Annotated in this window: 43 protein-coding genes (1 of these 43 running past the window's edge); 13 read left to right on the top strand and 30 right to left on the bottom strand. The window is 41.3% G+C overall.

All coding sequences use genetic code 11. The annotated features are described in order from the left end of the window. The 5 genes from PBF_RS24885 to PBF_RS07965 form a co-directional block, all read right to left on the bottom strand. A protein-coding gene (locus PBF_RS24885) for a hypothetical protein (RefSeq protein WP_051488830.1) crosses the window boundary here: on the bottom strand, positions 1-2,119 show its 5' portion. The gene continues 3,011 nt to the left of window position 1, outside the view; the window shows 2,119 of its 5,130 coding nt (coding positions 1-2,119); the start codon lies at positions 2,117-2,119; its stop codon lies off the left edge, out of view. 140 nt (positions 2,120-2,259) lie between these two features. Continuing rightward, positions 2,260-2,688: a TIGR03826 family flagellar region protein gene (locus PBF_RS07980; RefSeq protein ID WP_035329166.1), complete on the bottom strand. Its 429-nt coding sequence runs from the start codon at positions 2,686-2,688 to the stop codon at positions 2,260-2,262. Between the two features lie 117 nt (positions 2,689-2,805). Beyond that, the gene (locus PBF_RS27140; protein ID WP_343299413.1) at positions 2,806-3,183 is read right to left on the bottom strand and encodes a ComF family protein; all 378 of its coding nucleotides are present in this window, start codon (positions 3,181-3,183) and stop codon (positions 2,806-2,808) included. Positions 3,184-3,499: 316 nt separating this feature from the next. Beyond that, a complete protein-coding gene (locus PBF_RS07970) occupies positions 3,500-4,969 on the bottom strand; it encodes a DEAD/DEAH box helicase (protein WP_035329365.1) in 1,470 nt (489 codons plus the stop codon). Between the two features lie 238 nt (positions 4,970-5,207). Further along, on the bottom strand, positions 5,208-6,047 hold the full coding sequence (locus PBF_RS07965; protein ID WP_035329165.1) for a DegV family protein: 840 nt from the start codon (positions 6,045-6,047) through the stop codon (positions 5,208-5,210). Between the two features lie 196 nt (positions 6,048-6,243). On the opposite strand from PBF_RS07965, the gene PBF_RS07960 reads away from it, so the two are divergent. Then, positions 6,244-6,522 (top strand): hypothetical protein, encoded by a 279-nt coding sequence (locus PBF_RS07960; RefSeq protein WP_035329164.1) that lies wholly within the window; start codon positions 6,244-6,246, stop codon positions 6,520-6,522. Between the two features lie 69 nt (positions 6,523-6,591). On the opposite strand, the gene PBF_RS07955 is transcribed toward PBF_RS07960, so the two are convergent. Next, positions 6,592-7,278: a response regulator gene (locus PBF_RS07955; protein ID WP_035329163.1), complete on the bottom strand. Its 687-nt coding sequence runs from the start codon at positions 7,276-7,278 to the stop codon at positions 6,592-6,594. A 51-nt stretch (positions 7,279-7,329) separates the two neighbouring features. Next, entirely contained in the window at positions 7,330-8,472 is a 1,143-nt protein-coding gene (locus PBF_RS07950; RefSeq protein WP_035329162.1) for a sensor histidine kinase, read from the bottom strand. Positions 8,473-8,841: 369 nt separating this feature from the next. Between PBF_RS07950 and PBF_RS07945 the strand changes: the two genes are divergently transcribed. From PBF_RS07945 to PBF_RS07925, 5 genes are all read left to right on the top strand, one after another. Beyond that, the gene (locus PBF_RS07945; protein ID WP_035329161.1) at positions 8,842-9,474 is read left to right on the top strand and encodes a YigZ family protein; all 633 of its coding nucleotides are present in this window, start codon (positions 8,842-8,844) and stop codon (positions 9,472-9,474) included. Between the two features lie 97 nt (positions 9,475-9,571). After that, a complete protein-coding gene (locus tag PBF_RS07940; protein ID WP_035329160.1) occupies positions 9,572-10,600 on the top strand; it encodes an LCP family protein in 1,029 nt (342 codons plus the stop codon). Between the two features lie 158 nt (positions 10,601-10,758). After that, a complete protein-coding gene (locus PBF_RS07935) occupies positions 10,759-13,440 on the top strand; it encodes an SH3 domain-containing protein (RefSeq protein WP_081757240.1) in 2,682 nt (893 codons plus the stop codon). Between the two features lie 132 nt (positions 13,441-13,572). Continuing rightward, positions 13,573-14,256 carry an SH3 domain-containing protein gene (locus tag PBF_RS07930; RefSeq protein ID WP_035329159.1) on the top strand — a complete coding sequence of 228 codons (684 nt, stop codon included), beginning with the start codon at positions 13,573-13,575 and terminating at the stop codon, positions 14,254-14,256. Between the two features lie 2 nt (positions 14,257-14,258). Beyond that, a complete protein-coding gene (locus PBF_RS07925) occupies positions 14,259-15,785 on the top strand; it encodes a SpoIID/LytB domain-containing protein (protein WP_035329158.1) in 1,527 nt (508 codons plus the stop codon). A 23-nt stretch (positions 15,786-15,808) separates the two neighbouring features. On the opposite strand, the gene PBF_RS07920 is transcribed toward PBF_RS07925, so the two are convergent. The 13 genes from PBF_RS07920 to PBF_RS07860 form a co-directional block, all read right to left on the bottom strand. After that, the gene (locus tag PBF_RS07920) at positions 15,809-17,053 is read right to left on the bottom strand and encodes a glycosyltransferase family 4 protein (protein WP_035329157.1); all 1,245 of its coding nucleotides are present in this window, start codon (positions 17,051-17,053) and stop codon (positions 15,809-15,811) included. 13 nt (positions 17,054-17,066) lie between these two features. Next, entirely contained in the window at positions 17,067-17,930 is an 864-nt protein-coding gene (galU, locus tag PBF_RS07915) for a UTP--glucose-1-phosphate uridylyltransferase GalU (protein WP_035329156.1), read from the bottom strand. Continuing rightward, positions 17,927-19,009, bottom strand: a complete 1,083-nt coding sequence (locus PBF_RS07910) for a glycosyltransferase (RefSeq protein WP_035329155.1) — start codon at positions 19,007-19,009, stop codon at positions 17,927-17,929. Before PBF_RS07910 ends, galU begins: the two co-directional genes overlap by 4 nt. Beyond that, positions 19,006-20,118 carry a glycosyltransferase gene (locus PBF_RS07905; RefSeq protein ID WP_035329154.1) on the bottom strand — a complete coding sequence of 371 codons (1,113 nt, stop codon included), beginning with the start codon at positions 20,116-20,118 and terminating at the stop codon, positions 19,006-19,008. The genes PBF_RS07910 and PBF_RS07905 overlap by 4 nt, the downstream gene beginning before the upstream one ends. Positions 20,119-20,129: 11 nt before the next feature. After that, positions 20,130-21,509 (bottom strand): oligosaccharide repeat unit polymerase, encoded by a 1,380-nt coding sequence (locus tag PBF_RS07900; protein ID WP_035329153.1) that lies wholly within the window; start codon positions 21,507-21,509, stop codon positions 20,130-20,132. A 12-nt stretch (positions 21,510-21,521) separates the two neighbouring features. Next, positions 21,522-22,580: a non-hydrolyzing UDP-N-acetylglucosamine 2-epimerase gene (gene wecB / locus PBF_RS07895; RefSeq protein WP_035329152.1), complete on the bottom strand. Its 1,059-nt coding sequence runs from the start codon at positions 22,578-22,580 to the stop codon at positions 21,522-21,524. Between the two features lie 45 nt (positions 22,581-22,625). Then, the gene (locus tag PBF_RS07890; protein WP_035329151.1) at positions 22,626-24,065 is read right to left on the bottom strand and encodes a lipopolysaccharide biosynthesis protein; all 1,440 of its coding nucleotides are present in this window, start codon (positions 24,063-24,065) and stop codon (positions 22,626-22,628) included. Further along, on the bottom strand, positions 24,066-24,797 hold the full coding sequence (locus PBF_RS07885) for an acyltransferase (RefSeq protein ID WP_035329150.1): 732 nt from the start codon (positions 24,795-24,797) through the stop codon (positions 24,066-24,068). Between the two features lie 25 nt (positions 24,798-24,822). Beyond that, positions 24,823-26,136, bottom strand: coding sequence for a nucleotide sugar dehydrogenase (locus PBF_RS07880; protein WP_009331997.1), 1,314 nt, complete (start codon positions 26,134-26,136; stop codon positions 24,823-24,825). Positions 26,137-26,149: 13 nt separating this feature from the next. Continuing rightward, positions 26,150-27,163: a Gfo/Idh/MocA family protein gene (locus PBF_RS07875; protein ID WP_035329149.1), complete on the bottom strand. Its 1,014-nt coding sequence runs from the start codon at positions 27,161-27,163 to the stop codon at positions 26,150-26,152. Next, complete coding sequence (locus PBF_RS07870; RefSeq protein WP_035329148.1) at positions 27,156-27,893, bottom strand: hypothetical protein; 738 nt, start codon at positions 27,891-27,893, stop codon at positions 27,156-27,158. The genes PBF_RS07875 and PBF_RS07870 overlap by 8 nt, the downstream gene beginning before the upstream one ends. Before the next feature lie 65 nt (positions 27,894-27,958). Then, positions 27,959-29,071 carry a DegT/DnrJ/EryC1/StrS family aminotransferase gene (locus tag PBF_RS07865; RefSeq protein ID WP_035329147.1) on the bottom strand — a complete coding sequence of 371 codons (1,113 nt, stop codon included), beginning with the start codon at positions 29,069-29,071 and terminating at the stop codon, positions 27,959-27,961. Between the two features lie 269 nt (positions 29,072-29,340). Further along, positions 29,341-30,411, bottom strand: a complete 1,071-nt coding sequence (locus tag PBF_RS07860; protein ID WP_009332001.1) for a glycosyltransferase family 4 protein — start codon at positions 30,409-30,411, stop codon at positions 29,341-29,343. 340 nt (positions 30,412-30,751) lie between these two features. Between PBF_RS07860 and secA2 the strand changes: the two genes are divergently transcribed. Both secA2 and PBF_RS07850 read left to right on the top strand, forming a co-directional pair. Further along, a complete protein-coding gene (gene secA2, locus PBF_RS07855; RefSeq protein ID WP_035329146.1) occupies positions 30,752-33,121 on the top strand; it encodes an accessory Sec system translocase SecA2 in 2,370 nt (789 codons plus the stop codon). Positions 33,122-33,142: 21 nt separating this feature from the next. Further along, positions 33,143-34,033, top strand: coding sequence for an accessory Sec system S-layer assembly protein (locus tag PBF_RS07850; protein ID WP_035329145.1), 891 nt, complete (start codon positions 33,143-33,145; stop codon positions 34,031-34,033). A 798-nt stretch (positions 34,034-34,831) separates the two neighbouring features. On the opposite strand, the gene PBF_RS07840 is transcribed toward PBF_RS07850, so the two are convergent. From PBF_RS07840 to PBF_RS07815, 6 genes are all read right to left on the bottom strand, one after another. Further along, the gene (locus PBF_RS07840; protein ID WP_035329143.1) at positions 34,832-36,559 is read right to left on the bottom strand and encodes a transglycosylase SLT domain-containing protein; all 1,728 of its coding nucleotides are present in this window, start codon (positions 36,557-36,559) and stop codon (positions 34,832-34,834) included. 84 nt (positions 36,560-36,643) lie between these two features. Next, positions 36,644-37,351 (bottom strand): C40 family peptidase, encoded by a 708-nt coding sequence (locus PBF_RS07835; protein WP_035329142.1) that lies wholly within the window; start codon positions 37,349-37,351, stop codon positions 36,644-36,646. Between the two features lie 247 nt (positions 37,352-37,598). Then, positions 37,599-38,006, bottom strand: a complete 408-nt coding sequence (locus PBF_RS07830) for a hypothetical protein (RefSeq protein WP_035329141.1) — start codon at positions 38,004-38,006, stop codon at positions 37,599-37,601. Between the two features lie 266 nt (positions 38,007-38,272). Next, positions 38,273-40,735, bottom strand: coding sequence for a phosphodiester glycosidase family protein (locus tag PBF_RS07825; protein ID WP_035329140.1), 2,463 nt, complete (start codon positions 40,733-40,735; stop codon positions 38,273-38,275). A gap of 188 nt (positions 40,736-40,923) precedes the next feature. Continuing rightward, positions 40,924-41,841: an anthrax toxin lethal factor-related metalloendopeptidase gene (locus PBF_RS07820; protein WP_051488828.1), complete on the bottom strand. Its 918-nt coding sequence runs from the start codon at positions 41,839-41,841 to the stop codon at positions 40,924-40,926. Positions 41,842-41,861: 20 nt separating this feature from the next. Continuing rightward, positions 41,862-43,094, bottom strand: a complete 1,233-nt coding sequence (locus tag PBF_RS07815) for a CAP-associated domain-containing protein (RefSeq protein WP_235192222.1) — start codon at positions 43,092-43,094, stop codon at positions 41,862-41,864. A gap of 146 nt (positions 43,095-43,240) precedes the next feature. Between PBF_RS07815 and PBF_RS07810 the strand changes: the two genes are divergently transcribed. From PBF_RS07810 to PBF_RS07800, 3 genes are all read left to right on the top strand, one after another. Continuing rightward, entirely contained in the window at positions 43,241-44,701 is a 1,461-nt protein-coding gene (locus tag PBF_RS07810; protein WP_035329139.1) for an MBOAT family O-acyltransferase, read from the top strand. A gap of 10 nt (positions 44,702-44,711) precedes the next feature. After that, entirely contained in the window at positions 44,712-46,277 is a 1,566-nt protein-coding gene (locus tag PBF_RS07805; RefSeq protein WP_035329138.1) for a hypothetical protein, read from the top strand. 101 nt (positions 46,278-46,378) lie between these two features. Continuing rightward, positions 46,379-48,451: a hypothetical protein gene (locus tag PBF_RS07800; RefSeq protein WP_035329137.1), complete on the top strand. Its 2,073-nt coding sequence runs from the start codon at positions 46,379-46,381 to the stop codon at positions 48,449-48,451. A gap of 48 nt (positions 48,452-48,499) precedes the next feature. Here PBF_RS07800 and PBF_RS07795 read toward each other — a convergent pair whose 3' ends face one another. From PBF_RS07795 to PBF_RS07785, 3 genes are all read right to left on the bottom strand, one after another. Then, entirely contained in the window at positions 48,500-52,024 is a 3,525-nt protein-coding gene (locus tag PBF_RS07795) for a S8 family peptidase (RefSeq protein ID WP_035329136.1), read from the bottom strand. A 472-nt stretch (positions 52,025-52,496) separates the two neighbouring features. Next, positions 52,497-54,428 carry a M14 family zinc carboxypeptidase gene (locus PBF_RS07790; RefSeq protein WP_035329135.1) on the bottom strand — a complete coding sequence of 644 codons (1,932 nt, stop codon included), beginning with the start codon at positions 54,426-54,428 and terminating at the stop codon, positions 52,497-52,499. A gap of 123 nt (positions 54,429-54,551) precedes the next feature. Beyond that, positions 54,552-55,436 (bottom strand): helix-turn-helix domain-containing protein, encoded by an 885-nt coding sequence (locus PBF_RS07785; RefSeq protein ID WP_035329134.1) that lies wholly within the window; start codon positions 55,434-55,436, stop codon positions 54,552-54,554. A gap of 180 nt (positions 55,437-55,616) precedes the next feature. Between PBF_RS07785 and PBF_RS26995 the strand changes: the two genes are divergently transcribed. Then, complete coding sequence (locus PBF_RS26995; RefSeq protein ID WP_256815608.1) at positions 55,617-55,745, top strand: hypothetical protein; 129 nt, start codon at positions 55,617-55,619, stop codon at positions 55,743-55,745. Positions 55,746-56,080: 335 nt separating this feature from the next. Next, the gene (locus PBF_RS07780) at positions 56,081-56,398 is read left to right on the top strand and encodes a hypothetical protein (protein ID WP_035329133.1); all 318 of its coding nucleotides are present in this window, start codon (positions 56,081-56,083) and stop codon (positions 56,396-56,398) included. Between the two features lie 33 nt (positions 56,399-56,431). Here PBF_RS07780 and PBF_RS07775 read toward each other — a convergent pair whose 3' ends face one another. Continuing rightward, the gene (locus tag PBF_RS07775) at positions 56,432-57,334 is read right to left on the bottom strand and encodes a helix-turn-helix domain-containing protein (protein ID WP_235192221.1); all 903 of its coding nucleotides are present in this window, start codon (positions 57,332-57,334) and stop codon (positions 56,432-56,434) included. Positions 57,335-57,671 lie beyond the last annotated feature (337 nt).

The following is a 57,671-nucleotide window of genomic DNA, read 5'->3' as shown; positions in this document are numbered from 1 at the left end:
TTTGTTTGAGTTCTGTTTCCGCTTTCGTTAACGCTTGCTGGATTCGCTCTCGTCCCGCTGTCTCCTGGCCGATCTGCTGGAGGCGCACTGCTTCGTTCAATGCCCGCTCCACTTTTTGTGCTACTTCACGGTCCATCCTCGGATGCTGGACTATTTGCTCACGGACTTTCTCTACTGCCCGCTGGAGGTTTGGTTCGTTCTGGATCTCTACTTTTGCCTGCTTTACAGCTTCACTTGGACGCTTCTCTGTAGGAGTTCGTTCAGCTTGAACCGGCTGGTGTGCCTCCATTTGTTTGAGTTCAGTTTCCGCTTTTGTTAACGCTTGCTGAATTCGCTCTCGGCCGGCTGTCTCCTGGCCTATCTGCTGGAGGCGCACTGCTTCGTTTAATGCCCGCTCCACTTTTTGTGCTACTTCACGGTCCATCCTCGGATGCTGGACTACTTTCTCTCGGACTTTGTCTACTGCCCGCTGAAGATCCGGCTCGTTTTGAACCTCGGCTTTTACCTGCTTGACCGCTTCGCTTGGGCGCTGCTCTGAAATATTCCGCTCTGGCTGCACCGGCTGTCGGGCCTCAATTTGTTTGAGTTCTGTTTCCGCTTTCGTTAACGCTTGCTGGATTCGCTCTCGTCCTGCTGTCTCCTGGCCGATCTGCTGGAGTCGCACTGCTTCGTTTAATGCCCGCTCCACTTTTTGTACTACTTCACGGTCCATCCTCGGATGCTGGACTATTTGCTCACGGACTTTCTCTACTGCCCGCTCGAGATTTGGTTCATTCTGGAGCTCGGCTTTGACTTGCTTTACCGCTTCGCTTGGGCGTTGCTCGGGAATATTTCTGGCAGACTGCACCGGCTGGCGCGCCTCTATTTGTTTGAGTTCAGTTTCCGCTCTAGATAATGCAGCTGCCATAACTTCTTTCGCTGCTGTTATCCTGCCCTGGTTTGCTAACGATTGGGATTCTTGGACAGCGCGCATTAATTTGTCTGAGACCTCTTTAACGATCTTTGGATTCTCGATTAATCGGTTTTGAGTTAGTTCTATTGATTTTCGGATATCCGGATTTTTTGCCGTCTCATCCCTGACTGCTCTAATTATTTCTACAGGCTTCTCTTCAGCTTTAGGCGTGCTCACGTTTTCTTTGGGCTGAACTGCCTGCTGTTCTTTTCTGAGAAGCTGGTCCTCTGTATTTTTCAGTGCCTGTACGAGTCTTTCCTTGCCAATAGCCTGCAGCTTTTCAGCATCTGTCGCGGCTTTCTCAATGTTTTGGGCAAGTTCCCGATCTAATGACGGATGGTTAATGACAGTTGTTCTGATTTGCTGAATGGCTTTCTTTAAGTCTGGTTCATTTTCAAGAAGTTCCTGGCTGGATTGAATCAGCTTGCTTAATTCAGACGAATTTACAGACTTTCTGCTGCTTTCCGCATTTATGATCATTTGTGTTTGTACTTTCTGCTTTTGAGAAGTCGTGACATTCACAGACTCATTTTTTGGGATAGCGCTGTCCATGTGTTTTTGAACAGGAGCATCTCTTTTTTCGATTCTAAATTCCGGATCGATTTCTTTTGCCAGGTCTGTCAGCACTTCACTTAATGGCTTGCCATGCAGCGCTTCATGCACTGCACGCAGCTGTGTGCCTGTTGCTTCCAGCCGCTTGTTCGCAAGAGCCTTGACTGTCTCAAGCTTGGATTCGGTGGTTCCCTTAGCATGATCCATAAACTCTTTTAAGTCTCTGACAATTTCTTTTGAGATCGGAGAACCTTTATCCAATAAGGTTTGCACTGCTTTTTTCAGCTCAGGCTTTTCATCGCCTGATAGCCCTACACTTTGCAGAACCTTTAGTTCGCTCGCCTGGCCTGCTGGGCTTTTGGGATTTTCAGCAGCAATGGTTTTAACCGTGACTGCCTGTTCCTTTTGATCAGTAATCTGAACCGTCACACGATCTGATGAAGGAACACCTCCCTCAAATTTTGCCTGAAACTCTCTTCCTCTTATATTAATAACGGCTTCTGTATCCGATACTCTTTCTTTAATTTGCGCACGGCTTACTTCTCCTGTCTTAAGATCAAGAGGAATTTCAGCAGCTGATCTATTATTATTTGAAATCCGGCTCGTTACTTGCATTATTTCAACTCCCGTACGTGTTGCCTTATTACTTTTTTTATCGGATTGATTTGAATAATATTAATTAATGGATTAAACAAAGATAGACATGGTATGTATTCCCAATAAAAAAAGGACATCCCGAAAGATATCCTTTAACCTTAAAATTTTTTATATTTCCCGTCGACCACAAAATAAGTTCCCTGCTTCTCGCGTTTAGCCATTTCTATTCTTCTCTCTTCTTCGGCGGTAAACTCCTGAAGACTCTTCCTCAGCTCTCCTGCACAGCTCTTACAAATCTTGCCTTCCCGTATGCTTACTCCGCATTTTTCACAAGGATAGCCCAGGTTCGGAAATTGAGCAAGCTTCAATTTACCGCTTCGGATGAACTTTAAAATTAAATCTTCTTCTATTCCCGTTGCCTCCACCACCTGAATCATGGTTGCAGTCCGGTTCTCCCTCTTCCGGATAAACTGATAAACCGTCTCAAAATCCTTCTCTTCTTCCTTCCAGCAATCCTGGCATACATCACGGAATTGGGTTTTAACGAAAATACTGTCACATTTTGGGCAATTTGATAGTTCAGGCATAGTAAGTACTACCTCCCGCGGATAGGTATTTGTAATCATTATAGCTCGAAGAATAAGATAATTATAGAATATTTTTCAAAATACAGCAGACTGCTAATCATTAATTTTTATCAGTTGTTACCCTCTTGCCAGAGTAAGTGAAAATACCGAGGCTGCACCACCTGTTTTCAAGACCTTCGCTGCATGGTATAAAGTGGAGCCCGTAGTATAAATATCGTCAAATAGAACAATTACTTTATTTTCAATATTAATATTGAGCAGCTTGAAGACCTGATTATGATGAATCCGCTCAAGACGCGATTTCTTGGATTGCTTCTCAGAATGGATTCGCTGCAACAGTTCTGCTGGCGTAAAGCCTGTCTCTAGAATGAGTGCAGCAGACTGATTAAATCCGCGCTCATACAGCCTTTCAGGACTTAAAGGAATCGGAACGAGACAGTCGAATTTTAAGTTTTTCAGCTTTTCCCTTATAAAAGGAGAGAAGGCCCTGCTCATAACATAATCACCCCGGAACTTATACCGGGCGATTGTCTCTTTCAAAAAGTCATCATAGGAAAAAATAGAATGATTTCTATCAAGTATTTCTGACCACTCCGGATCATGGTTCCACCTTACACAATCAATACAAGTGTCGCCTTCTCGAAATTGTGGCTCTAAAGTGCGGAAGGGCCGGCTGCATTTAACGCAAGTCTCTCCGGTGATAAATGGGAGTTTACCTGTGCAGACTTGGCATATATGGTTCTCCTCTGGACGTGACCAGAGAGTAGACCAGCTCACTGCAGAGAGAATTTCTTCATGGCAGATTAAGCAGTTAATAATCAATCAATCCTTTCTTTTTGGCTTCATCATTCATATGGAGGATTTGCTTTCGTGCTTTGACCATGCCTTCGGTTTTACCGTAATGAAAAAAAGTGATATCTCCGCCTGGAAATTGAGCACTTCTTCCAACCCGTCCGGCAATCTGGACAAGTGCGCTTTCTGTGAAAATGCGGTCTTCTGCGCCAAAAACGGCTACGTCAATATTAGGAAACGTAACACCTCTTTCCAGGATGGTCGTGGTGAGAACCATAGGGATTTCATTATTGCGCAACATTTGAACCTTAGCTTTTCGCTCCGGGTCTTCTGCGTGCACTGCTTGGATTTTAGGATAGGTTTTCCGGAGTATAGTGAGGACCTTTTCCATTTTTTCAATTTTGGGGAGGAAGAGCAGGCACTGCTTTTGGTTGTCGATCCTCTTTTTGATCCATTGGATGACTGCAGGCGGGAGTTTGTCTTTTTGAAGGAGCTTTTCCCAATTGCCGCACCATTTGAAGGATGGAACAGGCAAGGGGTGGCGGTGATATCTGGCTGGGATGGTGACAAAATCCCTTTTCCCGCTCCGGCATTCCTTCTGCCATTTTTGGCTGGGAGTAGCTGTGAGATAAATCATCGAGGAGTGTTCTTTGCGGGATTGGCGGACAGCATACTGAAGGCTTTCGTCTGCCGTATAAGGAAAGGCATCCACTTCATCCAGAATGACTGTATCAAACGCCCTGTAAAAGCGGAGCAGCTGGTGTGTCGTGGCGATGGTTAAGGGGGCTTGAAGCTTGCGGTCTTCACTGCCGCCGTAGAGGACAGCCACCTGGATGCCGGGAAAGACTGCTTGAAGCCGCGGGCCAAGCTCGAGCACAACATCTGTTCGCGGAGTGGCAATGCAGACTCTTCTTCCGGAAGCGAGGGCAGTATTGATTCCTTCAAATAGAACCTCCGTCTTTCCGGCACCACAGACAGCCCAGACGAGGAGTTCTCTATTTTCGATTATAGTCTGTCTAACCTGATCGGAGGCAATCTGCTGGCCGGGTGAGAGGGTGCCAGCCCACATCAGCGGATTTCTGGTCAGTTCCTGCGCTGGATCAGGCCCGGACCAGCCAATCAGAGGAGTGCACTCACTGACCCGTCCCATCATGATGCATTTCCGGCAATACGTACACTCCTTCTCACCGCATCTGGCACACGGGAAACCTGCGAACAGTGTGCTATCTTTATTGCCGCACCTGGCACAACTTGTCTTGTTTTTAGTCTTAATGATCCCTTTTCGGTAAGTAATATAGCCATTTACATAGTGCTGATGGATTTCTTCAAGTGGATGCGGGAGATTTTCGAGTAAAAGCTGTTTTCCGTATAGGACTTGCTGCAGTTCTTTGTTAAAAGGGAAGTTTTCGTGGAGTGGCGGCTCCGGAATGGCGTCAATGGAGGATATCGGGAGGCTTTTTGGAGGAAAATCTTTTATATAGGGGGTCATTTTAGGAGTAAGTCTCAATTAGTTCACCTCTGGACTACATAGTTTATCTGTCTATTTGCAATTATTGCGGTTCTATTTGCAAGTTCTCGGATCTATTTGCAGATTTAGACCCGCTATTTGCAAAATCAAACTTTCTATTTGCAGGAATCCTTAATCTATTTGCAAATCCACTACATCCACATCACCCCTCTCAAAAAATCTGCGCCATCCCAAAGAATGGCGCAGCTCCAAACAAGCATTACTTCTTCACCCAGCCAAATCCCATCGCACCTTCGCCCAAATGGGTTCCAATAACCGGGCCAAAGTAGCTGATCATAAATTCCACATTCGGATATTCCACTTCAAGTTCAGCCTTCCACTCGCGTGCTTCTGCTTCGCGATTGGCATGGATAATAACCGCCTGATACGGCTCACCGTTTTTCACATCTTCCCAGAAAAGGTCAACCATCCGCTTCATCGCTTTCTTCCGTGTGCGGATCTTTTCAAACGGAACAATTTTTTTATCTTCAAAATGAAGCAGCGGCTTGACCTGGAGCAGACTTCCGATCAAGGCCTGCGCACTCGACAGACGTCCCCCGCGCTGAAGATGCGAAAGGTCGTCCACCATGAAATAAGCGCGAATGCTTTTTTTCATTTCCTCAAGCCGTTCCACGATTTCCTGTGGACTCTTACCAGCAGCAGCCAGTTCAGCCGCCTCAATCACATAAAAACCCTGCACCATACAGCTGAGCTCGGAGTCGAACGGGAACACCTGTATATCTTCCACCATGCTCCCGGCAGTAACTGCCCCCTGGAAAGTGCCGCTAATGCCGCTTGATAAATGGATGGAGATCACCGCATCATACTCTTTCGATAATTTTTCAAACAGCTCGGCAAACTCACCAACCGGCGGCTGTGAAGTAGTTGGGAGCTCTTTGTGCTTCACTTCTTCATAGAAGTCTTCAGCCGTGATTTCCACTTCTTCCTGGTAGGTCTCACCGCCGAAGATCACGCTCAGCGGAATCATATGTATATTTAACTTTTCTCTTAATTCCTTAGGAATGTATGCTGTACTATCCGTTACAACAGCCGTTTTCATAAATAGAGGTACCATCCTTATCTTTTTTCTCTACTGTATGTTCCATTTTATATGATAGCGGGTAAAAATGCATTAAATTTATAGGGTGCTCCATTGTGCCCAAGTTGGAAAACTGGTATATTTTCACATTCAAATAAAGATAGTGTATATGGTAAAATTCCTTTTGTGTCTTTATTTCGTAAAGGAGCTGTAACAATTGAAAAATAACACTTCTTTTACAGGCAAAGCCCACTCCGGTAAATATACTCTCGATACACTTCATCACATGTTGAATAGTGAATTAAGCAAATACAAAAACATTAAAGTTCCAAACATTAATCACTCCCTAAGCGGGACGGAACTTGCCTCCTGGCTGATAGACAGCGCATCCCCGCAAGAGCTTGAAGAGCTGGTCATAATGGTCAATCAGGCTAAGAAGAGGTCTTCTGATACGAAGACGATCTTCCAAATCGCAGCAGCTGCCCTGATAAAGTAAAAAGCACGCAATGGCATGAAACCATCTGCGTGCTTTTTCGACAAAATTCGGGTGGTGCCTGTCACAATACTATCGCACTTCCACCCAGCCATTTTTAATCGCTACTACTACGGCTTGTGTACGGTCATTAACATTCATCTTCTGAAGGATGTTGCTGACGTGGTTTTTAACTGTTTTTTCACTGATGTAAAGAGCCTCTCCGATGCCGCGGTTGCTTTTTCCGTCAGCAAGCAGCTGAAGGACTTCACATTCGCGGCGCGTCAGCAGGTGAAGCGGACGGCGGATTTCGATCTGTGATGAGTAGCCGCTGCTGCTTCCTGCTCCAACAGCGGATAAGCGCCGGTATTCGTTGACAAGATTATGTGTGACCTTCGGATGCAGATAAGATCCTCCATCTGCCACAACTTTTACTGCTTCAACTAGGGCATCTGCATCCATTTCTTTCAGCAGGTAGCCGCTCGCACCTGTTTTCAGCGCATGTGTAACGTAATTTTCATCATCATGGATAGAAAGGATGATGACCTTTGAATCAGGATGCTTTTCAATTAATTGGCGAGTTGCTTCCACACCATTCACATTCGGCATGTTAATGTCCATGATGACAACATCAGGATTATACTCTTCCACCAATGTGATAGCTTCTGCCCCGTCGTCACCTTCTGCTACTACATCAAATGATCTTTCAAAATCTAAGATGCGTTTTACCCCTTCTCTGAACAATTGATGGTCATCAATTATGACAATCTTTGTAGTCAATTGCTTCGCCTCCCAAATTCTCCGGTTAAATGGTTTCTCTATTTATAATTTCTACAAGTTCAAAGGTACCTGGATAATGACAACCGTGCCTTTTCCTGGTTTGGAATCGATGGAAAGCTGTCCCTCAAGAAGCTCGACTCTCTCTCTCATTCCAATTATCCCAAAGGACTCCGTCTTTCTTTCCCGGATATCAAATCCTCTGCCATTATCTTTAATGATAACAGCTACCCTTGTCTTATTAATCTCCAATTTGACAATAATCTCGGTGGCCTGTGAATGCTTCAGTGCATTTGTAACAGATTCCTGAATCAGCCTGAAAAGTGCGACCTCATATTGAGAAGGAAGCCTTTTTTCTTCTCCAAGATTGGAAAACCTGATTTTAGTGGGACTATGATATTCTTCGATGGTCTGCAGGTATTTTTTGAGGGTAGGCACCAGCCCCAAATCATCAAGTGCCATTGGACGCAGGTCGTAAATGATCCTCCTCACCTCATATAAGGCACTTCTGACCATTTTTTTGAGGCTCTTAATTTCTGTAATTGCCTCAGCTCCGCCCCGTTCTTTATAGATCCTTTCAATTAAATCGGATCTCATCATAACGTTAGCCATCATTTGTGCAGGACCATCATGGATTTCCCTGGATAATCTTTTTCGCTCTTCCTCTTGAGCTTCAATTATCTTCAAACCGAATTCCTGCTTAACCTTTGCATCTTCTATTATTTCACCCATTTGCTTCAGGTCACTTGTGAGATAACTCATGACAACGGAAATTTGTGAAACAAGAGCTTCTGCTCTTTCAATTGTTTCACCGACACCCAGCAGCCTTCTTTCAATATCATCCCTGCGATCCCGCAGCTGTTTTTCCAGCTGCCTGTTCATGGTTAAGTCCATCTGCAGCTGATGCGCCTTCTCATAAGCATCCCGAACCTCAAATTCGGTGTAGTTCTTGAAATGCATGCTGACTTCAGACAGCCGTTTACGGGCAAACTTAGTTTGAATCTCAAGCTGATCGCCTGCATCAATGGTTTTAATCACTAAGTGCTTAACATCCCTAAGCTCTTCAGTAAGGGTTTCATAATCTTTTCTGCATTGTTCGCCAATTCTGAAGATCTCATCCTTGCTCGTCCCAACAGTGTCTATTATCTTTTGCAATATAAGATCAAGGGTTTTTGAATCAAACTTCTTAATATTCATATGAACCTCCAAAAGGAAGCAAGTCCTCTCGCATCTATTATATCTGCCATATATTGTAGCTTGTAATAGGGAAGGTTACTATATCCGCATTATGAAAACTATGCCAAAAAGGCAAAAAATCGATAAAAAGACTCAATCTTGTTTTTCTCACCCGTGTCTTATATCCTATATATATTGATGGTAAACCTTTTTGCTGAAATTTATACAGCAGTTATTTCATAATAGAATTCCCAATGAGAATATTTCCTATTATACCATCTCTAAAAGTTACCTATATTAAAGTTTCATTACAATCACTTGAAATCTAAATTTATCGATTATTGTCGTTTTATAATGAAACTTGTATTTCAATTGAAAGGAGCTGCAGAAATGCTGCCCCGTTATTTAACAGTCAAAAGCACAGGTGAACATGAAATCGTTATTCAAAAATCAAGGTTCATTGCTCATATAGCACGAACAGAAACTGAAACTGAAGCCCAAAATTTTATTCAGGATATCAAAAAGAAGCATTGGAACGCCACACATAATTGCTCAGCCTATTTAATTGGCGAAAATGATCAGATCCAAAAAGCAAATGATGATGGAGAGCCCAGCGGTACAGCAGGAGTTCCGATACTTGAAGTTTTGAAAAAAAAACAGCTCAAAGATACAGCTGTTGTCATAACCAGATACTTCGGCGGAATAAAATTAGGTGCAGGCGGCCTGATACGGGCATATGGGAAAGCAACCTCCGATGGCATTGATGCGGTTGGGGTCGTTGAAAGAAAACTGATGCGCATCATGCATGCAAAAGCAGATTATACCTGGCTCGGAAAGCTTGAGAACGAACTGCGGTCTTCCATATATACTCTCAAGGAAATCCAATATTTAGACCGTGTCGAACTACTGACATATGTCGAAGAAGGCCAAACAGAAAGTTTTTCTGAATGGATCACTGAACTAACCAATGGACAGGCTGAAATTTCGCAGGGGGAACAGCTATATTTAGAAGAGGAAAAATAATTTTTAACATTTATTTACGAAGGGATTTTAATTCGGTAAAATAAACTATTGCAAGAAACGTAAATCCTTTCCAAACCATTTATAAAGTAGGGATAAAATGTCTGTTTCGAGATCGAGAAAACGAAAGATTAGAAGAAAACGCTTTTGGCGTGTCATAATACTTGCCCTCTTTCTGACGATTATTGGCGGAGGGACATTCCTGGCATATGATCTAATATATAGTGCCAATAAAGCAACAAGTGAAATATATCAGGAATTGGACAGTGATAAAATTGCAAATCACCGGTCCGAAGAAGTGGAAATCTCAAAGGACCCTTTTAACATCCTGTTAGTTGGGATTGAAGATCAGGAAGGCGGAGAGAGATCTGATGTCCTGATGCTCGTCACCGTAAATCCTCAAACGGAAGAAGTAAAAATGCTGAGCATTCCGAGGGATACACGGACATACGTGCCTGAAGTCGGATATAATACAAAGATTACCCATTCATACAGCAATGGGGGCATAGAGTCAACAATTACCACAGTAAATGAGCTTCTCGATGTTCCAATTGATTACTATATTACAACCAACTTTGATGGTTTTGAGGATATTGTCGATACGTTAGGCGGAATTGATGTCGATGTTCCATTCACCTTCAAAGCACAGCTGACCGACAGCTTAAAATGGAAGACTTACTACGAAGGAAATATGGAGCTTAACGGGAATGAAGCTTTGGCATATGTAAGAATGAGAAAGAAAGACCCTAAAGGCGATATGGGAAGAAATGAACGGCAGCAGCAAGTCATTAAAGCAATCGTAAATAAAGGGACTTCTTTCAGCACGATTACAAAAATCGACGACATTATGGAGGATTTAGGAGCAAATGTGAAAACAAACATCCCTCCTTCTAAATTCGCAAGTTTCGTCAAACTTTATTCAAAAATCAAAAATACAAACATCGAGAATTTAACATTAAAAGGATATGATGAATATATCGATAATGTATATTATTATATTCCTGATGAAGATTCTATTTCTGAACTAAGCTATGAACTTAATGATACCTTAGGCAACAGTACAGATAGTTTTACAGCTGAGGAGGAATCCTGGCAAACTGATGCCGATCAGCAGGAAGATGAATATTGATAAATGGCTGAAGAGTACACGCAATGTGTACTCTTCTTTTTTTACCATTATTTTCTACGGGTATTTAGAACTATCTTTTCTGAATACGGGTTGGAAGAATTGACAATTTTCGCTAGAATAGGTAAAGAACCCAAAAATATGTCGATGGAGGGAAAAAAATGAAAAAATTTCTGGCATCTTCGGTTCTTGCTACTGCTGCTTTGTTCCCTGTCCTCGTGAATGCGGAAGAGTTAAATCTTCCTGCCAATATGCTTGTAGGTCAAAAGGTTGAGATCAGGTCAGGTGCCACCACATCTTATCCGCTGGTTACATCCCTGTCAACCGGTAAAACAGTCACCGTTATTGATGAATTTACCAATTCATCCGGAGAACTTTGGTACCGGGTAGATCTGGGCACGAATAAAGGATGGGGATTAGCATCCAGTTTTAAAGAGCAGACCACTGGTAATTCCGGGATACAGATCGGAAAGCAGGCTGCCATAACCGGAGATAATGTCAACGTCCGCAAAGGAGCAACTACTTCCTATGAAGCTATTGCAAAACTATCAAAAGGAACTTCAGTTAAAGTGATTGATAGTTTTAAAAATAGCAGCGGTGAACTTTGGTACCGGATTGAATCAGGTACTATAAAAGGATGGATTATAGAAGACTATCTGAAAGCAGATGCAGAAGTCAAACCTCCTGCGCCTGCAACAGAAACCAAAACGGTTCAGATTGACAAAGCTCCTGTCCGCAAAGGAGCAACCGACTCTTATAGCATTGTTACATATGTAAATAAGAATCAAGCTGTGACGATTATTGATACATTTAAAAATGCTAAGGGCGAAGTATGGTATCGCGCCGACTTAGGGTCTGTTCAGGGATGGATTAAGGAGACTGCTTTTCAGGCTGTCACACTTCCGCCTGCTCCTGAGACAGGAACAAAAACGGTCATGATTGATAAAGCCCCTGTCCGTAAAGGTGCTACTGATTCTTATAGAATCGTTGCCTATGCGGAAAAGAATCAGAAAGTAAATATCATAGATTCCTTCAAGAATGCCAGTGGAGAATTATGGTATCGGGCTGACTTAGGAGCTGTTCAGGGATGGATTAAGGAAACTGCTTTTCAGGCAGGATCTTTGCCGCCCGCACCGGAAACACCGGATCTTCCTGCGATTGGAAGCTACGTCTATAGCCAGGTAAATTCTTTGGATGTCCGAAGGGGAGCCACTTCTTCTTATCAATCCGTCGGGAAATTGTCACTGAATCAAAAGGTAAAAGTACTCGACCACTTTGTTCCATCGAGCGGTGAAGCATGGCTGCGGGTACAAGTAAACGCAAGCCTTGCCGGCTGGATTCCTGCTGATAGTGCCAGTGCCAATCAGACTATTAACACAAAACTATATGTAAGTGTTGATGTCGCCAACATGCGCAGCGGCCCTTCCTTAAGCCACTCAGTTATCGACCAGGCTTCAAAAGGCGCTGAGCTGACTGCCTCCGAAACCGCTAAGGATTCAACAGGAGATTTATGGTATAAAGTCAAAACATCTTCTGGCAATATCGCTTGGGTACATGAAACGGTTGTCTCAAAACAGCCTTCTGTATCCATTGGCACAACCATGCTGGTCGGCACCATGAATGCTGCTTTATACGCTGGAGCTTCATATGATTATAAAATCAGTGAAAGACTTTCATATAACAGCAAAGTATCAGTTCTTGGCGAATTCACTAACTCTCTTGGACAGCGCTGGATCCGCATAAAAAGTGCATCCGGGAAAACGGGATGGACTCCGGAATATGAGCTTGTTACATCACAGAATGTTTTTAAGTATGTTTTTGCTAAAAAAGGTGCGGTCATCCGCAAAGGAGCAGGAACGAACTATGGAGTCAGCGCGTATCTTGCCGAAAGCGAGTCATTGAAAATTCTTCGCAAACTGAATGGCTGGCTGAATGTTGAAAATGCGAAAGGAACGCGGGGATGGGTTTTAGAAACACAAACAACGACTGTATCTGCTAAGAGACTAAGCTCTCCTGCCTATTCCACAGTCAATGGAGAGAACTATTTAACATGGATTAAACCCAGCAACTTTGCAGTCTCTTATACTACATTGTCTGCAAACCGCTTAAAGATAACAGGTGCTATGACCGATGTGGAACTGCCAAAAGGCAGCATCAAAGGAATTAAATCCATTGAAACCTTTGCATCCGGCTCACAAAAATCTGTTGTTCTTACGTTTGAGCCAGGCTATTCATTCACTTTAAGAGATTACTCAAATAAGGTCTCAGTGAAGATTGTTCCATTTGGATTATTAGGAAAGAAAATTGTGGTGGATGCAGGACATGGCGGACATGATGCAGGAGCTGTAGGACCTACAGGATTAAGAGAGAAAGATGTTAATCTCGGTACAGCACTCTTACTTAAATCAGAGCTTGAAAAATACGGGGCTACTGTCATTCTTACAAGAAGCACGGATGTTTTCCTTGAACTTGCAGAAAGAACCGCAATTGCGAACAACTCTACTGCAGACGCATTTATCAGCATCCATGGGGATTCCTTCTCCTCAACATCAAAAGGAACAACAACCTATTACAATTCAACGGTTAACTTTAATGGTCCCAGAAGTGAAACAATGGGAACTGCGATTCAGAAAAATATGATCTCTTCTATGAATACTTATAACAGAGGAGTAAAAGAACAGAACTTCTATGTAAATAGAATGAATCAGCTTCCAAGTGTTCTGGTTGAACTTGCATTTATTTCAAATCCAAAAGAGGAAGCTCTTCTCAAAACGACAGCTTTCCGTCAAAAAGCTGCTGTTGGCATTACTAAAGGATTAGAGGAATATTTTAACAATTTTTAAATAAATAGATTCTATTTCCTTTATTTTTACAATCTGTTAATCTACTTATGACCAAAATTGGGTATATATTTTACTATGTACCCAATTTATTTTTGCATTAAACCTTTATATAAAATTTCAGGGGGAAAATCAATGAGCCGTACGAAGAAATTGATCGCTGCAGGAGCCTTAACTCTTGGGATAGGAGCAGGAGCAGCATTATTCACTCCTCATGCAATCAATGCATCCAGTAACGTGGTTTTGGCAAGTGTAGAATGGGTTACATCACAGCTGAATCCGATGAAAAGCAAGATTACAGAACTAGAATCAAAGATAGCTTCCCAGCAGCAGGAGATTAATAGTCTGAAAAGTCAAATTGGCAATCCAACCACCCCGCCTGCAGAAGGACAGCTTCCTTCTGTTGTCTATGTGACCAAAAGCTCAGTAAATATCCATTCCGGAGCTTCAACTGATTATAAAGTCGTTGCGACTAAAGCGATTGGATCAAACTTGAAAGTAATTGATTCTTTTAAAGCTTCAACTGGACTTTGGTACCGGGTGGAATTGTCGGCTGCTTTAAAGGGCTGGGTGTTCTCAGGCAATGTATCGATAGATAAACCATCAACTGCAGCACCTACTCAGGTTATTACAACCGGCGATGTTCACTTGCGTAAAGGTGCCACTACTTCGTATGGCGTCATTCAAACACTGCCAAAAGGAACGGTCTTAAAATATATTTCTACTTTTGTAAACTCTAAGGGAGAAACCTGGTATAATGTCCAAACTTCTGCTGGAGTAAAAGGCTGGGTATTCGGCGGTCTTAGTGAGGTGAGATAGTTTTGAAAAAGATCATCTCACTCTTCAGCTTCCTTTTATTGCTCATATCCCTGCCTGCTTTCACGCAGGCAGCCGAACCTAAGCAGTATAGCAATGAAGTAAACGTGTCTGTGTATTTAAAATCAAGTTTAACTATTACGTTAAATGGAACTTATCAGCTGGTTAATAAAGACAGCGGCGCCAAAACGGTTGTACTGCAAAACACTGTCCTAACCGTAAGCAAGGACAGCTCCGGTGTCTCTGTCAGCTATACTGGCTTCAGCCAGAAATCTGCCAAAGGATTTGATTTACAAGAAATAACCGGTACCTCCAAGCTGGCAGTCTTTACAGCGGATACTCCATTAAGAAGGGGTGCAACTTCTTCATACGAAATCATTAAGACATTTAAAGCTGGAGAAAGCGCCAATTACCTTGACTCTTTTACAAATGCACAAGGACAAGTATGGTATAAAGTATCTTCTGGAAGTTTATCAGGATGGGTTTTATCGACAACAGCGAGACTTTCTGAAGTAAGCTCGCTATCCACAGCCAAGGTGAGCAATGGCACAACATACCGGGGCAGCTTCTTTCTGAAGCCAAATGGATCGCAAGTTGAGGTCATCAACTTTCTGGATATGGAAGATTACTTAAAAGGTGTTGTTCCAAACGAGATGCCTGCTTCCTGGCCGAAAGAAGCTTTAAAGGCTCAAGCGATTGCTGCAAGAAGCTATGCTGCCAACACGATGATGCTTACAAGCACAGCTGCAAGCCAGGTTTACAAAGGCTATTCAGGTGAAGATCCAAGAGCCAATGCAGCTATTCAGGAGACAGCCGGGTTAGTGGCCAAGTATAACGGGAAGCCTATCCAGACCTTTTTCTTTTCCACCAGCGGCGGCAGAACAGCCAATGTAGGAGATGTATGGAATTCCAATCAGGCTTATTATCCTTATCTCGTGTCGGTTGATGATCCATATGAGTCCTCCCCATACTCCAGCTGGAGTGAAACATTTACTTCTGCGCAGCTGCTGAAAAACTTTGGTATTTCAGATACATCTGCCGTCATTTATGATTTGACTCTATCGAAAACGGGAGCAAATGGAGAGGTTCGCGGGGTTACCCTTAAAACATCTGCCGGCGATAAAACTGTAACGGGTAATGAATCTGTCATCAGAAAGCTTTTCCCGCTTCCTAATTCAAGCGTTTATAACCAGCTTTATTCAAACTGGTTTGATGCGGTGCTCAATGGTTCCGCATCCGGATTAAGCGTCCAAACAGCAAGCGGCACGGCAAACATCAGCGATATGAAGGGCCAGACTGTACAGACAGCAACCGGCCAAGTAACACTCTCTGACTCAAAAGTTTCCATTCAAACTGCAAGCGGCGTCGTGACCAATGAAGGTTCAGGCATCACTTCTGTTACATTAAACGGAAAAGGCTGGGGACACCGAATTGGCATGAGCCAATATGGAGCAAAGGGATTTGCCGAAAAAGGCTGGAAAGCCGAACAGATTATTACCCACTATTTCAAAGGAACAACAGTTTCAAAATAGAACAAGCAAAAGAGCCAATTCACCTAGGAATTGGCTCTATTTTCGTTATTCTGCTCTCCCAAATGGAAAAGGATATCGTCAACGATGCTTTTCCAGGAGTATTGATCAATGGCAAGCTTCCTGCCATTTTCTCTCATGGTCTGATAATCCGCATCACTTACACTCATTAATTCTGAAATTGCGGCAGCAATGCCTTCCGGGTTTTCAGGCGGTGCAATCTTTCCGCAATGATACTCTTCCAGAATGGCTGCACTCTCTCCGTCTCCACAATAAAGAACAGGCACTCCAGAAGAAATGGCAGGAAATATTTTAGAAGGTCTCGCACCTTTGAAAAGTTCGATATTTCTTAAAGAAACAATGCTGTAATCCGCAGCGGCGAACATATCCGGCATCGCTGAGACAGGCACAGAACCATAGAAGGTTACATTATCAAGCTGCAGTTCTTCTTTTAAGCTCAGCAGCTTTTCCCGCTCCTGGCCATCGCCGACAAACAGAAAATGGGCATCCGGCTGCTTGTCCTTTAAAAGAGCAGCGGCTCTCAGTACAGAATCAAGACCCTGGGCATAACCAAGATTTCCGGCATACATAAAAACTTTTTTGCCCTCGATGCCTACTTCTCTCAACAGTTCAGTGTTTTTCGGCTGGGGAGCAAATGTATCTGTGTTGACCCCGTTAGGAAGAAGAAACACATCTTCCGCTTTCTTTCCTTTGCGGACCATGTAGTCTTTAATCCCTTCCGTGGCAGTTGCAATTTTCCATGACTTCTTATAAAGAAACATCTCAAGGCGTTCAGCCAGGCGGATAAAGGATTCATTCTTCAGAATACCAAGCTCTACAGCTGATTCCGGCCAAATATCTGCAACATTGAATACAAAATTTGCCCTTTTCATTTTCGCTCCTAAATACCCTGTAATGCCAAGGAATAGCGGAGGTGAATTACAGATGATCACATCTGTAGGCTTTGATTTAAGAATCGAGTAAAAAGCGCTGAACGTAAAAGAAAAATAGGAAGCAAGCCTTTTCCAGAAACTTCCCTTTGGAGATGGATAAATCCATGAACGGTGCACAGGAATTCCATCCCAGTTTTCAAACATATAGAAGCGTCCCTTATACTCCTCTGGAATGATGCCATGAGGATGATGCGGGAAAGCTGTGATGACTTCCACCTGATGCCCTCTGCTGATAAGCTCTTTACTTACTTCGTAAACACGAATCTGAGGAGCTCCAGTTTCAGGGGGAAAATGCTGACACAAGTAAATCACTCTCATTTTCCCATCTCCATTACTTAACATTTAGTTCCTTTAAATAAGCTGACAGCTTATCTTTAAGGTCAGGACGCTTTAATGCAAAATCGATTGATGCCTGCAGGAATCCGAATTTGTCTCCGACATCATAGCGGTTTCCCTGAATAATGTATGAGTAGATGGATTCCTTATCAAGCAGACTATCTATTGCATCTGTAAGCTGAATTTCACCCTTTTTATCCGGCTGGACATCCTCAAGCATATCAAAAATAGCTGGTGTAAGGATGTATCTGCCTACGATTGCCTGTGTTGATGGAGCTTCTTCAACTGCAGGCTTCTCAACCAGGCTCTGAACTTTAAAAAGGTCGCCAGTGTTTTCGGAATAATTTACAATCCCGTACTTATATACCTCAGAGCGCGGTACTTCATTACATCCCAGGATGCTGGACTGTACCTTTGTGTATTGATCAATCATTTGTTTAAGAGCTGGAACTTCACTGTCGACGATGTCATCGCCTAACAGAACAGCAAAGGGCTCATTACCGATGAATTTCTTTGCACAAAGAACGGCATGCCCAAGGCCAAGCGGCTCTTTCTGCCTTACATAATGGATATCAACGAGGTTTGAAATGTTCTCCACAACTTCAAGCATTTCATGTTTGCCCGTTCTCTCCAAAAGCATTTCCAGTTCAACAGATTTATCAAAATGATCTTCAATCGCTCTTTTGCTTCTGCCAGTTACAATAATGATATCTTCAATTCCCGACTCAACTGCTTCTTCAATGATATATTGAATGGTTGGCTTATCGACGATAGGCAGCATTTCCTTAGGCTGTGCCTTAGTAGCAGGCAAAAATCTGGTTCCAAGCCCGGCTGCCGGTATTACTGCTTTTTTAATCATGATTTCATCCCCTTGTTCAAGGTTTGCTCATATAAATCGAGCATGCCATTTGCGTTATCCGTCCAGTTGTAATTAGCCTTTACATGTTCGATTCCCGCGTGTCCCATTTCTATGCTTTTTTCTTTGTTGTCCGCTAAGTGCAGCATCGCTTTTGCAAGCTCTTCCGGGTTCTCTTTCGGCACAACAAAACCGGTTTTCCCTTCAAGCACCACTTCAGGAAGTCCGCCGACATTTGACACAACTGCCGGCACGCCGCAGGCCATTGATTCAACTGCAGCGACACCGAAACTCTCGCTGTCTTCAGTAGAAGGAACACCAAATACATCCATTTTATTAATGTATTCCGGGACTTTATCATTTGGCACCCGTCCGGTAAACCTGGTCACATGCTCGATTCCCAGGTCTTTTGTCAGCTGCTCATACTCAGCCCGCTGCGGCCCGTCCCCGACGATGAGAAGCTCAGAATTGCTCTTTTCCTTATAGATCCTGGCAAAGGCTTTAATTAAATCACCAATGCCATATTTATCTGAAAGTGCCTTAACAGTCCCAAACGTAACTTTTCCCTCAGTCTTAAATTCAGGCATTGGCCTGAACTTGTTCATATCAACGCCAAATGGTGTAACAAAAACCTTTTTATTTGTATACTTGTTTGTTTCTTTAGCCATGATATGACTTGTTGAACAAATGACATCAGCTTTTGAAAGAGTGTATTCAACAATTTTCCGGTTCGCGCCGCCCTGCTGGGGAAATTGAAAAATATCTCTTCCCCAAACGGACACATAAAAAGGCTTGTAATTGGCTAATGCACCAACAAATCCATAGCTTGATACATAATGTGCATGCAGAATGTCAGGCTGAAAGCTCTTAAGAACCTTTTTCAAGGCGAAAACACTCGAAATATACGATAATTTCCCGGGCAATAGCTTAGGAAGGGTGATCGTGTCGATTTCCCTGGCATTTTCTGCTGAAAAGTGGTCAGAGAATGTAACAACCTTAACATCAATGCCCTTATTTTTATAAAATAAAGCCCATTTATGGGTGTGTATCGATCTGCTTGGAGCAAGTATTAGTACTTTCATAGTTCCTCCTTTAACAAGGCACTCTTTACCTTCTTGACTCTTGCAAGCCAGGAATGCTTATCGGCAAAAGTCTGCTTGATGTTGTGGCGGTATATTTGCGTATTACCCGCCATTTCTTCAATTGCTTTAGCCATATCATCTGCATGGTCCGCACAAATTACCCCATAGCCATCCGTTTCAATGATATCTCTTTGTGCCTCACAATAAGTGGCAATGACAGGCAGCTCATTGGATAGATACTCCACAAGCTTTACAGGCACAGAGAAATCATTATATGTGCTTCTATATCGCGGGATGAAGGCAAAATCCATTTCACGGTATAATTCGTTTAATGCCTCACCGCTCAGATGCTTAACCGTCACGTTCAGCTGCTCAAGACGGCTTCTTCTGTCAGAAGGAAGGCTGGCAAACTCCTCTTCACGGCAGACAACAGTCAAATCACAGATTCTTTGGTCTTTGTTAGCAAGCTCTAAAGCATCCAGCAGCAAAAACAAGCCATAATCTTCGTTGTTAATCCCGCCAACATAAATCCCCTGCGCTGCCCCGATGTCTTTTTCTTTTTTGATGATATTCTTTGCCTTGCCACCAGGCGGAAGAGCCACTTTCTTCTTTTTAATGTCTACATACTCGCCCATTGCATCGCTTGGAAGGAAAATAACATCGCAATACTTCTCGTAAAACCTTTCTTCCATCCGATAAATTGTTTTCATAATCGTCTTCTTTGGACCTTTTAAAGGATAAAGCTCATCAAATTTCCAATAAACATCCCGATAAAATACACCGACAGGCACATTTTTCTGTTTTAAAAATTTCATGACCTTCAGGTCGATAAATGGTTTTTTGGGAACATGTCCTTTATCTGTAAGCCAAAAAGGAATCGTCTGGTTCTCCATATAGCAGAACCAAATATCTTCAAGCTTCCCTTCACTTTTCCAGGTGTTAAAAAGCTCCTCCCTTGCGGCTGAAGAACCTGACAGCAGTAGAATTTCTGCATCATTTTCCTTTCCCCAGTTCAAGAAAGCCTGGTGGATTTCTTTTGGCCTGAGTTTGGATCCGCTATTCGCATTTTCAGCTATTTCAAAAGGATAATACAGCAATACTTTTTTCATGGATTTTCTCCTTAAACTTCATTTCCTGACTTTTTCTTCTGCCAAAAAGCAGTCAAGTAAATGCGAAGCCTGATAAATATTAAGATTCCCACAAACAAACCTGTCATCAGCATCCAGATTGGATTGAATAAAAAGTCTGCAAACCCTCCAACCAGGGTTCTTGGAATATTAATGGTAAAGTAAATAAATAAACACAAAAATACCGGATTTTTAGGGAGTCTGATCAATACGATATACAAGATCTGCACTAATGCAGCTATATAAATCGTGCTGACAATGACGCCCAGGTACCCAAAGTTTGCATATGCTTCAGCAATAAAAAGAGTGTTCAGCACCCCCGCTGTACCTGCTTCTACCTTTTCCGGGAAAACCGTTTCCATTACAACCCTGGCGGAACGGACCTGATCCATATCAAATAAATCTGTAATGATCGGCAGACTTTTCCCATTTAAAAACGGCAGTAAATGACCATATAAATCAAAATGCAGGAAAGTCGGTGCAATTTGAGCAAAAATCAATCTGCCAACAGGACCGGAATTATAGGACAAATAAGAACCAATATCCGTCACACCCTGAATCACGATATACATGGAAATAAGAGCAGCAGCACCCAGCATCCCCCATAAAACGAGGCGTCTTACAGTAAATCGGATCACACCGATATATAGGCTCAGCAGCAGGAACATAATCAAATAGAAAAACACTGGTGATTTAGCCAAATCGTAAATATTAATTAAAATAGCACCTGCAAACAGAGACAGATACAGCAGCTTCCATTTCACCTGTCCGGTCCTGACAGCATAGACATAAGCAATCAGGGACAGCAGCGGGGTCAATGCAATCGCGAAAATGTTACGGATCAAAACATTACCGCCAAATTCCCTTTGAGCCATGATCCTTAATTCTCCAGGAGAATATTCACTGTTCCCTAAAGCCACTTCCAGAATAGGAATAACAGGCGCTTTCCAAAGCGTATAAAGAATGGACAACATGGAAATACCTGACAGCATGAGGAATATAAGATAAAATTCATTCTTTTCCTTAAAAGGCAATGAAATATCCTTAGCAAGATACGAATTAAATTCCTCTTTAGCATCAAAATTGCTTAGCTTTGAGATTAACAACATGACCAATGGGAACAAAAACATCACCAGACAAATAAGATAAAACCCTATTTGCCTGCTTTCCTCAAAATACAGCCGGTTAATCATATAGTAATCATCCACTCCCATTCCAATCAGCAAAGTGCCGATAAAGCTGGAAATGAGAAATGAATAATAAAATATGATTGAAATCATATTTGGCTTTAAAAGGGAGAGGCTTCCGCCAGCCTGTTTAAAAAGGTAAATGGAAGCCGTTAAAACAATACACCAAATTAAAAGATAGAGCATAGCTTAGCCGCCTTATCTGTTATCTATTAGAGATACAATTTTCTCCGCTGCTTTTCCATCTCCGAAAACTTCATTATAAGATGGATTTACCTCTTTGTTTACAGCATCCAATAGCTGCTTTACATCTGTACCAACCAGGATGTTTGCATCTTCTTCAAGCGTTTCAACCCACTCCGTCTGTTCCCGTACTGTTACGCAAGGGACTTTCATGAAATACGCTTCTTTTTGAACACCGCCGGAATCCGTAATGATTTTCTTCGCATTTGCTTCTAATGTCAGCATGTCCAAATAGCCGACTGGATCAATTACTTTCAGATTAGGAACATCGCTTAAGCTTAGGCCGTACCCTTCCAGTTTATGCTTGGTACGCGGATGAATTGGCCATACTTTTACATCCTCGATTTTTGAGAATGCTTCCAGGATATTTTTCATATTCCCGATATCATCCGTATTTTCAGCTCTGTGGATCGTGATTAGATGGTAGCCTTTTTCAGTTAAATCATTGCTGCTAAGAATGGATGATTTCTCAGCTGCCAGCCCTTTATTGTACAGAACTGCATCATACATAACATCTCCAATATTGAAGACATTGTGTGTAATGTTTTCGTTTTTCAGATTCTCCACTGCCGTATCAGTTGGGCAGAACAGGAACTCTGAAACATGGTCGGTCATAATCCGATTAATTTCTTCAGGCATTTTCTTATTGAAGCTCCTTAAGCCAGCTTCAATATGTATAACCGGAATATGCAGTTTGGAAGCAACTAAGGACCCTGCCAATGTGGAATTCGTATCCCCATACACCAATAGGTAATCAGGTTTTTCTTCCAGGACAATTTCCTCTATTTTCGCAAGCATCTCGCCAGTCTGCTTGCCATGATTACCGGATCCGACATTCAAATGATAGTCAGGCTTTGGAATGTTCAATTCTTCAAAAAAGATATCAGACATATTTGCATCATAATGCTGTCCTGTATGAACAATTAACTCCTGATGATTTTCACGCAAAACCCGTGAAAGAGGAGCGGCTTTGATAAATTGAGGCCTGGCACCTAATACTGTTAGAATTTTCATTATTCATCCTCCTGTGGAGTGCTCTTCTATTTAGCATTTCCAATTCTATTCATTCAATGATTTTTCATTTTGAAATGATTTTCTTCTGAAATCTTTATCAACCCGGCTGATTCCAATGATTAGAAGCATATAAAGCCAGGCTAAAGCAATATATAAGTAGTTGAGCTCATGTTCCTGAACATAAATAATACTGATAACAGCAGCAGTCATATTTACAAATAAAAATGCCATTTTCCCAAATGACACCGGTACATAATATGCTTGCTGGCTTTTTCTGAATATGAATACAATGGCAGTCATATAGGCAATCAGGTAAGCCGCTACGGCACCCCAAATTGAGAACACCGGAATAAGTGTAATGTTTAAGATTGTATTGATTACAGCTACAATGCCAAACGTTATGGAGATAACCCCAGTTTTCTTTGTGAAAAATAAACCGGCAGAAATAATCAGGTAATAAAAATTCAGAAACGTGGCTGCTGATATTAATGCAACGTATTGGTACGCATTGTAATAGTCTTTGCCAAGAATACCAATAATGAAAGGCATGACCGTTGCAATGGCCATGATTCCAAAAATCCCCATCAGCAGAAGTCCCATATAAATTTTTGAAAAGAGCAAGGGACTATTTTCTTTATCTTTGATGGACATGGAATAAGGACGCCAAGCCATTTGTACTCCGCTTGTCAGCAAAGTGATGACAGTAGCAAGCTTAGTGGCAGCTCCATAAATCCCTACTTCTTCTGTGGAATGAAAAGCCTGCAGAAAGAAAACACTCGCATTGGCAATCACCCAAAAAGCAAGGGAAGCCGGAACAAGCGGCGCTGCATACTTAACCAATTCCTTCAGTGATGGAAAGGAAATCTTGGGTTTTAAATATTTAATGCTGGATGAAAGCAGAAGCAAGAAGATAATTGCACTGCTCACTATTCTTCCAAGCAGGATTCCCTCTGGTGTCTGAACAAAATATTTTAGGAACAAATATGATAAAATCGCAACCAGCAGCATTTTTCCTACTGTGAAAACCACGACTTTTTTGGTTTTAAAGTCAAAGCGGAGCACCATCAGCACTACAACTAGAATGGTATCCAGAAAAAGTACCCCAATACTGATATACAAGAGCCGTACATACCCTGAATCACCAAAAAGCAGCTCAGAAATATAAGGGCCAGCTGCAAGTACAATGAGTCCCAGCAAAGCTACAATAAAAATCCTGAAATACATGACGTTACGGACATGCTCCAGCTTTTTGCCTTCATCCTTTGTTTCAAAATAGTAGAAAGACAATGCGGAATCAGTGCCGAAAATGATTAAAAACGTCAGCATGGCTGTCCATTTATCAATAATGTCAAGCACTCCATATTCCGCAGGAGGCAGATAGTTTGTATAAATAGGCAGCATGATAAATGCTATTAACTTGGTTCCGACATTCATAAATGCGTAAAGGAGCGAATCCGCTCCTAAACGCTTAAATTGGGCGAGCACCTATAACAGCTCCCGCTCGTCAACATCCTTGACGTACTTAGCGGGTACACCCTTTACTAATGTTTTCGCCCCGGTATTTTTTGTAACAAGAGCACCAGCAGCTACAAATGTTTCTTCTTCAATCGTAATGCCCGGCAGGATAATGGAAGCACCGCCAACGCGGGCACCTTTTTTAACGATTGCACCCTTGATTTTGTCAAAGCGCTCTTCCGTTCTGCCCATGAAGTTATCATTTGTAGTTGTCACACATGGCGCAATGAATACTTGCTCTTCCAAAGTCGTATAAGCAGTAATATAAGAATTGGACTGAATCTTTGTGCGGTCGCCAATAGTCACGTAGTTTTCTACTGTAACACCGCGTCCGACAATGACATAGTTTCCGATTTCCACGTTTTCTCTGACACTCGCAAGATCAGCAACCAAAGTGGAAGAGCCGATTTTAGCACCGCGATAGATGACACAGTTCGCACCAATCGTTACATCCTCTCCCACTTCAAGCGCAGGAATAGAGTCAGATAATTTTACAGTGCTCGTCTTGGCCGGTTTCGGCGGTTTCCCCACGACAGCACCATCCGCAATGGTTGTATTGTCGCCAATAACAGTGCCTTCATGAATGGTAACGCGATTTCCAATGACAACGTTTTTGCCAAGTTTTACGTCTTTTTCTATAACGGAATAGTACCCAACTTTTACAGATGAATCGGTTTGTACTGTAGGATCAATAAAATTCATAAGAATCTCCCTTTACCTTTAGAAATTATAGTTTAACGTACTTGTTTGGCTTTTCAACATCTTTCATTGCATTACGTGTATCAAAAATGACTTTGCTTTCTTCAGCAATCATCTTATAGTCAAAGTCTGAGTGGTCTGTTGTAACAAGAACAAGATCAGAATCATTAAGCAGCTGCTTTGAAAGCTCAACTGTTTCCACTTTTGCACCGCATGATTTGAATGAAGCTACATAAGGGTCAACCACCGTATAGTCAGCTCCATGCTGTTCTAAAAGTTCAACAATCTTAAGAACTGGAGATTCACGCACATCATCAATGTCCTTTTTGTATGCCACGCCAAGAATGGTTACTTTAGCTCCGCGAAGTGCTTTGCCGTCTTCATTCAGGATTTGCATAGCACGGTTGATTACGTACTCAGGCATACTGTTATTGATTTCTCCGGAAAGCTCAATCAATCTTGTGTGATAATTGTACTCACGCGCTTTCCATGTTAAGTAGAATGGATCGATTGGGATACAGTGTCCGCCAAGGCCAGGTCCAGGATAGAAGGCCATGAAACCATATGGCTTTGTTTTGGCAGCATCAATTACTTCCCATACATCAATGCCCATTTTTTCACAAAGGATCGCCATTTCGTTGGCAAGAGCAATATTGATATGTCTGAATGTATTTTCAAAAATCTTTTCCATTTCCGCAATAGCCGGAGAAGAAACTTCGAACACATCTCCTTCAAGTACATTGCGATAAAGTGCAGAAGCTACTTTTGTACAATTTTCAGTAATACCGCCAACTACTTTAGGCGTATTTTTGGTTTTGAATTCCTTGTTGCCCGGGTCAACACGTTCTGGAGAGTAAGCAATGAATACTGATTCTCCTACTGTAAGGCCTTTGCTCTCAAGAGCAGGCTTTACAATTTCCTCTGTTGTTCCAGGGTATGTTGTTGATTCTAATACAACCAGCATTCCTTCATGCGCATACTTGGCAATTTCGTTTGAAGAGCTTTCAACATATGAAGTATCCGGCTGCTGATAAATATCAAGCGGAGTTGGCACACAAATCGCCACTGCATCAACATCCTGAATTCTGGCGTAGTCTGTTGTTGCTTCCAATCTGCCGTCTTTAATCATATCGGCAAGATCCTGATCCACAACATCTCCAATATAGTTAATCCCCATATTAACTTGTTCTACACGGGCAGCCTGTACATCAAAGCCAATTACTTTATATCCCGCTTTTGCTTTTTCTACAGCAAGAGGAAGGCCAACATAGCCCAATCCTACTACACCAATAACTGCTTCTTTATTTTCGATTTTATTTATTAATGTCTGATATGCACTCATCTTGCATTCTCCTTTACTTTATAACGACTTTTTTCCCAGTTTCTGCTGATTCTAAAATTGACAGTATCAATTTTACAGGAGCTAAACCGTCTTCTCCAGTTACAATTGGGTTACGGTTTTCTTTCAATGCAAGTACCATGTCTTCAATAATGCATTGATGGCCTGGCTTGCCGAATGGATCTGCTTTGATTTCTTCTTTAATTTTCTCTGCTTCTTCCTCCGCTACACCCTCGATATCCCATGTTTCAATGTAGTTTGCATTTCTGCCTGAGATTTTAACCGAAGCGGTCTCGCCGAAAATAGCAAGAGATTCTTCAAGATTTTTCGGGTAAATGGTAGTCGCTGCTTCAATCACGCCAAGCGCACCACTCTTAAATTGAACAACTGCTGCCGCAACGTCCTCAGTTTCAATTTTACGCAGGCGTGTCGCTGCCATCGCCTGAACAGACTCTACAGGACCCATCAGCCATAGCATAAGATCAAGGTCATGAATAGCCTGGTTCATAAGAACGCCGCCATCAAATTCTTTCGTGCCTCTCCATGCTGCCTGATCATAATATGCCTGATTGCGATTCCAGCGTACAGTTGCATTCGCATGGCTCAGCTTTCCGAATGAACCTTTATCCATTTCAGCCTTCAGCTTTTGGATGGCCGGACGGAAACGGTTAGGATGGACAACGGCAAGCTTTACGCCATTTTCATTTGCATATTGAATCATATCTTCAGCATCCTGAAGCTTTAATGACATCGGTTTTTCAACAATAATATGCCTTTTATGATCTGCAACAATCTTCGTTAGTGCCGCATGAAGACCGGAAGGAACACAGATATTCACCACATGGATATCAGGGTTTTCTTCAAGCATTGTATTTAGATCGGTATATTTTTTTACATTAGGCTTGTCAATCTCAAGTCTTGCCGGGTTGTTATCACAGATTGCATACAGATTTGCATTTTCCGCCTTCTCAATTGCCTCGATATGCTTGTTTGCGATATGTCCCATACCTACAATAGCAAAATTAATCATTGTAGTATCTCCTGCCTTCACTTAGATATTTCATTAATGCCAATAATAGGACGGTTAGTACAAGTCCCAGGACTAGGCCGATGGCTGCGCCTTCTTTGAAGTAGCTTTTGCTTTGGATTACAGTTTCAGTTAAAACTCTCGGCTTCTCCTTCTTGTAAAAAAGCAAATCACTACTCATCCGGTTGAGAGTGGCGGCCGCATCAGTAAGCTCTTTCTCTGTTTCAATTAATAAAGCTGTTACATCTTCATATTGGTCATGATCTAAGCCTTTCTCAAGTTCCTGTTTATAACTTTCAATTGCTTTTTCAAGAACTAAAACTCGTTCATTTAGTGATTGGACATAAACATCTGACGTTTGAAATCTTTCATCGAAATGTTCTACCAGCATTCCCCTGTATGTCTCGGTAATTTTTCCGAGCCTGTTCTCAATATCCTTTTTATTTTCTCCTTTTAAGACGAATTTCACCTGCTTAGAAGTTACAACTATCTCTAGATTTTTTTCATCCTCAAATGTTGCTTCAATATTATTTTGACGGGTCAAATCCGGAGAAGTTATGGCACCTGTATATACCAGCGCCTGCCCCGTATACGGCATATCCTTCTTCAAAAAATAAACCGCACCGCCAACAAGCAGCATCGTAATAATTGGAACAATTAAAAAGTAATGCTTTCGTTTCCAGAAGTACATCAGATATTCATAAAGTACAAATCGTTTCTTTTCTTCTCTCATTCCAACACCAGCCCTTTGTAAGCATGTAAAGAAACGCCCCCAGTCCGGCGGCGTTTCCTGGATTTTTATTTACCGTAAAATTCTGCAATTTTCTCTACGACATACTCCTGCTGCTCTCTTTTCAGCTCAGGGAACATTGGCAGAGAAAGGGCTTCTTTAGCCGCTTTTTCAGTTATAGGAAGATCTCCTTCTTTGTAGCCCAGTTCCTGGAATACAGGCTGAACATGTAGTGGAAGCGGGTAGTAAATCATTGTTGAAACCCCTTGCTCCTGAAGGTATTTCTGAAGCTCATCACGATTTTCCACTCTTAGTGTGTACTGGTGGAATACATGGTAATTCCCTTCTTTTTCAACAGGTGTTACAACATGGTCACCCACTTTTTCCTTCAGAAGGCTAGTGTATGTGTCCGCATTCTTTCTGCGCATTTCGCTCCATGTATCCAAATGAGGGAATTTCACGTTTAATACAGCAGCCTGAAGCTCATCCAGGCGGCTGTTATAGCCCAATACATGGTGATAATATTTCGGCTTGCTTCCATGCACACGGATGACACGGCACTTTTCTGCTACGTCATCATTATCCGTAACAATCATGCCTCCATCTCCATATGCTCCAAGGTTCTTCGTTGGGAAGAAGCTGTAAGTTGCAGCTGTGCCAAGCTCCCCTACACTTTTTCCATTATGTTTTGCGCCAATTGCCTGTGCAGCATCTTCAACAATCGCAAGGTTATGCTTTTCAGCAATTTTCGCAAGACTTTCCATATCAGCCATTTGGCCGTATAAATGTACAGGAATGATCGCTTTCGTTTTTTCTGTAATCGCCGCCTCGATTTTGGACGGATCAATATTAAATGTTACTGGATCAATATCCACATATACAGGCGTAGCACCTGCACGGGCGATAGCTCCGCCGGTAGCAAAGAATGTAAATGCAGTTGTGATTACTTCATCTCCAGGGCCAACTCCTAAAGCCTGAAGTGCAATATGTATGGCGTCGCTTCCGTTACCGCAGCCAATGCCATGATTAACATTACTATATTTCGCAACATCTGCTTCTAATTTTTTCACATTGTCCCCAAGGATAAATCTTGAAGAACTCATAACCTCGTCAAGAACTTCCAATACTTCAGATTTTAATCCCTGGTACTGTTCACTGAGGTCAAGCATAGGTACTTTCATTAAGAATACCTCCAAAAATAAATAAAATTAAAATTCACAAGTTAGTTTACCACAACTTCTAATAATATAATGATCAAAATATGACAAAAAAAGTATAAGATATTCCCTTTTTCGACATAAATTCCACATAAAGAAGAACAGTGATTTTTCACCTTTTAAAATTCTTGCATATTTTTTTGAAAAAGGGAAATAATAAGCCATAAAATTTCTTAAAAAAACCGTTTGCACCAAAAAATGCTACAAACGGTTTTTATTTTATTTAATTATCGTTACTTACCATATGAACGGTTGCCCGTCAGCTTTTTAAACAGAGTCAGCACCGGCTTATACTGGACATGGACAATGCCAATGATTTCAGCAAATACTTCTGTAACTATAAGCAGGCCAAAGATGATAAATACAGATCCCCATAAAGTGGACTCTGATAAAATTACTGCACTTACACTAAACATAATCCCAAAGGCATATATCGCTAAAACTGTATTCCTATGGGAGAATCCAAGCGCAAGAAGCCTATGGTGCAAATGCGATTTATCAGGTGCTGAAATCGGCTTCTTATTTACAATCCGCCTAATAATGGCGAAGGTTGTATCAAAGACCGGCACACCCAAAATAATAATCGGCACAAGGAAACTGAACAGAGTTACACTTTTATAAAGCCCCAGCAGCGAAAGAATGGAGATTGAATACCCAAGGAACAGAGCCCCTGTATCTCCCATGAATATTTTCGCCGGGTGGAAGTTGTAAAATAAAAACCCGATAATACTTCCCAGCAAAATAACTGAAATCATTAAAATCAGCATTTTGCCATTTAATCCAGCCATGATGGCAATAGTTGCAATTCCAATAGCCGAAATACCGGCTGAAAGACCATCCAGACCATCAATCAGATTGATTGCATTTGTTATTGCTACAATCCAGAACACGGTAATAGGATAGCTCCACATTCCAAGCTCGAAGTTTCCTATATAAGGGATGGAAAGCAAATCGATTGTTAAACCGCTGGCAACAATTAAACCGGCAACAACTAATTGTCCGGCAAATTTCACCTTAGCAGATAATTCATATTTGTCATCCAGAATTCCGATTGCAACAATCAAAAGAGCACCAATACTAATAGCTGTAACTTTTTGGTCGTATAAACCGCCCGCAAAATAACCGGCGACGACTCCGATGAAAATCGCAAGACCACCCAATCGGGGCATCACATTTTTATGAACCTTTCTGTGGTTCGGTTTATCAATCGCACCGATTTTAATGGCGAACTTTATGACAAGCGGCGTAATGACTAAGACAGTTACAAGAGATACTAGAAAAGCTATAGCAGCTTGAATATACATTCATCATCACCTTTTGCAGAGGTTAGTTTTATTGTTAGCTTAATCATGAATATCGTAACACATATCTTTAAATACGCAATGTTTTTTTAATTGGAAGGTATATTAATTATTTCAGAAGGAAATCATATTAAGTTGGTCGCATTCCTCTATTCCCGTTTTAGCAGTTATTAATCATCTCTCCTTTCCGCATAATAATTAGACGAGGCATTTTTAAAAAAGTTACATAGCCTGTCCTATTATTCTACAATTATACTAGAAATATCTTCCACTACAACAAATTTATACCCAATATGATATAATTCGACTAGGTCAATATTTACTGGAAATAGAGGCGAAAAGTATGCTAACAAAGGTTAAAATGATGCTCAGTGATTCCACTCGCGAAATTAAAAGGCTGTCGAAATTATCCGATGCTGTGAACAGCAGGGAAAAACAGATCCAAAAGCTATCCGACGACGAACTACGGCAAAAAACTGCCATGTTCATGGAAGATATTAAGCAGGGGAAATCACTTGAAGACATAAAGATAGAAGCATTCAGTGTTGTCAGAGAGGCAGCAAAACGTGTATTGGGACTTAGGCATTATGATGTGCAGCTGATTGGCGGCTTTGTCCTTCATGAAGGAAGCATTGCTGAAATGCAGACAGGTGAAGGGAAAACACTGGTGTCCACTCTTCCAAGCTACCTTCATGCTCTTGAAGGCAAAGGAGTTCATATCATTACAGCCAATGAATACCTGGCAAAACGTGATTTTGAGCAAATGGGAAGAGTCCATGAGTTCCTTGGACTCAAAGTCGGTTTGAACATCTCGCAAATGTCTCCTGAGGAAAAGAAGGAAGCCTATTCTGCTCACATTACATACGGAACCGGGAATGAATTTGGCTTCGATTATCTCAGAGATAATATGGTTTATGACATCAATCAAAAAGTGCAAAGAAAGCTTCATTATGCCATCGTCGATGAAATCGACAGCATCTTAATCGATGAAGCCCGCACTCCGCTGATCATCGCCAACAAATCCAGTCTTGGCGCTGAATTATTCTATATTACTGCCGACTTGATGAAATCATTTACGGCCGATGCAGAATATGAATTCTACCCTGAAACCAAGCAGATTTATTTAAAAGATGAAGGCGCTTATAAAATTGAAGCAGCTTTTGGCATTGATAATTTATATGATGCCGAACATCAGGATCTCCTTCATAATGTTATGCAGTCTTTACGTGCATATGTAGTGATGAAGAAGGATGTTGATTATATCGTAAAAGACGGGAAGATTATCCTGATAGACAAATTCACCGGAAGAATAATGGAAGGCAGAACCTTCAGTGAAGGCCTTCACCAGGCACTGGAAGCTAAGGAAGGCCTGGAGGTTACGGAAGAGAATGAAACACAGGCGACCATTACCATTCAAAATTATTTCCGGATGTATGGAAGTCTTGCCGGAATGACCGGGAGCGCAACCCCTTCCAAACAGGAATTTTTGGAAACCTATAATTTAAAAGTGGTAACGATTCCTACAAATAAACCGATACAGCGTTCAGACGAAGATGATTTAATCTTCAAAGATTACCAATCCAAGATTAATAGAATCATTAAAGAAGTTAAAACACTTCATGAATTGGGCAGACCTATTCTAATAGGAACAACTTCGATTGAGCAGTCTGAAAAACTGTCTGATCAGCTTAAGAAATACAGCATTAAGCATCATATCCTAAATGCCAAGACTGAAGAAGATGAAGCGCGCATCATTTCACTTGCAGGTCAAAAAGGCCAGGTAATGATTGCGACCAACATGGCCGGCAGGGGCACGGATATTCTGCTTGGTGAAGGCGTCAAAGAATTGGGCGGACTTCATATTATCGGGACGGAGCGCCATGAAAGCATGAGAATCGATATGCAGCTTCGTGGACGGTCCGGACGACAGGGTGACCCTGGCTCTTCCCAGTTCATTGTTTCACTTGAGGACGACCTTTTTATCAACTATGATCCAGATGAAATGGAAAAATATCTGAAAAAGATTAAGACGAATGAATCAGGACTTATTCTATCTCCTGACCCAAATAAATTCGTCCGCCGCGTCCAGGAAACGGTTGAACACGCACATCATTCATCCAGAAGCCATCTGCTGAAGCTGGATGATGTAATCGACCGCCAAAGCAAAGTCATCTATTCAATGAGAGACAGACTATTGAAGGCTGAAGCGAGTGAGACATTCCCTGAAGTTACAAGCTATATCAAAAAATATCTATTGCAGATCATTGATAAATACTGTATTGAAGACATCGCGAGCGGAGAATGGAATCTAAATGGCCTTTTAGAAGAGCTTAGCTTTGTATTTATTCAGTTTAATATCAGCCTGCATGATCTTCAGGATAAAGAAAAAGATGAGATAACTGATTTAGTCATGAAGGAATATGCAGAGCTTGAGAATCAGATTCTTTCCCTTCAGGAAGAGGAAGAGCTGGGAAATCAGCTGCAAAGATTTATGCTTCAGCTGATTGACGCGAACTGGATTCAGCACCTGGAAGTCATGACAATCATTAAAGACGGCATCCACCTGCGAGGCTATGGACAGGAAGACCCTTACCGCCTTCTTGAAAACGAGGCACTAGCCGAATTCAATCGGCTGATGTTCGAAATTGAATCAGGGATCAGCCTGCGATTTATCGAATATCTAAAAAGTCAATTCCAGGCTTCAGAAGAGTAACTCGAGGGGGGAACTTATAGAATGGCTTTATTTAAAAGAAAAGCAAAAAAAGAGAAAACACCTGAACAGGATCAGCAGCAAGAACTGCAGCAGAACGAAGTAAATGCAGATCAGAATGATCTTGTAAAAACAACATTATCATTTCATCCTGACTGGGAGCTGACCAGCCAGGAGAAATATGTATATCAATTTAAACACCAGCAGCTTCCTTTGCTTAAGCCGAACCAAATTGCCATAAACGGCATTAAGCTCATTAATTTTGATGAAGGATTCGTGGTTGTCGCCATTTTAAGGAATACACTGCCTAAAGCCATTCGTTTCGAGGCAGTAGACCTTCTTTTATTGGACGAAAATGGCCAGGCCATTGCGAAAAAGCAATTTGAGCTTGATGGCATGGATGAGCTTCCATCTATGACCTCACGCCCATGGCGCTTCCTCTTTTCATCTGAAGATAAGCTTGTTGATAAGATCCCTGAAGAAGGCTGGAAGATCGCTTTTGAATTAAAAAAATCAGCAGCTGCCCATCAGCTGGATCTTGAAGAAAGCTGGGAAAATCAGATTTCCCCTTCCCAAAAAGAACATCTGAAGAAAATGGTTTCTTCCTTGCCTGCTTTATCACCTGGCGAAGTAAATTTCATGGGAATAGAAGCCAAGCATGGAAGTGAGGGAAACCTGGCTGTTACAGTTCTAATTCGAAATGGCAGCGAAAAAAATATCCAGCTGGAACAAATCCCTCTCATCGTAGAAGATGCGGCAGGAGATATCATCTGCCAAGGCGGCTTCAAACTTGAGAAATTCGAAGTAAAAGCCAACACAAGCAAGCCTTGGACTTTTATCTTTCCAAAAGAGCTGGTTCAAAAACAGCAGCCGGACTTATCCAAATGGAAAGTTTACCCGCCTCAGAAAAAATAAGAATAAAGTCCCCGTTCCGGAAGTGGAACGGGGATTTTGTATTTGTTAATCTATTTATTTGCGGAGTTGCAGAGAATTTGGGCATTTTTCTTTCGTGTGATACATCCTGATTGAAGTGATGCTGGATTCTATTTGCAGGTTTTACCGGGCTATTTGCAAATTTATGATTCTATTTGCAAGTTGCCACCATCTATTTGCAGGTTTTGGATTCTATTTGCAGAATGCCTCTTTATTTGCAGAACACCGAGTTCTATTTGCGGGTTCACCCGCTCTATTTGCAAATTTATGATTCTATTTGCAGGTTGCCACCATCTATTTGCAGGTTTTGGATTCTATTTGCAGATTGCCTCTTTATTTGCAGAACGCCGAGTTCTATTTGCAGGTTCCCCCGCTCTATTTGCAAATTTATGATTCTATTTGCAAGTTGCCACCATCTATTTGCAGGTTTTGGATTCTATTTGCAGATTGCCGAGTTCTATTTGCAGATTCCCCGTCTCTATTTGCAAAGTCTCACATTCTATTTGCAGGTCCTTGATTCGATTCGCAATCTGCCTTTCTATCTGCTGAACGCCGAGTTCTATTTGCGGGTTCACCCGCTCTATTTGCAAATTTATCATTCTATTTGCAGGATGGCACATTCTATTTGCAGATTGCCTTTCTATTTGCAGAACGCTGAATTCTATTTGCAGATTCCCCGTCTCTATTTGCAGAAATTAACATTCTATTTGCAGACTTCATATCCATTCTTCTCACCTCATCAAAAAGAGGCTCCCATAAGGGAAACCTCTAATTAAATAATTATTTCAGCCCGACAGATGCTGCAAAACCTTCTTTTCCATTAACTGAGACTTTGTACCAGCTGAATAGGTTGTATTTATTGTTATCTTCAATAGGGCCATCCAGGATCGTGATGCGCGTGCCCTTTGCAAGGGACGTTCCAGATCCTGCAGTTGAAGGTTTATCCCGGAATGTTGCAGCTCCAGAAATAACAATGCTGTCCCCTTTTTTAAATAGCTGAGTAGATGGAGTTTGTTTGTCAGTTGTATATTTCATTTTGCTGCTGAAGATAGCCTGTCCAGTGGAAGGGTTATAAGAGATTTCCAAGTCATCCTTATTAATAGACTCAGCATCTACTTGTGCCCACTTGCTGATATTGCTGTATACCTTCAGCTGATAAGGCTCTTCCGAGAAATTAGGATCATTGAACTTAGAAAGTCCATTGTATGCCATTATGGCAAAGTACCAATTTTCCAATACCGCTTTATTCCCGTCATTTACGACAGGAATTCTGGAACCTGAATAATTCCATTTTTCTAATAGGATTTGAATTCCGGTTTCAATGTTTATGCCAATATCATATTTGGCCTTTTCCCAATCATAGCGGTCATCATGCTCATCCAGCGGAGTTACCTGCATGATTCCATATCCGTTATCCGGGCTTTTAAATACTTCTCCACGCTCAGTGAATTGTTGAAATGCTCCATTTTCTGTTATAGCGATCGCCTTCACTAATTCTGGAGGAATGCCGGCTGCAGCTGCTTTAGTTGTCAGCAAATGCTTTAACTCTTCAATCGGCACCTGAAGCTGCTTCATCTCATTCTTTATAGCATCTGTAAACATCTGCTTAGATGCAGGGTTTTTAATTTCCTGGCTCAGTCTCACAGCCGAATCGTATAAGGCTGGAACTTTTGCATCGGAAACACCAGGCTTTACTAGTTCACGGAGCTCCCGAACCTGGTCGTTAAGAAGGGATAGATCCTTGTATTCCGCATCTTTAATGCTCTCGGAAATCTCCCCTTTAAGAGCATCCCATTCCGTGCGCAGCTGCTTTTTATATGTCTCCTGCGGAGTTACCTCTAAGAACATTAAGATTTTCTTGGCTTCTTTTAGAACGGTGTCATTCTGCCCTTTTGCCAGTGAAGCTGATACCTGATCAAGAGCCATTTTAACGGTTACAGAATAACTTAGTTCATCCCTTAATGCTTCTGCTGATTCTTTAAAGTTAGCACGAATGGCTTCCCTTGTGGTTCTGCCATATACCGGATCAAGCAGAGCCGCTTGTTTCTTAATTTCATAAGATAGCTCATGGTAAGCCTTTACTGTTTCACTTGAGAGGATACCCTGTTCAAGCTGGCTTTGCAAAAATTGCTTCTTTGCTTCTATTTTCTTTCCGGCGGAAATGGCATCAATATAATAAACAGCCCGCTTGATCTGAAGCTGGCTTTCATCCAGTTTCGCCAAATATGCCTGCTTTTTGCTGGAGCTCAAAGTATTTACCAGCTTAATAGCCTCACTATATGCTTTTTTGGCTGCGTTATACTCCGCATACGGTCTGGTAACTCCATCGCCGGACCATTCAATGGAACATGCCCTTCTTAAGATTTGAGAAGTTGAAACAGACTTTTGAACAGCATTTTCGATTTGAGTAATCGAAGCTGCTTCTGTATTGCTGACATTTACAACTGCGGCAGCCGGAAAAATGAGAGATGTAGATAATAATACTTTTAAACCTTTTCTATTTAACAAAATTATATCCTCCTACAAAATAAAAACTCTTGCTATTTTAATTATAACAAGAGTTTAATAGATTATTAACCGTATTTTGGAAATTTATTGTCCGACAGGGACATATTCAATATAAGATTCCATATTTGTAATATAAAGTTGAGATCCGAGGTTATATTGGCCTCCAAACTGGGTATCATAATTGTAAACACGATACTTTTCGCCTGGATTTAAGATTCGTATCATCTTTAGCTTATTGTTTTCCGTGCGCTGCCAAAGATTGATTTTCTTTTTCACATAAACCATGCCGATTTGACCTTGTTTAACTGGAACGGCAGCAGCCATTCCCTTTACGCTTTCCTGTGGCACAACTCTCTTAGCACCTATGTATCTGCTTTTATAATAGCTCATATCCATGCTGTTGATCATGATTCCGTCATCAGAATCTGCATGAATAAATTTATTGTCGCCTGCATAGATGCCTGCATGTGATGCACCAGGCTTATATGTAGTAAAAAAGACAATATCACCAGGAAGAAGTTCGCCTTTGCTGACAGTCTCTCCTGTTTTATATTGATCAGCCGTCGTTCTCGGAAGCTTGATCCCATGTTCACTGTATACATATGTTAAAAATCCTGAGCAGTCAAACCCTTTTGGTGTTGTTCCTCCCCATTTATAAGGTACGCCTTGCATTTGTTTTGCCAGTTTTACAATACTGTCCGGACTCGCTTCTGCTGCGCTTGCAGACTGATGAGTAAAGATCATGGGCAATGCCAGCAGTAACGCCAGCGCCTTAAATAAGACTTTCTTCATAGTATGTATCCTCCTGTGAACCTTTTGGTATATAAAAATTATCAAAAAATTATGTAATTAGTAGGGCTAACTAGATTTTATCCTATTATTAGACAATATTCTATTTCATTTTCATAACAATCTCCCGATAATATTACAAAAACATTACAACAGGACGCCGCTTAGTGGCGAATCATACAAAAAGATGCAGAATTTCACGAAAAAAGCATTAAAAAACAGACCATCAATATGATAGTCTGCAGCTATTTTAACTAAATGATGGCCAGTTACTCTGGTACTCGTCACCTTCTATTTTTTCAAGCGTTTTATATTTCAATGGCAAGAGCTCATCTTCTGATATCTTCAGAAAGTCTTTACCAATTTCAAATGGAATCAGATCAAACTGATCTTCATTTTCAGCAATAAAGTAGATTCCTGTCACTTTGCCTTTTTGAGACAAATCTATGTTCAGGAAAGATGGATAAAACGTATTATTTTTAGCTTCCAGAATAGCCTTGGCCGTAATACTGCCATCTTCTTCTTTTTCGATCGGATCATTGCTGATCTTCTCCAGAACCTTAGATGCCCACCCCTGCTTTTTATAACCGCCAATAATTTTAGGAGGATTCTCCTGTAATTGATTTAATAATTCCTGCATTTCTTTAGACTGTTCCATTGGTTAACAATACTCCCTCCAATGTTACGATGTTATTGTACAGCCGCATCAGTATATATGAGACTAGTGTTTCATTATACCCCAATTATATAATTATGGACAATTTCAGTAATTAGAGTAGCATAATTACTAATTTTCTGCAATTTGCACCCTTTATTTCCATAACAAGACTATAATATCCTAAACATTTATACAATATAAAATTTATGGTAAACGGTTTAATAAAAAAATAGAAGGCTGAGTCTCAGGTACTCAGCCTTCTGTTATTATTCATATACTGCCTGAATTTGATCGATAAAAATTTGGCCTCTATTTTTAAGTTCATCACTAACCTGCATATATCGTACAGGGATCTCCAATGAATACGGAGCTGTCAGCCCTGCCGGAATGTCTGCTTCAACATATTTCCAGCCAGTCCAATCAAGGTTCTTTGTAAAATCAAGCTGAACCTCTTTGCCTGCCGCATCCTTTAACTGGCTTCGCAGCCAATGTCCTTTGTTATCACCATAAACCCACATGCCAATTTTCTTAGGTGATCCCATGATTGGAATAGGTTCCTTCTTTAGGGCATAAACACCGGAAGTGCCTGTTGTACCAATGAAGTTATATGCCACTTTGAGCGATTTATTTCCTTCTTTCACATACACTGTCTCAGGGGCAACCATAACTGACTCATATCTCGCTCCTGATGCCTGCCAGCCGCTCATTTCACCTTCAAAGTCTTCAATGATAACAGGACCCGGATTTCCAGCAATCACTTTAATTTCAGCGGATACTTTACCATGTGAAACAGTAATTGTGCCTATTCCGTCCTTGCCGGAAGCTTTAAATATTCCGTTTTCAACTGTTCCAAGATTACCTGAAACGGTGTACGTAAAGGCAGCAGGATCTTTTAACACTTCCACTCCCGCATGGTAGCCGGCAGCAGAGATTGATGCAGTGCCATTTTTATCAGTAATAATCGTACTCTTTGACACTTTAATTGAATCCAATTCGTTTGTAATGCTGACAGAAACATTGCCTGAGACTGTGCCGGAGGTTCCTGTAATCGTGCCTTTTCCAGGTATGCCTGAAGCTGTAAAGGATCCATCAGAATTGAATTTTCCGATATTCGAAGTCCAAATAATAGGATCTTTTAAGCTGACAGGATTATTATTTTTGTCGACACCTTTTGCAGCAATCTTCAAGTCCTTATAGGATGCACCGGCAAATAAGGTGATTTCATCAGGGTTAAGCAATAATTGATGAAGCTCTAAAGCCTGCCTGCGTGCAATGATCAGCAGGGAGTTAGAAACATTTCGCTCCCTTCCATCAGACGGGTTATTCACTACACTTGTCGTGGATTCACCCTGCTTTCTTGTCACCATTGTCGACGATCCGCCGCCATCAAACGTCATCGCCTCAACAGCTCCAAAGTCTTTCATAACCTTCGCTAAATCCGTTAGAGTGACTCCCTTGCTTTGAGTTCTTCTTCCGTCAATTACAACTGCAAATACAGATCCATCTTCCTTTATTCCGATCGCTGTTCTTGGATGAGCGCCGGCAATATTAAATACTTTGGCATTCCCGCCTTTAACCAAGTGGTAGCGCCCGCCTATTGCCTGCTGCACCCGGTCCCATTCAGGCTTATCATAGCTTGCGTTAAGCGTAATGGAGTCACCGGCTTTGAGTGATTTTAAATAGTCACTGCCGGCAGCATGGCCTGACAGGATGAACTCGCCAGGATTAAGTGCTGCACTTCCTTTGCCAATTATCACTTCTTTTACAGTAGCAGTGACCTGGCCATTTCCATTCAGCTGCCCTGTCAGATTCGAAAGCACCACTTCAGTGCCTAATTCATTCGTCATCGTATTGCTTGCGAAGTAAGGCGTATAAAGAACCAGATGGCCCGCAAATCTCCGTTTATTAACAGAATTAATCAAGTATGGCTTCTGGCCATTTGCAGACACACTAAGCAAAACTTCCGGGTTGCCGATCATCGCTTTTCCGCTGAAGCTGACACCGAAAATCGTTCTTTCATTGACTGGAGTTGTATTCGTGGTAACCAATTCACCATTATGTACAGTTAAATCTGTTGGTGCTCCATTTGAATCGAAATAGTCCCCGTTTACCCCGGCAATTACATACTTTCCCTCTTCTTCTTCACGTTGTGCCATACTATTAACCGTTTCAAATCCGATCATTTGGTCTTTAGCCAGAGAAGTCTCAAAAGAAATCTGGCTCGTTTTTTGGTCAACATCCAGCTTGTAGATTTCCTGATTCCCTTTAGACCCTTCTACAGAAAGCTTGGACTGCGTGACACCGGGTGCAAGCACAGCTGTCTGCTCCTGGGTAACTGCTCCTAAAGATAGTTTAGTTCCATATAATTCAGGATTCACAAGCTTAAGCTTTAGCTTTGATGGCGTTTTGTATTGAACATAGCCTTTCATGTTGGTCACAAAGTACTGGCCTCCAACACCATATTGCCCGCCAAAAGCTGAATCATACCGGTATACCCTATATGCTTCTCCAGGATTAAGAACCCTTACAAACTTCAATTTATTATTTTCCCTTTTCCATAGGTTAATAGGCTTAAGGATATCCACCTTGCCTATTTGGCCTTTAACCAGCTGCATCCCTTCCCAATATACGGCAGGCGCTGAGGCTGAAGCCTTCTTTACAACATACGAAAAAGGGGACATGATCCCGGACAAAAACAAAAGACAACACAATAAAATTTTCTTTTTCATTACTCTCTCCCTCTGATGTACTATTTTCACAATAAGTCTATTATACGACAAAATACCAATTATTTTCCTATGATTCTACAAAAAAGAGAGAATGGTATATATTACCTGAATAAATTAAATGCAGGCATTTTCTATCCCTGGAAAAAATAGACCACATAAAAAGCCTTGCCCGTCAGGACAAGACTAAGTTACTGCAGGTTTTCAAAAAACACCGCCGTTAATGGTGCTTTCATTTTAAGTATTTTTCTCGTTTCTTCATTTAAATAGTACATAGCAAAGGTTTCCGCAAAATATTCTTCAGGATAATTTTTATAGTAGGAATTATCCCCAAAGAGACGGACTCTCTCTTTCCCCCAGATTTCTTTAAAACCTTGTGCAGAAGATAGATTATTATACACCAGGCTGTCAATCGTATGAGCTATCTCATGCAGTTCAAGGTTGCTGGAGCTATGGCCGTTGCCTGGCTCGCTGTACCCAATCCGTATTGCCACTACAGAAGATCCGCCAATGCCGGGAACATCATCCCAGGTTCTATTCGTTCCTTCCCATCCTCTCGGCACTTGCCCTTTCAAATAAGCGTATTCAGGCAGATTGGTGATTGGGGCTGCAGTCAGTTTAATCTTAACCCCTTTTTCCTTTAATTTTCCTAATAGTGAAATAGGGATTTTGCTGATTCTGCTTTTTATATTTGAAACCTCAGGGGACTGCTCATAGCCTTTATCAGCAATAATAAGCTGATTCAAAAGCCCTTCCTGTTCAGAATAGGACTTATGCAGGTCTGCCAGCTTAGACTTTGAAGGGGTCTCATATATAACTCTGTCTTTCATATTGGTAATAAAATAGGATCCGCCAACCCTGAATTGCTGACGTTCCGGAACATAGCCATATACCCTGTATTGATCTTTCGGATATAAGATACGCACAAACCTAAGACTGCTGCCTTCCAGACGCCATAAGTTGATAGGTTTTGTGACGGTTACCCGGCCTATTTGCCCCTTAACCAACTCTGCTCCATCCCAATAGACCTTAGCAAAACTGTCTTTCGGGAATGCAAACATAAACAAAGCAGAAAATAGAAGGAACACTATAAATCTTCTATTTCGCATGTGCTGGCACATCCTTCAATTTAATAAGGTTTAAAGAAATTTTGTGTATAATAAGGGATTGCAGTTTCCTTTTGGAACTGAACCCCTGCACCTAAATGAGTATATTGAGCATTCAGGATGTTTTTACGGTGACCGGCTGAATTCATGAGAGCTTCATGGGCGAAAATGCTGCTTGAATACCCCATTGCAATATTTTCACCGGCATATAAATAATGAATCCCTTCCTTTTCCATCCTTTGAAAAGGGCTTTCGTTTCTAAGATTCATGTGATCAAAGAAATCATTTTCGGCCATATCCAGACTATGTTTTCGCGCAGAATTTTGGGCAGCTGAATTCCAGGTGACAGGTGCCAGTCCATTATCTGCCCTTGCAGCATTAACCAAATCAAACATTTGCATTTCCAGGCCATTCTGAAGGCTGGACCCAGGCGCTCCATAGTGGCTGTCCTTCCGGTTTTCCAGCTTCCCTGAAATCAGCTGAATGCCTGTAACATTGCCTTTTTTATGAATATCATAGAAGACAGTAATATATGAATTTTTTTTATAAAATGTCTGCTGCTTATCATTATTGACCATTACAAAATTCACATTGTTTTTGTTGACCCACTTTATTGGTGCTCCTAATGCTGAAGTTACTCCTGATCTGGATGAGCCCTTAAAGATGCCAAAACTGTATAGCCTTTGGCTATTTGAATAAATGAATTCTGCTTTATTATCCACATACCCTATCATATAAAAATTCCGGTATTGATTATGATAAGTGTGCCAGGAAATTCCATACTCACCGAGCGATATCCGCTTTTCCTTTCCCAATTTTGCTTCTATAGAAGACTTGCTGTCGCCTAGTTTAATGGAAGCACTGATAATTTCCAGGGATTCCTTTTTACAGGCAAGAGCTTTCTTTTTTGCCGCTGAAGGAGTTTCGTATTTAATTTTGGAATCCCGATTCAAGTACATGCCCCCGCCAACACTGAGCATGTCAGGCTTAAAAGCATATATTCGGTAAGTTCCCCCTGCTTTCAAAGTCATCTGCTGAACCTTTGTGCTTCCTGATAATTTATAAAGAGGTGTATCCTTCAATACTGTTAATCTGCCAATTTGTCCGACTTTCAGTTCTGCCCCATCCCACCAGACCGGCTGGGTCCCTCTTGAACCTTCACACCTTTCCGCTGCCTCTGCGGAAGAAAATGGAGGAATACTGATGAATATGGCAGTCACTATAAATAGGGCTGCCAAAACCTTTTTTTTACTCAAGTTACACCCTCCAATTCGAAATATTCTTATTCCTATTCTAGTAGATTTAAGATAAACAGTATAGTAAAAGTTGGGGTCCTTCCGCAGGCTTCTTTCCATGATATAATGGGGACTGCACGAACATTTTGGAACAGGTGGAGAATACATTGATTTTTAATTCCTACGAATTTATTTTTGCTTTTTTGCCTGCTGTTTGGATTGTCTATTTTTTGCTGAATAAATGGCAGCTTTTCTTTATAAGAAATATCTGGCTTGTGATCAGCTCTTTATTTTTTTACAGCTGGTGGAATCCTGTCTATCTCCCATTAATATTAATTTCCATGCTGCTGAACTACTATATTGGCACATTGCTTGGAAAGGCCGGGAGCCGGCGGGGAGCCAAACTGCTTTTGACTGCCGGCGTAACTGCCAATCTTGCAGCTTTAGGTTATTATAAATATTATGATTTTTTCATAGACAACCTTAATGCTTTATTAAGCACAAATTTTGATTTATTGCACCTTGCTTTGCCGCTTGCCATCAGCTTTTTTACTTTCCAGCAGATTGCCTATCTTGTTGATGCTTACCGCAAAGAAACGAAAGAGTATGATTTTTGGAAATATGCATTGTTTGTCAGCTTTTTTCCGCAACTGATTGCGGGGCCAATTGTGCACCATAACGAAATGATGCCCCAGTTCTCCAGGGAAAAAGCACATAGAAGGTTTCATTACGAGAATTTCGCGAAAGGAATTTTCATTTTTTCAATTGGCCTGTTTAAGAAAGCTGTTATTGCAGATACTTTTGCCGTCTGGGCAACGGCTGGTTTTGACCAGGCAGAAGTGCTGACTTTTATCGAAGCCTGGATCGTATCTTTATCCTACACCTTCCAGCTCTATTTTGATTTCAGCGGCTATACTGATATGGCCATGGGGGCAGCGCTTCTATTTAATATCCGGCTTCCGGTTAACTTTAACTCACCCTATAAGGCAGTTAATATTCAGGACTTCTGGAAGAGATGGCATATGACGCTGACGCGTTTTTTAACCCAATACTTATACATTCCACTTGGCGGAAATCGCAAGGGAATTCCCAGAACCTACGTGAATGTTTTTCTTGTTTTTCTCGTCAGCGGTTTATGGCATGGTGCCGGCTGGACATTCGTACTCTGGGGAACACTGCATGGAGCTGCATCACTTCTGAACCGTTTGTGGCAGCAGCTTGGCTTTAAAATGAACAAGTTTCTTGGCTGGTTTATCACCTTTCAGTTTGTCAACTTTGCCTGGGTGTTTTTCAGAGCACAAACATGGGAAGATGCAGAAAAAGTGTTAAAAGGCATGATGGGAATGAGCGGGTTCACATGGCCCGAACAGCTCACATCCCTTTTTGAGCCGGCAGCCGTTCAGGCTGTGGAAATACTCTCACTTAACGCAGCAACTGATACATCCCTTTTGTACATGCTTTTCATACTGGCAGGTGCCTTCGCGGTCACTTTATGGGCTAAAAACTCGGTAAGATTGATGGATCAGCTTAAGCCTTCCTGGTTTTCTGCTTTCTTCATCTGTGCCTTGCTTCTGATTTCTTTCTTTAGCATGACAAGAGTCAGCGAGTTCTTATATTTTAATTTTTAGGTGGTTAGTCATGAATGTTTATAAAAAATGGCTGTTAAAAGTCCTGGCTGCTTTTATGATTTTAGGCTGTCTCTTCGCCATGCCGATTGCTGTATTTAACTACACGGCAGATCCATTATGGCTTTTTCGGCATCAAAACGAATGGAATGATGTGCAGCAGGGTTTTAATGAAAGGCAGCAGAAAGTAAACAAATTGAAATATGGGGAAGAACAATATGATGCCCTTTTATTGGGCAGCAGCCGATCTACTTATATAAACCAGCATGATTTTAAAGATTTGAAGGTGTTCAATTTTGCCGTAAGCTCTATGTACGCAGAGGAGTATAAAGGATATATAGACTACGCCAAGGAAATCAACGGAAAACCGTTTGAATATATTTTCCTGGGTCTGGACTTTTTCGCTACAAATAAATACCGCGAGCTTGCCGAAGAAAAACCGGAGTTCTATATTGAACAGACTGACAGCTATCTCTATAGAATCAAGTCGACAGCGTCCTTTGATACTTTGAAAAAATCTATATCTGTTTATCAATCATCGAAAAAGAATAAACCTGTATTCATAGATCACCGGTTTTATAATCGTGAAAATGTGGCTGTGCCCTTCCCTGTGGATGATCAATTAAGACAAGCCAGAATTGAAACGAATATTTATCAATTTTTCCAAAATAATGAACCCTATGAGTATGATCCTAAAGTAATCGAGATGCTGAAACAGCTCAAGGCTGAAAACCCGAAAACTAAATTTATTATCTACACAACACCTGTTACCCTTCCGCGTTTTGTCATTGAAATGCAGAATGAGGAATACCTGAAAGGTTATGAGCGCTGGCTCATGGACCTGACGGAAACCTTTGGCACAGTTCATCACTTTATGGATATAAACGAAATGACAAGGCACTTGCCAAACTTTATAGACTCACATCATTTTACTCCTGATACAGGGACAAAAATAGTTCAGGCTATTTGGAATGACAGAAACAAATACTCAGAGTCCGGAGTCACCCTGAACAAAGATAATGCCGAAGCCGAAATCGCAAAGATTAAGAAGGAAATCAGACAATCAGAAACAGAAGCTTATGACTACCTCAAGCCTATCGGTTCGAAGAGTCCATCTTATTCTTTTGTCCCGCCAAATTTCGAACCATTTTCAGCTGAAGAATGGCTTAGCCAGCTGATGCCGATGAAATTGCTCGGAATGGATGGCGATTTCCGGGTAACGGAAGGAAGCGCCGGAGGCATGGTATTGAAACCTCTGAATGAAAGCGAGAATGCGATACAAGCAGGCTTCAGCCTGACCGACATGAATATCTCTGCTTCTGAAGAGCTTACTTTTATCGTTTCTCTGAAAGGAAAAGCAGCCAATCCAGGCGATGTGCAATTATTTATCCAGGATCAGGTGAACGGCCAATGGGAAAGGAAAGCATATAATACCATTCCTGCAGAAGATGTATCCCGCTCCTTTAAAGTATCGAAAAAAATCAGAAAAGGCGCCGAAAATGTTATGGTTGGAATCCATTGGAAGAATGCAGATTCAGAGGATCAATGGATACAAATAAATGCTGCTGATATTTACTAGTGAGAAGAGCCATGCTCCAAACAAAGGAGATGGCTCTTTTCATTATTGGATAATTATAGTAATGTAGGAACTGATTACTATAAGAGTTTTTGGGGGAAAATATGAATCTATCAAAGTTAAAAGCCAATTACGTTCTAGCCGCATCTCTCATTGCCGCACCGGTTTTCTTTTCAAGTGCAGCGTACGCAGAAGATTTAACAGATCAGGAGGAGAGTATTGAATTGGATGACAGCCAGACACCTTCTCAAGAAGAAGCAGATCCATCACAATTGCTAAAAGAAGAAATAAACCCTGTGATCGAAAAGATTGGGCCCCAAGTATTCCACGGAACTGCCCTGGCAGCTGCATACGGAAAATCACCTGAAGACACGCCCTATATGTACATCATCCAGCACGGGACTCCATCCGCTTTATCTATCGTCAACCTGACCACCGGAAAAACTGAAAAGACTTACACACTGGAAAATTCCACAAGTGCTTGGGGAATTGATGTAGATGCTGATCAAAACGTCTGGATCGGAGGAACATCAGGCGGACATATTTACAAGTACGATCCTTCCTCTAAAAAGCTGACTGATTACGGAAATAAACTAAAGCACAGCCGGGATACCTCTATCCAGGATCTGCACGCCTCAGGAGGAAGAATATACGGATCCACAGCTTATAATGGAACGGTATTTTCCTATATACCTGAAACAGGTGAAAGAAAAGATTATGGCCAAATAATAAGAGGCAAAGAATTTGCAAAAAGTGTTTACTTTGATGAAGAACAAGAGAGTATTTTCATGGGGATCGGATCTAAGGCTGAGCTTATCCGCTATAATATCCGCACGAAAATCAGGGACCGTTTCCTGCCTTGGGAATACCGGATGGAGAAATACGTATCAGATATTCAAGTGGCCGGTGAGTATTTATTTGCCAAATTGGATCCAAGCCCCAAAGTGCTGGTTTTTAATAAGAACACGTTAGAATTTCTTGATGAGTTTGATTCAACGTCTAAAACCGTGTCTGTAAAGTCACCCGCAGAAGAAGCTGTTTATTATACAAACAATGAAGAGCTGTACGCTTATTATTTTAATACTCAGGAAAAGGTAAAAATTGATGTTCCCCTCGAAGGAATGAACGTTATAAATTTAGATTTTGTAGAAATGGGAACAGAGGATTACCCCGGGTACACTTTGACGGGATTGTTAAGCAATAATGGGGATTATTTCACCTATAATTTAGAGACACGGGAATATGAGATTCATCAGGCAAAACTCGCTCCTCTTCCAGTCACTTTATATACAATGGGAGTGACACCTGATAGAGATAAGATCATTATTAATGGCTATATGTCAGGCGGGCTTGGCCTTTTTAACATTGCAAGCGGTGAAACAAAAGATGTGAAGGGCATAAGCCAGGTTGAATCTATGGCATACTTAAATGACAAGCTATATTTTGGAGCGTATCCAAAAGCGAGAATCCTGGAATACGATCTGACAAAACCGTTTGAAGGCCAAAATATAAATGAAATTGCCCGTTATAAGGACATGGGCCAAGAAAGGCCAACTGCCATGCTTGGGATTAATGAGACCAATCAGCTGTTCATTGGCACTTATCCTGAAACAAGCACTGGCGGCGGACTGCTGTCTGTTTATAATCCTGAAACAAAAGAAACCATTAATTATGAAAACTATGTAGCAAATCAAAGCATCATTTCCCTTGTACAAGCCCATGATCATATTTATGGGGGCACATCGGTGTATGCCAATCATGAGCGTGCAAAGAGTGATGCTGTGTTATTCCGCTTTCCTTCTGATTCTCCTTCAGATAAAGAGGAACTTCACTTCCCAATAAAAGCTGCCATGATTAATGCGTTAACTTTTTACGAAGAAAACTATATCTTTGGGATGGCTGACGGAAAACTGTTTAAATACGATATCGAATCCGGCCAAACAAAACAGGTAATGATTGTACCAGCCATTTCAGGCCGCTTTAAAAATGCGAATCTGCAATTCGGCAAGGATCATTACCTATATGGAACAGTTGAAGGCGTATTATTTAAAGCAGATCCGAAAACAATGGAAGTCACACTGATCAAAAAAGAAGGTGCACATGACTTAGCCATCGATCAGAATGGCCATATATATTTCAGGCACGAAGCAGACATGTGGAAATACGAACCTAAATAGAAATAAATAAATTCCCTGCCTAACTAATTAGACAGGGAATTTTTATTTCTATTGCAAGTTAACTTTCAAACTATAAGAATCCAATGTAGAACCGCCGAATGTGTCACGGACTTTGATATGGTAGACTCCTTTTTTCAGGTTAAAGTACATCACTTCCCCATCCCCTTCAGGATAGTAGTCTGCATTAGCCAGTACTTTGCCGTCTTTATAGAGAGTCACAACCCCATCAATTTCAGTTCCGGCATTAAATTCGATATTGCCCTTCGTTTGTTTATCTATTTTCAATTCATACCAATCTTCGTCACCGTTCGGTACACCGGCATTAAGATGTCCGGAGGCAGTTAAGAGCTTGCTGCCTGACTTCTTCAACATTAGCGGCTTAGAAGGTTTGTTATTCTTCACCACAGAACCCTTATCTTCATCATTTTGGTTAACTGGAGCAACAGTCAATTCATAAGGAAGCAGGGAGAATGGAGTATTGCCATCAAAATAGCCGGAGGCAATAATAATATAGTTTTTATTTTTCTCTGTTTTAAATGATCCATAGGTTGCACCGCTGTCAATTCCCTTTTCAATATACTGGATTCGATCGAATTCCTCCGGATCCAGCTTGCGGTTCTTGTTTGCATCTTCTGCGATGACCACAATTCCATAGAACGGGCTCAGCAATTCTTTTGGATATTTCGCTTTCCATTTGGCATCAGCATTTTTCCTCTTCATGGATGCCCCATAAATATTAGCTGTTTTGCTTTCAAGATAGAAAACATCCTGATCGAAAGGCATCGCGAGGTTCCCCTCGATTTTTGCTGAAGGAAGATTCTTTATTTTCTCCAGGCTATCGTTATCTTCATAAGGATCCTGAGGATCTTCAATCACCATGTTGGCACTAAAGCTGTATGGATCAAAAGATGTTGAACCAGTATAGTAATCTGCACCAGCCTTAATATAGTAGCTCTCTCCAGCTTTCAGACCCGTTAGCATGGATGCATCCAGCTTCATGCTTACCCAGTCAAATTGCATATTGGTTCCAATCTGATCCAAATAGGCATACGTGTTTCCTTCCATATCTGTCTCTTCCTTAATGCGGTAAATCTCCATTAATGGAACCTGGCCTTTTTTATCGTCAAACTTAAATTCATAGATTCCCGTTTCATCCGGCACAACACTAAACCAGTCTTCATCTTCTAACGTCTGGATATAGCCTTCACCTTTTTCATCCATTTTAAAAGGCCGGGCACCCTCTTTAAGAATTTCAGTGAAATCAGGCTCAGCTCCAGCTTCTTCTTCAGATGCTTCTTCTGTTTCTTCTTCTATTTCCTCAAATGCACTGCGCTGTTTTTCAAGGCCATTGACGGCCATTTCTTTTTCAGCGGCTTCCTCATCCATCATATAAGGGAATATATCTTCATCTGCCGGCAAAGTTTTTCCATTAACCTGCAGTTTGTATGGAATCAGGGAAGGTTCAGGAGTTTGCTCATCTTCAAGCAAGTCGAAGTTTAACATAAAATCATACATGCCAAAGAAATATTGATCGATTTTATTAGATACTTTTATGAGATACGGCATTTCCGGCATAGCTGTAAAAGAGAGTGTCTCCCCTTCACTTTTTCCGCCCCTGTTTGCATAGAATGCAGGCTCAATCGGGTATTTGCCGTAAAACATTTCTTCAAGAAGCGCCTTTTTCTCTTCTTCCGTAATCTCTTCCATATCAGGAGGAAAAATCTGATCCCCCATATAAACACTGATGCTTGTATCAACACCCGGCAATTTAGCTAAGTCAATTTTCACTGCCTGTTCCTCTTTAACAGTGAATTGATAGAAATCATCATCGCCATCTTTCCCAGTTAAAAGCTCCTTGCCATATGAGTATGGCAATTCAATAGCACTCATATTGTGAATAGAATTCCCATCTTCTTCAATGCCAGATGCCTTTTCAGCGGAAAGGCTGAATTTTGATTGCCCTCTGCCCGAATCATCAAAGCTGCCATTGACATCCTTAACTCCGAATGCAAGTGTTCCTGAAAACGGAACTTCAAACAGCTTTCCTTCCTCTTGGCCTTCTCTGACTTTGTTTACATCCAGCTCCACTTTCCCTTCATCGGAAACCAAAAATAATTTGAGCTTGTAATCAAATTGCTTTGCTCCGCTAAGAACAAATTGAACTAAATCGCCTTTCTCGACATCTGTTTTGTACCATTTCTCCTGGAACGGGGCTGTAATCGCTCCTTTAACAGTCTGCTTCTTCTCAAGGCTTACCGTTTCTGCTTTTTCCAGAATTTCTTTTTCAGACAATTGGTGTTTTGTCAGTGCAGGCAGCTTCTTAATATCATATTGCATAGCTGCAGCCGGATTAAGCAGACCATTTCCATATACTACATCAAATCCCTTATCACCAAGATCCTCCGCTGTATGCTCCAATATATATTCGATCTGAATCGGAGTCAGGTCAGGATGCTTGGATAGAAGCAATGATGCTGCTCCAGCTGCCATAGGCGAAGCCATGGACGTTCCGCTCATTTTACGGAAGCTCGATTTTTTTTCGTATTCATACATAGTGCTGTAGACATCTTCACCAGGAGCTACAATATCAACGGATGTGCCATATGTAGATAGAATCCCCAGCTTTTTGCTGCTGTTTATATTTCCAACACTGATGACACCTTCATAGGCAGCAGGATAGCTTAGTGAATCATCCCCTGTATTGCCTGCTGCTGCCACCACCACAACATTCTTTTCAGCTGCCTTTTTGAGCGCTTCTTCAATCAGAGGAGATTTCATAGGTCCGCCGAGACTCATATTGATTACTTTTGCACCTTTTTCTACTGCATACAGAATCCCCTGGGCAATCACATAATCTGAAGCGCCCCATCCCCTGTCAAAAACATCAATCGGAAGAATTTTCGCATTTGGATTAACACCATAGCCGCCAATGCCGTTATTCTTATTGGCTGCAATAATTCCAGCCACATGGGTGCCATGATAATCAGGTGTACCGGGGCTCATTGGATTGACTGCATTATAGCTCGGGAGCAGCTTTCCCTTTAAATCAGGATGGTTCACGTCCACACCCTGATCGATTACTGCAACCGTTACAGAGTTTTTCCCTGCCAGTTTTTGTGCTTTTTCGAGCTGAAGGAGTTCGTTTTGATATTGCTCTTTTGCTTTGGGGTCCGGCAGCGAAAGCGGTTTGTAATTGACGCTTGGATAGGCGGATACCACTCCGTTCAGCTTTTTGTAATTGGTTAATACTTTGCTGAACTGAGTTTTATTCCTCACTTTAACAACAGCATAATTTAAATTGGAGAACTGCTTAATCAATGTTCCTCCTGCCATTTTGTGCTGCGATTGAGTGAGCGGCTTTTTAAATTTAACCACGAGAGTATCTCCGCTTAATGCAGATTCTTTTGACAGCTCCAGCTTCTTTTGCATTGACGGCTGGTCAATTTGCACCGCCGAAATGCCCGGCACCTCTTTTCCTCTTTCTGCCGATACACCAGATGCCCCCAGCAGAGATCCGGCAGCAATGCCAATTCCTGCTGCTAGAGTAATAGATTTTTTCAGCCAGCTTTCCATTCCCTTCCTCCTCATAACCGTAAAGTGATAGTTGCTATCATAATATTACTATCATTTTCAATTAATAGAAAGTTTTACCATATTAAATTATTCGACAAAGAAAAGCAGAAGGCGCCCGCCTACCTAGGAACGCAGACTAAAACCGCCACGTCCTGTGGCAACGTCCGCATGACCCGCATCCGTGCGGGCCTCAAGCATAAGACGAGCCGGCTGAAAGGTTGTTCTTTAACCTTTTGGCCGGATTGGAAGAAATGTTGAGGCGACTGCCCAGGGACGACAAGCACAAGACGGTCCCTGGAAGAAGGTGGTTTTGAACGGCTTATGACCTCGAGTCCCTAGGAGCCTAAACTAGACAAGCTTATGACCTCGAGCCGATGGCGCCTGGAGCTAGACAGTTATCTAACTTCAGAATTTATACATTCTTATCTAAAAAAAGAGCCGGGTTTTTATAAACCCAACTCTAATGGTACACTTATGGCTGCTCTTCTATAACAGCTTCTTCACTGGTTTGAGAGGCACCAGCTTCGGGTTCTTCTGTTGTACTAGTGTCTGCTTCCGAACCCTGTTCTGATGGCACTTCACTTTCGGTATTAACAGCCGGGTCCATTTCCTGTGAGCTGTCTTCCTGCTCCTGAGCCGGATCCAATTCTGGCTGCTCCTCTGAAGGCTTTAAGACTTCATACTTTTTCACGATTTCCTGCTTCATTTCTGTAAGCACTGCTTCAAATCCAGGCAATTCACGGTATTTTCCAGGATAAAGCTTGTTGCCTGCTTCTTTAATTTCAGCAGAACGTCTTTCAAGCCTGTTTAACTCCGCCAATTGGCTCTCAACTATATCGAGCTTATCAGCATCAAGGTTAATCTGAATTTCTTCCATAAGCATGTATCTGGAAATTTCGTAAATAACTGTCTCTTTCGTAATCTTTGCAGGCAATACATACTTTTCTGCAGCAATGTCACGTACATGAGGCCCATAAAGCTTATTAATAAACAGCCCCGCTTTCTTAATCTGGTATGAAAGCTTATGGTAAGTTTCCACTGTGTGTTCATCCAGAGTACCAGCATCTATCAATTTAATTAGCTCTGAATTCATAGCTGTCAGCTGTGCTCCGGTTTTTTCTGTATCGATAAAGACTGCTGCCCGGGCTTTATGATCATAAGCTTCCTTCAGCACTGCCATTAACCGGTTTTGATCGCTTTGAGGAAGGCCTTTCAGCAATGTTTCTGCTGAAGCAATACTTTTACTTGCATTCTGGTAGGCTTTTGCAAAGTCTGCACTTACTTTGAAATCACTTGTACTTTTTATGTTTCCAGAATAATAGGATCGGAGCTTTCTTGATTTTGCAACCGCATCATTTGTCTGGTTTGTTGCCTGGGTAACCTTTGAACTTGTTTTTGCCCCGCTTAAGTTATAGCCGATGCCTGCTACATAAAGCCCTACACCCTGGTTTTGCTTCCAAATGCTTTGAAACTCTGAAAGCGGCAAGCTGGTTTCACCGGCATATCTGCCGATTTCCGGTGTAAATCCTGGAAGCTTATGTGTTGAAGTAAACCAATCAGTAAAGCCGCCTCCTGAAGGTCTGGCACCCGGGTACACCAGGCTATATCCTGTCATTTTCCCTATGGCTTTCGCATATTGATGATCCCGATCGTATAAAGCACCTGTCTGATGGAATTTCCAGTAAAGAATCTGCCCGCTTGAATGGTAAGCAAGAGCAGATGCAGGCTTAATCTCATTCACAAAGTTTATAATCGCCTTCACTTCAGAAGCCGATTGCGGCTGGGATCCTTTATAATTCTTATAATATGGCTTTCCCGGATTGCTTTTAATATTCGCCCAGTCAGCAGGATACTGGCGATTCAAATCGACGCCCTTTCCATTTGCTTTCCAGCGTTTAAAATCCTTGCTTCCTGCATTCATTTTGATTAATCCAGCATGCGCACTCGAAGGAAATGCTTTTAACCCAAATTGCTGCAGTGTCACACCATCCGGATTAACCATTGGCACAAACCACATGGTGGTTCTGTTCAAATGAGTCCGCACATCCGCACCCGCTATTGTCCGTCCGCTCTTATAGGCTGAAGCATACTGTTCAAGCATATACATATTCAGCGTAGTAGTCATCCATTCCCTGGCATGGTGGGATCCATTAATAAATATGTTTGTTCCGCCTTTTCCAAGTGATACGGCATAAATATTTCTTCCATATTCACTTTTTCCAATAACTTTATATGTAATAAGATCCGGGTATTGCTTGGCAAGCTCCACAATATCAGCCTGCATTTTTTCATAAGTATAAACTTCTGCCGGATTCACAGCTGCAGCTTCTGCCCGATGTTCCAAATGGACGAAGCCGGCAAGAACTAACAATAATGTAAATATGAATCTCTTTAAACTTTTCATCTTTTCCTCCTAATATTTTGTACATCTATTAATATACTATGCAGGAGGACAAATTTGGGGAAAATTCAGCAATTTTTTCAAAATCAGCCCATCGAAAAAAAAGCCTGTCTAATCCGGACAGGCTTATGCAAAGGTATGCCATTTTTGAATTTTACTATTAATAAAGTTTACGTACTTCTCATCTTCCTGAAGCTCAAAAATAATCAGGGATTTTTGCATGCATTCTCTTGCTTTCTGGAACTTGCCTTGAATTTCATAGTTGTAGCCAATATGATAATGAAGCTCCCCAAGAAGATAAAGGTTGTCTTTTTCAATGCACCACCTGACGGCTTCCCTGCAGTATTTAATTGAATCACCATACTTCTCAAGACGTGTGAGTGATCTCGCAATATTATAATAAAGTCTGCACAATAAAGTATGGTCATTAATGAATGGCAGCTGATGAAGATATTCTTTTGCTTCAAAATAGACTTTCAGCGATTTTTTATAATCTTTTTCTTCAAAGTAGACAGAACCGATACTCAGCAAAACTTCTATTTCACGTTCAGACCAGATCTTGTCAGTATAATGAGTTAAAGCTATCGCTTTAGAAAGAATGTCAATCGCTGCTTTAGAATCCTTATGAAGCATATACTGGCAAATTCCTTTATGCCATAATAGAACCTGGAAATTTTTATTGTTTTGCTGGAATAATGGATTCTTCTCTTCTGTTTTTACGATTTGTTCCATTTCCCTGTAATCTGAGTTTCTTCTGGCCAAGGTTAATTGCCTTAAGACCTCCTGCACATAATCCAGCCGGGGCGTTGTGCCAATGTCGAAGAAATAGTTCACATCCACACCAAGGCGTTCGGATATTAAATATAAAGTAGATGCATAGGGATACACATCACCCTTTTCAATTTTGCTGATCTGCGCCTGCGTACAAATCCCTTTAGCAAGCTCTCCCTGTGATAAATTCATCAGTTTTCTTAGTTCCCTGATTCTTTGGCCAATCGCGGAGAAATTCATCCTTTTCACCCCTTTCATGTAAATATGCCTAGAGTTATATTTTTATTGTTGATAAACAGGAAAAAGGATATAAGACAAAGTATACTGGTAAAATTAAATAAATATACAAAAAACGCTTCTGAATTCTTTATGGTTTAATATAGATAGTTCCTTAATTTTAAAAAGCAAGGAGGAATTTTCATGAAAAAACGTTTATTAGTTATGATGGCCGTATTCACTTTTGTATTTGGAGCTGCAGGCATTACTTTTGCTGCTGGAAATAACGGCGGCGGCGGAGTTACAACTCAAGAGCTTCCGACTATATTCTAATTTTGACTGCATATCTGTTAGAATTTCAAAGGGCTTGGCCCTTGTCTTATTAATCTCCAATTGAGGCACTTCATCTGAAGTGTCTATTTTTTTGCAATTAAAACCTACTTACTGCTCAAATTCAACAAGCCAGCATAAATTTCCTTCTTTTGCAGAGCAGTGACGCTGATTATATTCTTTCAGGAATATTCCTATAGTTATAATTTTATATAAAAACCTTACTTTTTAATATAAAATACTCATTCTAATATCTAAATCACCTTCAGATTTCAATCAGCAAAAGGAACTATTTTTGTTATGATAAGGGCATAAAGATGCAGGGAGGGTGAAAGGGTATGAATCTTGATATGAAAATTCAGCCGAAGTTTATCGAAAACGAAAGCGCGATCATTTTTTCATTCTACTTTAGAAACGCATCAATGAAAGTTGGAGAAGCGGTTATCTATACTTGTGAAGAAGAACAAAACGAAGAATTGGCAAGAAAGGTTTACAGCATCCATGAAGAATTAACGGAACTTAACGCTAACTCAAAAAGAAAAATGGCTTATGTTACGGAGCTGACTATACCTGAAGGATTTAAAAACCAGTCGTTCACTAAAATAAAAGAGTTTTTAAAAATCATCGGCATCAACACATGCGTATACCAACATTGATGTCAAAGAATACCTGATGTTGATGGATGAGCATCAGGTATTTTTTATAATATTTTCTTCCTGCCATTTCATTAACTTGCCATTAATATAATCCGAATATTTCTGATCCTTCTGCAGGTCAAAAATCAGCAATGCCTTATTCATATAATCTTGAGCAGAACGATAGTCTTCCGACAGTTCGAAATTGTAGCCAATATGATAGTGCAGTTCTCCCAACAAAAAGAGGTTATCTTTTTCAATACTCCATTCGATTCCTTCTATGCACACCTCAGTTGATTTTTCATATAATCCTTTCCGGGTAAAAGCTCTGGCCATATTATAGAGCAGTTTAGTTTTTAATATATAATCCCGCAATTGGGGAAGATTTTTCATCTCTGTATATACACTTTCATAAATCTGAATAGCTTCATCCAGCATATTATTTTCAAAGAATACGATGCCTTTGCTTAAGAGAATTTCCATCTCCTGTTCCGTCCGGAATTTTTCATTAGTCAGTTCCAAAGCTTCATCAAGAGTTTGCAGAGACCGTTCAAAGTCCGAATGGACGTGATGGAGGCATATGCCTTTGTGCCAAATAAGAAGCTGAAGATATTTCTGGTTTTGATAAAAAAGCGGATTCCTTTCTTCCATCTCCACTATCTCTTCCATCTCCCGATATCTAAAATTCCGCCGTGCTATTTTGAGCTGTCTGGCCACTTCTTCGACATAGTCCAGCCTTGGCGTTAAACCAATATTGAAGAAATAATTCACATCAATGCCCAGTTTTTGAGATATTAAAAAAAGAGTTGATGCACACGGAATTACTTCACCATTCTCAAGCTTACTGATTTGCGCCTGAGTGCATATATCCTCTGCCAGCTCCTTTTGAGTAATTCTTTGTATTCTGCGCAGTTCTTTTATCTTGTCTCCTATAACAGAAAAATCCAAAGTTTCCACTCTCCAAAAATTATTCCAATTATTATATTTTCATTATAAATGCTTATATAACCTAGTAAAAGCTATATTCTTTTAAAAAAATCGGCCTTCAGCCGAAATCCAGACTTTTATGGAATATGTTTTAATAAGATTATCAGTATTTAATACTTACTGAAGTTCGTCACTTTACGAACATCATCCAATTCTCCAATTTATTGCCGTCCGGACTGACCGGGCGGCCCTTTTTTTGGGCTTGGGCCTTGTTAATTGGGTTTCTATTTGCAAGTTTTACTTGTTTATTTGCAGGATTTTGTTTCTATTTGCAGGTTCCCCCGGCCTATTTGCGGAATTCGTTCCT

The organism is Cytobacillus firmus DS1, assembly GCF_000565285.1.
In the GTDB taxonomy this organism is placed as follows: domain Bacteria; phylum Bacillota; class Bacilli; order Bacillales; family Cytobacillaceae; genus Cytobacillus; species Cytobacillus firmus_A.
The sequence above is the reverse complement of the archived record's forward strand: the minus strand, read 5'-3'. Positions and strand labels throughout refer to the sequence as shown.

Excerpts from the sequence above, each read along its gene's own strand:
- PBF_RS07980 (WP_035329166.1), bottom strand. The coding sequence starts at position 2,688 with ATGCCTGAACTATCAAATTGCCCAAAATGTGACAGTATTTTCGTTAAA.
- PBF_RS27140 (WP_343299413.1), bottom strand. The coding sequence starts at position 3,183 with ATGAGCAGGGCCTTCTCTCCTTTTATAAGGGAAAAGCTGAAAAACTTA.
- PBF_RS07970 (WP_035329365.1), bottom strand. The coding sequence starts at position 4,969 with ATGACCCCCTATATAAAAGATTTTCCTCCAAAAAGCCTCCCGATATCC.
- PBF_RS07965 (WP_035329165.1), bottom strand. The coding sequence starts at position 6,047 with ATGAAAACGGCTGTTGTAACGGATAGTACAGCATACATTCCTAAGGAA.
- PBF_RS07950 (WP_035329162.1), bottom strand. The coding sequence starts at position 8,472 with ATGAATATTAAGAAGTTTGATTCAAAAACCCTTGATCTTATATTGCAA.
- PBF_RS07945 (WP_035329161.1), top strand. The coding sequence starts at position 8,842 with ATGCTGCCCCGTTATTTAACAGTCAAAAGCACAGGTGAACATGAAATC.
- PBF_RS07940 (WP_035329160.1), top strand. The coding sequence starts at position 9,572 with ATGTCTGTTTCGAGATCGAGAAAACGAAAGATTAGAAGAAAACGCTTT.
- PBF_RS07935 (WP_081757240.1), top strand. The coding sequence starts at position 10,759 with ATGAAAAAATTTCTGGCATCTTCGGTTCTTGCTACTGCTGCTTTGTTC.
- PBF_RS07930 (WP_035329159.1), top strand. The coding sequence starts at position 13,573 with ATGAGCCGTACGAAGAAATTGATCGCTGCAGGAGCCTTAACTCTTGGG.
- PBF_RS07920 (WP_035329157.1), bottom strand. The coding sequence starts at position 17,053 with ATGAGAGTGATTTACTTGTGTCAGCATTTTCCCCCTGAAACTGGAGCT.
- galU (WP_035329156.1), bottom strand. The coding sequence starts at position 17,930 with ATGATTAAAAAAGCAGTAATACCGGCAGCCGGGCTTGGAACCAGATTT.
- PBF_RS07910 (WP_035329155.1), bottom strand. The coding sequence starts at position 19,009 with ATGAAAGTACTAATACTTGCTCCAAGCAGATCGATACACACCCATAAA.
- PBF_RS07905 (WP_035329154.1), bottom strand. The coding sequence starts at position 20,118 with ATGAAAAAAGTATTGCTGTATTATCCTTTTGAAATAGCTGAAAATGCG.
- PBF_RS07900 (WP_035329153.1), bottom strand. The coding sequence starts at position 21,509 with ATGCTCTATCTTTTAATTTGGTGTATTGTTTTAACGGCTTCCATTTAC.
- wecB (WP_035329152.1), bottom strand. The coding sequence starts at position 22,580 with ATGAAAATTCTAACAGTATTAGGTGCCAGGCCTCAATTTATCAAAGCC.
- PBF_RS07885 (WP_035329150.1), bottom strand. The coding sequence starts at position 24,797 with ATGAATTTTATTGATCCTACAGTACAAACCGATTCATCTGTAAAAGTT.
- PBF_RS07880 (WP_009331997.1), bottom strand. The coding sequence starts at position 26,136 with ATGAGTGCATATCAGACATTAATAAATAAAATCGAAAATAAAGAAGCA.
- PBF_RS07875 (WP_035329149.1), bottom strand. The coding sequence starts at position 27,163 with ATGATTAATTTTGCTATTGTAGGTATGGGACATATCGCAAACAAGCAT.
- PBF_RS07870 (WP_035329148.1), bottom strand. The coding sequence starts at position 27,893 with ATGAGAGAAGAAAAGAAACGATTTGTACTTTATGAATATCTGATGTAC.
- PBF_RS07865 (WP_035329147.1), bottom strand. The coding sequence starts at position 29,071 with ATGAAAGTACCTATGCTTGACCTCAGTGAACAGTACCAGGGATTAAAA.
- PBF_RS07860 (WP_009332001.1), bottom strand. The coding sequence starts at position 30,411 with ATGTATATTCAAGCTGCTATAGCTTTTCTAGTATCTCTTGTAACTGTC.
- secA2 (WP_035329146.1), top strand. The coding sequence starts at position 30,752 with ATGCTAACAAAGGTTAAAATGATGCTCAGTGATTCCACTCGCGAAATT.
- PBF_RS07850 (WP_035329145.1), top strand. The coding sequence starts at position 33,143 with ATGGCTTTATTTAAAAGAAAAGCAAAAAAAGAGAAAACACCTGAACAG.
- PBF_RS07835 (WP_035329142.1), bottom strand. The coding sequence starts at position 37,351 with ATGAAGAAAGTCTTATTTAAGGCGCTGGCGTTACTGCTGGCATTGCCC.
- PBF_RS07830 (WP_035329141.1), bottom strand. The coding sequence starts at position 38,006 with ATGGAACAGTCTAAAGAAATGCAGGAATTATTAAATCAATTACAGGAG.
- PBF_RS07825 (WP_035329140.1), bottom strand. The coding sequence starts at position 40,735 with ATGAAAAAGAAAATTTTATTGTGTTGTCTTTTGTTTTTGTCCGGGATC.
- PBF_RS07820 (WP_051488828.1), bottom strand. The coding sequence starts at position 41,841 with ATGCGAAATAGAAGATTTATAGTGTTCCTTCTATTTTCTGCTTTGTTT.
- PBF_RS07805 (WP_035329138.1), top strand. The coding sequence starts at position 44,712 with ATGAATGTTTATAAAAAATGGCTGTTAAAAGTCCTGGCTGCTTTTATG.
- PBF_RS07800 (WP_035329137.1), top strand. The coding sequence starts at position 46,379 with ATGAATCTATCAAAGTTAAAAGCCAATTACGTTCTAGCCGCATCTCTC.
- PBF_RS07795 (WP_035329136.1), bottom strand. The coding sequence starts at position 52,024 with ATGGAAAGCTGGCTGAAAAAATCTATTACTCTAGCAGCAGGAATTGGC.
- PBF_RS07790 (WP_035329135.1), bottom strand. The coding sequence starts at position 54,428 with ATGAAAAGTTTAAAGAGATTCATATTTACATTATTGTTAGTTCTTGCC.
- PBF_RS07785 (WP_035329134.1), bottom strand. The coding sequence starts at position 55,436 with ATGAATTTCTCCGCGATTGGCCAAAGAATCAGGGAACTAAGAAAACTG.
- PBF_RS26995 (WP_256815608.1), top strand. The coding sequence starts at position 55,617 with ATGAAAAAACGTTTATTAGTTATGATGGCCGTATTCACTTTTGTATTT.
- PBF_RS07780 (WP_035329133.1), top strand. The coding sequence starts at position 56,081 with ATGAATCTTGATATGAAAATTCAGCCGAAGTTTATCGAAAACGAAAGC.